50 protein-coding genes and 1 tRNA gene (1 of these 51 running past the window's edge) are annotated in these 56589 nt (G+C 60.5%); 28 read left to right on the forward strand and 23 right to left on the reverse strand.

Annotation, left to right across the window (positions count from 1 at the left end; all coding sequences use genetic code 11):
- From GGQ66_RS05470 to GGQ66_RS05495, 6 genes are all read left to right on the forward strand, one after another.
- A protein-coding gene (locus GGQ66_RS05470; RefSeq protein ID WP_183790228.1) for an aminotransferase-like domain-containing protein crosses the window boundary here: on the forward strand, window positions 1-449 show its final stretch. It extends 973 nt beyond the left edge of the window; the window shows 449 of its 1422 coding nt (coding positions 974-1422); its start codon lies beyond the left edge, outside the window; the stop codon is at window positions 447-449.
- An 87-nt stretch (window positions 450-536) separates the two neighbouring features.
- Complete coding sequence (gene purL, locus GGQ66_RS05475; protein WP_183790230.1) at window positions 537-2759, forward strand: phosphoribosylformylglycinamidine synthase subunit PurL; 2223 nt, start codon at window positions 537-539, stop codon at window positions 2757-2759.
- Between the two features lie 34 nt (window positions 2760-2793).
- Window positions 2794-3027 carry a BolA/IbaG family iron-sulfur metabolism protein gene (locus GGQ66_RS05480; protein ID WP_183790232.1) on the forward strand — a complete coding sequence of 78 codons (234 nt, stop codon included), beginning with the start codon at window positions 2794-2796 and terminating at the stop codon, window positions 3025-3027.
- Between the two features lie 13 nt (window positions 3028-3040).
- Window positions 3041-3295, forward strand: coding sequence for a hypothetical protein (locus GGQ66_RS05485; protein ID WP_183790234.1), 255 nt, complete (start codon window positions 3041-3043; stop codon window positions 3293-3295).
- A gap of 156 nt (window positions 3296-3451) precedes the next feature.
- Window positions 3452-3784, forward strand: a complete 333-nt coding sequence (gene grxD, locus GGQ66_RS05490) for a Grx4 family monothiol glutaredoxin (protein WP_183790236.1) — start codon at window positions 3452-3454, stop codon at window positions 3782-3784.
- A 135-nt stretch (window positions 3785-3919) separates the two neighbouring features.
- On the forward strand, window positions 3920-5125 hold the full coding sequence (locus GGQ66_RS05495) for a multidrug effflux MFS transporter (RefSeq protein WP_183790361.1): 1206 nt from the start codon (window positions 3920-3922) through the stop codon (window positions 5123-5125).
- A gap of 35 nt (window positions 5126-5160) precedes the next feature.
- Here GGQ66_RS05495 and GGQ66_RS05500 read toward each other — a convergent pair whose 3' ends face one another.
- From GGQ66_RS05500 to rpsD, 4 genes are all read right to left on the reverse strand, one after another.
- A complete protein-coding gene (locus GGQ66_RS05500) occupies window positions 5161-5985 on the reverse strand; it encodes an inositol monophosphatase family protein (RefSeq protein ID WP_183790238.1) in 825 nt (274 codons plus the stop codon).
- Window positions 5986-5987: 2 nt separating this feature from the next.
- Entirely contained in the window at window positions 5988-6860 is an 873-nt protein-coding gene (gene ttcA / locus GGQ66_RS05505; protein WP_183790240.1) for a tRNA 2-thiocytidine(32) synthetase TtcA, read from the reverse strand.
- 51 nt (window positions 6861-6911) lie between these two features.
- Window positions 6912-7838, reverse strand: coding sequence for a glutaminase (locus GGQ66_RS05510; protein ID WP_183790242.1), 927 nt, complete (start codon window positions 7836-7838; stop codon window positions 6912-6914).
- 82 nt (window positions 7839-7920) lie between these two features.
- The gene (rpsD, locus tag GGQ66_RS05515) at window positions 7921-8538 is read right to left on the reverse strand and encodes a 30S ribosomal protein S4 (RefSeq protein ID WP_183790250.1); all 618 of its coding nucleotides are present in this window, start codon (window positions 8536-8538) and stop codon (window positions 7921-7923) included.
- 261 nt (window positions 8539-8799) lie between these two features.
- Here rpsD and GGQ66_RS05520 point away from each other — a divergent pair, with 261 nt between their 5' ends.
- Together GGQ66_RS05520 and pepT are read left to right on the forward strand one after the other, a co-directional pair.
- A complete protein-coding gene (locus GGQ66_RS05520; RefSeq protein ID WP_183790252.1) occupies window positions 8800-9543 on the forward strand; it encodes a hypothetical protein in 744 nt (247 codons plus the stop codon).
- Window positions 9544-9643: 100 nt separating this feature from the next.
- Window positions 9644-10882 carry a peptidase T gene (gene pepT, locus GGQ66_RS05525; RefSeq protein ID WP_183790254.1) on the forward strand — a complete coding sequence of 413 codons (1239 nt, stop codon included), beginning with the start codon at window positions 9644-9646 and terminating at the stop codon, window positions 10880-10882.
- 23 nt (window positions 10883-10905) lie between these two features.
- On the opposite strand, the gene GGQ66_RS05530 is transcribed toward pepT, so the two are convergent.
- The 6 genes from GGQ66_RS05530 to GGQ66_RS05555 all read right to left on the reverse strand — a co-directional run bounded on the left by GGQ66_RS05530 (window position 10906) and on the right by GGQ66_RS05555 (window position 16868).
- Window positions 10906-11799 (reverse strand): SHOCT domain-containing protein, encoded by an 894-nt coding sequence (locus GGQ66_RS05530; protein ID WP_183790363.1) that lies wholly within the window; start codon window positions 11797-11799, stop codon window positions 10906-10908.
- Window positions 11800-11923: 124 nt separating this feature from the next.
- Window positions 11924-13450 carry a helicase HerA domain-containing protein gene (locus GGQ66_RS05535; RefSeq protein ID WP_183790256.1) on the reverse strand — a complete coding sequence of 509 codons (1527 nt, stop codon included), beginning with the start codon at window positions 13448-13450 and terminating at the stop codon, window positions 11924-11926.
- A gap of 145 nt (window positions 13451-13595) precedes the next feature.
- The gene (locus tag GGQ66_RS05540; RefSeq protein WP_183790258.1) at window positions 13596-14477 is read right to left on the reverse strand and encodes an EamA family transporter; all 882 of its coding nucleotides are present in this window, start codon (window positions 14475-14477) and stop codon (window positions 13596-13598) included.
- Between the two features lie 123 nt (window positions 14478-14600).
- Window positions 14601-15422, reverse strand: a complete 822-nt coding sequence (murI, locus tag GGQ66_RS05545) for a glutamate racemase (protein WP_183790260.1) — start codon at window positions 15420-15422, stop codon at window positions 14601-14603.
- Window positions 15385-16245 (reverse strand): RNA methyltransferase, encoded by an 861-nt coding sequence (locus GGQ66_RS05550; RefSeq protein ID WP_183790261.1) that lies wholly within the window; start codon window positions 16243-16245, stop codon window positions 15385-15387. Before GGQ66_RS05550 ends, murI begins: the two co-directional genes overlap by 38 nt.
- 77 nt (window positions 16246-16322) lie before the next feature.
- A complete protein-coding gene (locus GGQ66_RS05555; protein WP_210287185.1) occupies window positions 16323-16868 on the reverse strand; it encodes a hypothetical protein in 546 nt (181 codons plus the stop codon).
- Between the two features lie 327 nt (window positions 16869-17195).
- Here GGQ66_RS05555 and GGQ66_RS05560 point away from each other — a divergent pair, with 327 nt between their 5' ends.
- From GGQ66_RS05560 to GGQ66_RS05570, 3 genes are all read left to right on the forward strand, one after another.
- Window positions 17196-18410 carry an NADP-dependent isocitrate dehydrogenase gene (locus GGQ66_RS05560; protein ID WP_183790263.1) on the forward strand — a complete coding sequence of 405 codons (1215 nt, stop codon included), beginning with the start codon at window positions 17196-17198 and terminating at the stop codon, window positions 18408-18410.
- Between the two features lie 123 nt (window positions 18411-18533).
- Window positions 18534-19157 (forward strand): glutathione S-transferase family protein, encoded by a 624-nt coding sequence (locus tag GGQ66_RS05565; RefSeq protein ID WP_183790265.1) that lies wholly within the window; start codon window positions 18534-18536, stop codon window positions 19155-19157.
- Between the two features lie 134 nt (window positions 19158-19291).
- Complete coding sequence (locus GGQ66_RS05570) at window positions 19292-20935, forward strand: SulP family inorganic anion transporter (RefSeq protein WP_183790267.1); 1644 nt, start codon at window positions 19292-19294, stop codon at window positions 20933-20935.
- Window positions 20936-20989: 54 nt separating this feature from the next.
- On the opposite strand, the gene alaS is transcribed toward GGQ66_RS05570, so the two are convergent.
- Window positions 20990-23650 (reverse strand): alanine--tRNA ligase, encoded by a 2661-nt coding sequence (gene alaS / locus GGQ66_RS05575; RefSeq protein WP_183790269.1) that lies wholly within the window; start codon window positions 23648-23650, stop codon window positions 20990-20992.
- 165 nt (window positions 23651-23815) lie between these two features.
- A complete protein-coding gene (recA, locus tag GGQ66_RS05580; RefSeq protein ID WP_183790271.1) occupies window positions 23816-24904 on the reverse strand; it encodes a recombinase RecA in 1089 nt (362 codons plus the stop codon).
- Window positions 24905-25126: 222 nt separating this feature from the next.
- On the opposite strand from recA, the gene GGQ66_RS05585 reads away from it, so the two are divergent.
- The gene (locus GGQ66_RS05585) at window positions 25127-26077 is read left to right on the forward strand and encodes a carbohydrate kinase family protein (protein WP_183790273.1); all 951 of its coding nucleotides are present in this window, start codon (window positions 25127-25129) and stop codon (window positions 26075-26077) included.
- 35 nt (window positions 26078-26112) lie between these two features.
- Window positions 26113-27042 carry a pseudouridine-5'-phosphate glycosidase gene (locus tag GGQ66_RS05590; protein WP_183790275.1) on the forward strand — a complete coding sequence of 310 codons (930 nt, stop codon included), beginning with the start codon at window positions 26113-26115 and terminating at the stop codon, window positions 27040-27042.
- A 25-nt stretch (window positions 27043-27067) separates the two neighbouring features.
- On the opposite strand, the gene GGQ66_RS05595 is transcribed toward GGQ66_RS05590, so the two are convergent.
- From GGQ66_RS05595 to ilvA, 4 genes are all read right to left on the reverse strand, one after another.
- The gene (locus tag GGQ66_RS05595) at window positions 27068-28276 is read right to left on the reverse strand and encodes a GGDEF domain-containing protein (RefSeq protein ID WP_183790367.1); all 1209 of its coding nucleotides are present in this window, start codon (window positions 28274-28276) and stop codon (window positions 27068-27070) included.
- Window positions 28277-28422: 146 nt separating this feature from the next.
- Complete coding sequence (gene amt, locus GGQ66_RS05600; protein ID WP_237358795.1) at window positions 28423-31569, reverse strand: ammonium transporter; 3147 nt, start codon at window positions 31567-31569, stop codon at window positions 28423-28425.
- A gap of 189 nt (window positions 31570-31758) precedes the next feature.
- Complete coding sequence (locus tag GGQ66_RS05605) at window positions 31759-32076, reverse strand: HlyU family transcriptional regulator (RefSeq protein WP_183790279.1); 318 nt, start codon at window positions 32074-32076, stop codon at window positions 31759-31761.
- A gap of 32 nt (window positions 32077-32108) precedes the next feature.
- Window positions 32109-33359 (reverse strand): threonine ammonia-lyase, encoded by a 1251-nt coding sequence (ilvA, locus tag GGQ66_RS05610; RefSeq protein WP_183790281.1) that lies wholly within the window; start codon window positions 33357-33359, stop codon window positions 32109-32111.
- Between the two features lie 164 nt (window positions 33360-33523).
- On the opposite strand from ilvA, the gene GGQ66_RS05615 reads away from it, so the two are divergent.
- From GGQ66_RS05615 to GGQ66_RS05630, 4 genes are all read left to right on the forward strand, one after another.
- Window positions 33524-34984 carry a TrkH family potassium uptake protein gene (locus GGQ66_RS05615; protein ID WP_183790297.1) on the forward strand — a complete coding sequence of 487 codons (1461 nt, stop codon included), beginning with the start codon at window positions 33524-33526 and terminating at the stop codon, window positions 34982-34984.
- A 122-nt stretch (window positions 34985-35106) separates the two neighbouring features.
- Complete coding sequence (locus GGQ66_RS05620) at window positions 35107-35751, forward strand: exopolysaccharide biosynthesis protein (protein ID WP_183790299.1); 645 nt, start codon at window positions 35107-35109, stop codon at window positions 35749-35751.
- A gap of 107 nt (window positions 35752-35858) precedes the next feature.
- Window positions 35859-36602 (forward strand): polysaccharide deacetylase family protein, encoded by a 744-nt coding sequence (locus GGQ66_RS05625; RefSeq protein WP_183790301.1) that lies wholly within the window; start codon window positions 35859-35861, stop codon window positions 36600-36602.
- A 126-nt stretch (window positions 36603-36728) separates the two neighbouring features.
- Entirely contained in the window at window positions 36729-37244 is a 516-nt protein-coding gene (locus tag GGQ66_RS05630; protein WP_183790303.1) for a hypothetical protein, read from the forward strand.
- 46 nt (window positions 37245-37290) lie between these two features.
- Here the strand turns inward: GGQ66_RS05630 and GGQ66_RS05635 are convergent.
- Window positions 37291-37375: transfer RNA gene (locus GGQ66_RS05635), tRNA-Leu, on the reverse strand.
- 138 nt (window positions 37376-37513) lie between these two features.
- Window positions 37514-38113, reverse strand: a complete 600-nt coding sequence (gene wrbA / locus GGQ66_RS05640; protein WP_183790369.1) for an NAD(P)H:quinone oxidoreductase type IV — start codon at window positions 38111-38113, stop codon at window positions 37514-37516.
- Window positions 38114-38391: 278 nt separating this feature from the next.
- Here wrbA and GGQ66_RS05645 point away from each other — a divergent pair, with 278 nt between their 5' ends.
- From GGQ66_RS05645 to GGQ66_RS05660, 4 genes are all read left to right on the forward strand, one after another.
- Window positions 38392-39153 (forward strand): competence/damage-inducible protein A, encoded by a 762-nt coding sequence (locus GGQ66_RS05645; protein WP_183790305.1) that lies wholly within the window; start codon window positions 38392-38394, stop codon window positions 39151-39153.
- A 200-nt stretch (window positions 39154-39353) separates the two neighbouring features.
- Complete coding sequence (locus GGQ66_RS05650; protein ID WP_183790307.1) at window positions 39354-40196, forward strand: universal stress protein; 843 nt, start codon at window positions 39354-39356, stop codon at window positions 40194-40196.
- Window positions 40197-40367: 171 nt separating this feature from the next.
- Window positions 40368-40862, forward strand: a complete 495-nt coding sequence (gene gpt / locus GGQ66_RS05655; protein WP_183790309.1) for a xanthine phosphoribosyltransferase — start codon at window positions 40368-40370, stop codon at window positions 40860-40862.
- A gap of 738 nt (window positions 40863-41600) precedes the next feature.
- Complete coding sequence (locus tag GGQ66_RS05660; protein ID WP_183790311.1) at window positions 41601-45422, forward strand: vitamin B12-dependent ribonucleotide reductase; 3822 nt, start codon at window positions 41601-41603, stop codon at window positions 45420-45422.
- Window positions 45423-45723: 301 nt separating this feature from the next.
- On the opposite strand, the gene GGQ66_RS05665 is transcribed toward GGQ66_RS05660, so the two are convergent.
- Window positions 45724-46569: a sugar phosphate isomerase/epimerase family protein gene (locus tag GGQ66_RS05665; protein WP_183790313.1), complete on the reverse strand. Its 846-nt coding sequence runs from the start codon at window positions 46567-46569 to the stop codon at window positions 45724-45726.
- Window positions 46570-46583: 14 nt separating this feature from the next.
- Entirely contained in the window at window positions 46584-47318 is a 735-nt protein-coding gene (locus tag GGQ66_RS05670; protein WP_183790315.1) for a GntR family transcriptional regulator, read from the reverse strand.
- A gap of 248 nt (window positions 47319-47566) precedes the next feature.
- Here GGQ66_RS05670 and GGQ66_RS05675 point away from each other — a divergent pair, with 248 nt between their 5' ends.
- From GGQ66_RS05675 to GGQ66_RS05690, 4 genes are all read left to right on the forward strand, one after another.
- Window positions 47567-48457 (forward strand): dioxygenase family protein, encoded by an 891-nt coding sequence (locus GGQ66_RS05675; RefSeq protein ID WP_183790316.1) that lies wholly within the window; start codon window positions 47567-47569, stop codon window positions 48455-48457.
- Between the two features lie 51 nt (window positions 48458-48508).
- Complete coding sequence (hpaH, locus tag GGQ66_RS05680) at window positions 48509-49291, forward strand: 2-oxo-hept-4-ene-1,7-dioate hydratase (protein ID WP_183790319.1); 783 nt, start codon at window positions 48509-48511, stop codon at window positions 49289-49291.
- Between the two features lie 8 nt (window positions 49292-49299).
- The gene (locus GGQ66_RS05685; protein ID WP_183790321.1) at window positions 49300-50061 is read left to right on the forward strand and encodes an aldolase/citrate lyase family protein; all 762 of its coding nucleotides are present in this window, start codon (window positions 49300-49302) and stop codon (window positions 50059-50061) included.
- A 119-nt stretch (window positions 50062-50180) separates the two neighbouring features.
- Window positions 50181-50885 carry a transporter substrate-binding domain-containing protein gene (locus GGQ66_RS05690; RefSeq protein ID WP_183790323.1) on the forward strand — a complete coding sequence of 235 codons (705 nt, stop codon included), beginning with the start codon at window positions 50181-50183 and terminating at the stop codon, window positions 50883-50885.
- 130 nt (window positions 50886-51015) lie between these two features.
- On the opposite strand, the gene GGQ66_RS05695 is transcribed toward GGQ66_RS05690, so the two are convergent.
- Complete coding sequence (locus GGQ66_RS05695) at window positions 51016-51258, reverse strand: hypothetical protein (protein ID WP_183790325.1); 243 nt, start codon at window positions 51256-51258, stop codon at window positions 51016-51018.
- A gap of 160 nt (window positions 51259-51418) precedes the next feature.
- Here GGQ66_RS05695 and GGQ66_RS05700 point away from each other — a divergent pair, with 160 nt between their 5' ends.
- A complete protein-coding gene (locus tag GGQ66_RS05700) occupies window positions 51419-52423 on the forward strand; it encodes a ketopantoate reductase family protein (protein ID WP_183790327.1) in 1005 nt (334 codons plus the stop codon).
- 6 nt (window positions 52424-52429) lie between these two features.
- Here the strand turns inward: GGQ66_RS05700 and GGQ66_RS05705 are convergent, their stop codons facing one another.
- A complete protein-coding gene (locus tag GGQ66_RS05705; RefSeq protein ID WP_183790330.1) occupies window positions 52430-53743 on the reverse strand; it encodes a replication-associated recombination protein A in 1314 nt (437 codons plus the stop codon).
- A gap of 76 nt (window positions 53744-53819) precedes the next feature.
- A complete protein-coding gene (locus GGQ66_RS05710) occupies window positions 53820-55217 on the reverse strand; it encodes a DegQ family serine endoprotease (RefSeq protein ID WP_183790332.1) in 1398 nt (465 codons plus the stop codon).
- A 240-nt stretch (window positions 55218-55457) separates the two neighbouring features.
- Here GGQ66_RS05710 and GGQ66_RS05715 point away from each other — a divergent pair, with 240 nt between their 5' ends.
- Both GGQ66_RS05715 and GGQ66_RS05720 read left to right on the forward strand, forming a co-directional pair.
- A complete protein-coding gene (locus GGQ66_RS05715; protein WP_237358796.1) occupies window positions 55458-55784 on the forward strand; it encodes a thioesterase family protein in 327 nt (108 codons plus the stop codon).
- A 154-nt stretch (window positions 55785-55938) separates the two neighbouring features.
- Window positions 55939-56400: a MarR family winged helix-turn-helix transcriptional regulator gene (locus tag GGQ66_RS05720; RefSeq protein WP_183790334.1), complete on the forward strand. Its 462-nt coding sequence runs from the start codon at window positions 55939-55941 to the stop codon at window positions 56398-56400.
- Window positions 56401-56589 lie beyond the last annotated feature (189 nt).

The raw sequence follows: 56589 nt of genomic DNA on the forward strand, positions 1-56589 counted from the left end.
CGACCCATTTCGCACCGCGTGTGCGCATTGCCCACAAGATGCTGAGCGGTGGTCAGCCGTTCCTGCTCGCCGAACTTGCCGCACGCCTGGTGCTGAGCGGTGATGCCGCCGCCATCCGTCGCCGCTGCCTGACCGAAATCGGTGCCCGCGAGGCGATTGCCCGCAAGATTCTCGCCGGGCTCGAGTTCGAATCGCACCCCAATACGCCGTTCCTGTGGCTGCACCTGCCCGACCCCTGGCTGTCCAGTACATTCCGGGCTGCGGCACTCAGCGAGGGGGTGCTGGTCGATGACGAGGACGAGTTCAAGGCGGCCCGCACGGACCGGGTCTACCATCGGGTACGTATCGGCTTCTCCATGCCGCCCACGCAGGCTGACGTGGCAGAAGGGCTCACCATTCTGCGCCGGCTGCTGGATCACGGCGCAACGGGCTGTGACAGCTTGGCGTGAGAACACATTTTCCTGTCGCGCTTGCGGATGACATGGGTTAAAGAGGGCGCGAAACCAATCCCCTGCGCTCACGGACTTCATCGCCCCATGACCATCCCCAACGATATCCAGATCACCCCGGAACTCGTCGCCGCTCATGGCCTGAAGCCGGACGAATATCAGCGCATTCTGGATCTCATCGGTCGCGTGCCGAGCTTCACCGAACTCGGCATTTTTTCGGCCATGTGGAACGAGCACTGCTCCTACAAGTCCTCGAAGAAATGGCTGAAGACGCTGCCCACCACCGGTGCGGTCGTCATTCAGGGTCCGGGCGAAAATGCCGGCGTGGTCGATATCGGCGATGGCGAGACGGTCGTCTTCAAGATGGAAAGCCACAACCACCCGTCCTACATCGAGCCCTATCAGGGCGCTGCGACCGGCGTTGGCGGTATTCTGCGTGACGTATTCACCATGGGTGCCCGCCCGATTGCCGCAATGAACGCACTGCGCTTTGGCGCGCCGGATCATCCGCGCACCCGCCACCTCGTTGCCGGCGTCGTCGCCGGCGTCGGCGGTTACGGCAATTCCTTCGGCGTGCCGACAGTTGGCGGCGAAGTGGAATTCGACGCCCGCTATAACGGCAACATCCTCGTCAACGCCTTTGCCGCCGGTCTGGCAAGGGCCGATTCCATCTTCCTGTCGGAAGCTAAGGGCGTGGGCCTGCCGGTGGTCTATCTGGGCGCAAAGACCGGCCGTGACGGTGTCGGCGGCGCCACCATGGCATCCGCCGAATTCGACGAGAGCATCGAGGAAAAGCGCCCCACCGTTCAGGTCGGTGACCCCTTCACCGAAAAGTGCCTGCTGGAAGCCTGCCTCGAGCTGATGAAGACCGGCGCGGTCATCGCCATTCAGGACATGGGCGCGGCCGGCCTCACCTGCTCCGCCGTCGAAATGGGCGCCAAGGGCGACCTCGGCATCGAGCTTGTCCTTGACCAGGTGCCTGTGCGCGAAGAGCGCATGACCGCCTATGAAATGATGCTTTCGGAAAGCCAGGAGCGCATGCTCATGGTGTTGAAGCCGGAGAAGGAAGAGGAAGCCAAGGCGATCTTCGTCAAGTGGGGCCTCGACTTCGCCATCGTCGGCAAGACCACCGACGACCTGCGTTTCCGCGTCATTCATCAGGGCGAGGAAGTCGCCAACCTGCCGATCAAGGATCTGGGCGACCAGGCCCCTGAATACGACCGTCCGTGGATCGAGCCGAAGCCGGCGGCGAGCCTCGATCTCGCCTCCATTCCGGCGGGCGATGTCTCCGAGGGCCTGCTCAAGCTCGTCGGCTCCGCCAACAATTCCTCGCGCCGCTGGATTTACGAGCAGTATGACACGCTCATCCAGGGCAATTCGCTCCAGCTTCCGGGTGGCGATGCCGGCGTCGTACGCGTCGATACTCACCCCAGGAAGGCGCTTGCCTTCTCCTCCGACGTCACGCCGCGTTACGTCGAGGCCGATCCGTTCGAGGGCGGCAAGCAGGCGGTGGCCGAATGCTGGCGCAACATTACAGCAACGGGCGCCCTTCCGCTCGCTGCGACCGACAACCTTAACTTCGGCAATCCCGAGCGCCCGGAAATCATGGGGCAGCTCGTCTTCGCCATCAAGGGCATCGGCGAGGCCTGCCGCGCGCTGGATTTCCCGATCGTTTCGGGCAACGTGTCGCTCTACAACGAGACCAACGGTCAGGCCATTCTGCCCACCCCCACGATCGGTGGCGTTGGTCTTCTGGCGGACTGGTCGAAGATGGCGCGCATCCGCTTTGCGGCACAGGGCGAAGCCATCCTTCTCGCTGGCGCTCCGGCCAACTGGGGTTCTCATCTCGGCCAGTCGGTCTATCTGCGCGATGTGCTCGGCCGCATCGAAGGCCCTGCCCCGCATGTCGATCTGGCGCACGAAAAGAAGACCGGCGAATTCGTCCGCGCGCTCATTCAGGACGGTCTCGCAACTGCCGTTCACGATTGCTCGTCGGGCGGCCTCGGCCTTGCCGTCGCCGAAATGGCGATTGCTTCGGGTATCGGCGCGAAGATCTCGCCGCTCAACGGTGAAAACCCGATCGCCACCTTCTTCGGCGAAGACCAGGGCCGTTATGTCCTGACGATCAAGGAAGAGAACCTCGACACCGTTCAGGCGCGCGCCAGCGAAGCCGGCGTCTTCACGCCCTTCATCGGCCGCACCGGCGGTAACAGCGTCGTGCTTGGGGATGCGCGTCCTGTTTCAATTGAGGAATTGCGTTCGGCCCATGAATCGTGGTTCCCTGACTTCATGGAACGCGGCAAGCTTTGATCGCCGCGTTCCTCGCAATGAAGGAGGAACGACCATGCCCATGAAGCCCGGCGAAATCGAAGACATGATCAAATCCGGAATTCCCGGGGCGAAGGTGGTTATCCGCGACCTTGCCGGCGATGGCGACCACTATGCCGCGGAAGTCGTGGCTGAAGCCTTCCGGGGCAAGAGCCGCGTGCAGCAGCACCAGATGGTCTATGAAGCCCTCAGGGGCAATATGGGCGGCGTTCTGCACGCACTGGCGTTGCAGACATCCGCGCCCGAATAAAAAAGGCAAGCGAATGGCTGGTGTGATCGAGGATCTGGTATCCGGCGTCGTCAAGAGCGCCGTCTCCGAAATTCTGAAGAAGACGCGTTCAACGACCACGAAGCGCACCAAGCGTCGCACCCGGAAGGCCGCCAGCGGCGACCTTCTCGGTTCGATCATCGATGCGGCGCTCGGCAAGCCGGAAAAGAAAACGGTTCGCAAACCGGCCCGCAAGCAGGTGAGCCGCCGGCGCAGCGCCACCGCGCGCTCCAAGCAACGCAGCCGCTAAATTCGCTCCGCGCCAAAGCTGACATCTGGTAATTGCCGAATTCAGTGCTAATTATCGGACACAGGTGACTGCAGACAGCTTGTAGCCGTAAATCTGCAGTCGCGCTTGTTTTAACCCGTGCGGGCCTTGAAACCGCAAAGGCAGAGAGTGTTTCCCATGACCGCTATTCTCGACTTCATCGCCAACGAGATCAAGACCAACGACGTTGTCCTGTTCATGAAGGGCACGCCGCAGTTTCCGCAGTGTGGCTTCTCCGGCCAGGTCGTCCAGATCCTCGACTATCTCGGCGTTCCCTACAAGGGCATCAACGTGCTGGCAGATGGCGACATCCGCCAGGGCATCAAGGACTATTCCAACTGGCCGACCATTCCGCAGCTCTACATCAAGGGCGAGTTCATCGGCGGTTGCGATATCGTGCGCGAAATGTTCCAGAACGGCGAGCTTCAGACCCAGTTCGAGGAACAGGGCATCGCTGTTCGCGCGGCCTGAGAAGACAGTGCGCCTTTTCGGCGCCCGTCCATATTTTTTGCTTTTGAGAGGCGTTGCGTCACAGCAACGCCTTCTCGTCTTTAAGAGATTATTTCCGTGAACCATTCTCCCGAAAACGTTTCCCGACTCGGCCGCATGGGCAGGGCCGAATTCATCGCGATGATCGCGATGCTGATGGCGCTGAATGCGCTCGCCATCGACATCATGCTCCCCGGCCTGCAACAGATCGGCGCCACGCTTGGCGTGGAAAACGAGAACCATCGCCAGTATATCGTTTCCGCCTACCTCATCGGCTTCGGGTTGGCGCAACTCGTCTATGGGCCGCTAGCCGACCGGTTCGGCCGCCGCATTCCGCTGCTTGCCGGCCTTTCGATCTACATTATCGCCGCGATCTTCGGGGCGTTCATTCCCTCGTTCACCGCCCTGCTCGTGCTCCGCTTCATCCAGGGCCTGGGCGCGGCCTCGATGCGCGTCGTTACCGTTTCCATCGTGCGCGACATCTATGGCGGGCGGCAGATGGCCGAAGCCATGTCGCTGATCATGATGGTGTTCATGATCGTGCCGGTCATCGCGCCGGGCATCGGCCAGACGATTCTTCTGTTTGCCGACTGGCATACGATCTTCGTCTTCATGGCTGTTGCCGGTCTTGGCATCGCAGCCTGGACCCATCTGCGCCTTCCCGAAACGCTGTCTCCGTCCGATGTCAGGCCGTTCACCATCCGGTCCATCGCGACCGGCTTCAAGATCGTTCTGACGGATCGCATCGCGCTGAACTACACGCTGGCCAGCACCTTCATCTTCGGGGCGCTGTTCGGCTTTATCAACTCGGCACAGCAGATCTATACGCAGGTCTACGACCTCGGAAAACTGATGCCGATCGCCTTCGGCAGCGTGGCGCTGTTCATGTCGTTTTCCTCCTTCGTCAACGCGCGCATGGTGGGGCGCGTCGGCATGCGGCGGCTGTCACACGGCGCGCTCGTGGCGTTCCTGGCCATCAACTTCGTCTGGTTGATGATCGAGATTCTGGGACCTCGCCCCATGCCGTTCCCGTTGTTCATCTGTCTCTTCGCGATTTCGATGTTCATGTTCGGCTGGATTGGCGCGAACTTCAACTCGCTGGCCATGGAGCCGCTTGGCCATGTGGCGGGCACGGCCTCCTCCGTTCTCGGCTTCCTCAGCACGGTTGGCGGGGCATCCATCGGCGCGCTGATCGGGCAAGCCTTCGATGGTACGGCGCTGCCGCTGATCGCCGGTTTCTTCGTCGTCTCACTGATCGGCTTCGTCTTCGTGATGATTGCGGAAAAGGGAAAGCTCTTCCAGCCGCACAACCAGCGGCACTGAACGAAAAAGGGGCGCTTGAAGCGCCCCCTTTTTCCTCAGATGGTGAAGACTTCCCGCCGCAAGATTTCCCAACTTTCGCGATCAGGCGTTACAAGCAGGCCACCGGCTGTGTGATGCGGGCGGTAGGCGGAACCATCGAAGCGAGAGGCATAGGCACCGGCCTCCTGGGCAATCAGCACGCCGGGCAGATGATCCCAAGGCATCAGCTTGTTATACATCAGATAATGCGCGAAGCCGCCGACGAAGGCGCGGTATTCGACCGCCGCGCAACGGTAACTCATGGCATAGCGCACCTTGGCGAGATTGCTCAGGATCTCCGGCTTTACATCGGCTGGCAGAAAGCCGGTGGAGGCCATGCCGATCATCTGGGCGAGCGGCACGGGGTCGGCCACCTTCAGGCGCTGGGAAGACCCGTCCGGACGTTTGAGAACGGCCCCGGCCCCCTTTTCCGCGATCAGCCAGTCGTCGCCCAGCGGATCGTGGATGATGGCGGCAACGGTTTCACCATTTTCTACGACGGCGGCCATGACGCCGAACGCACCGATACCGGACGCAAAGTTATAGGTGCCGTCGATGGGGTCGACCACAACGGCCTTCTCCACATCAGCCAGACGCGCCAGCAGCGCGGGATCAGCGGCGACCGACTCCTCTCCGACAAAAAGGCTACCCGGCGCGAGGCGCGAGACCTCAGCCTTGATCATGCGCTCGGCAGCTTCATCCGCATCCGTCACCAGATCGCTGGCCTCGGACTTGGCGCGAATGTCACCATCGCCCAGCCTGCGGAAGCGCGGCAGGATCTCCGCCTTGGCGGCATCGCGCAAGAGGTTGGCAAGGGCTTCGACGTCGATGCTGGCGGCCATGGTCATTCGTCCTTCGGTGTGGTGGAAATTCCGGAGAAATCGAACAGCGCGGGATCGAGCAGATGCGAGGGGTTCACATGGCCAAGGGCGCGCAGCATGCGCTCCTTGCGGCCCGGCATGCGTCGTTCCATCTCCGCCAGCATGTCCTTCATCGCATTGCGTTGCAGCCCGTCCTGCGAGCCACAGAGGTCGCAGGGAATGATCGGAAAGCGCATCGCTTCCGCAAATTTCGCGAGATCGTCCTCCGCCGCATAGGCCAGTGGCCTGAGTACGGTCAGATCGCCTTCATCGTTCATCAGTTTCGCCGGCATCGCCGCCAGTCGGCCACCATGGAAAAGGTTCATGAAGAAGGTTTCGAGGATGTCCTCGCGATGATGGCCGAGCACGAGCGCATCACACCCTTCTTCACGGGCAATGCGGTAGAGATTGCCGCGCCGAAGCCGCGAACAGAGCGAGCAATAGGTCGCGCCCTCCGGCATCTTCTCCTTCACGATGGAATAGGTATCGCGATACTCGATCCGGTGGGACACACCGATGGACGTCAGGTATTCCGGCAGGATGTGCTTCGGAAAATTCGGCTGACCCTGATCGAGATTGCAGGCGATGAGATCGACCGGCAACAGGCCGCGCCATTTGAGATCGAGCAACAGGGCGAGAAGACCGTAACTGTCCTTGCCACCGGAAAGCGCGACCAGCCAGCGTTTCTGGCCCTTCAGCATGGAGAAATCCTCCATGGCCTGCCGCACCTGCCGAAGCAGACGCTTGCGCAGCTTGTTGAAGGACACGGAACGCGGCGCATCGGCAAAGAGCGGATGGACGGGCGCACCGTCATCCGCTTCGGGCGTCAGGTCGTCCGGTTCGGTCAGAACGTTCAAAAGCGTTGCCTCCTGCTTTCCGTTACGCAATGCCCTTCCGGCCCGGCAATATCAAGAGCCGAAGACGGACCAGCCGGTTTTCTGGGCGATCAGTTCGAGGGCTGCCGAGCCGAGTGCGGAATTGCCGACCTTGTTCAGCCCCGGTGACCACACGGCAATCGCCGCATCGCCGGGTGCAATCGCCATGATGCCGCCGCCGACACCGCTCTTGCCCGGCAGGCCGACATGATAGGCAAAGTCGCCGGAGCCATCATAGTGGCCGCAGGTGAGCATCAGTGCATTGATGCGCCGCGCCCGTTTCGGCGAAACCACGGAATGGCCCGTCAGCGGATTGACGCCGCGATTGGCGAGGTAAAGCCCTGCACGGGCCAATTGCTGGCAGGTCATAGACAGCGCGCACTGGTGGAAATAGACGCCGAGAACCTGTTCCACCGGATGATCGAGATTACCAAAAGCGCGCATGAAATTGGCGAGCGCGAAATTACGATAGCCCGTCGCCGTCTCGGATTTGGCAACCGTATTGTCGATGGAGATCGTCTCGTCGTCGGCAACATAGCGAATGAAGCGCAGCAGCTCGCCAATAGCTTCCTTCGGTTGATGACCTGCCAGAACCACATCCGCCACCGCAATCGCTCCGGCGTTGATGAAGGGGTTGCGCGGAATGCCGCTCTCATGCTCGAGCTGGACAATCGAGTTGAAGGCAGAGCCGGAGGGCTCGCGGCCCACACGCTTCCATATACCCTCGCCCACCTTGCCGAGCGCCAGCGTCAGCATGAAAACCTTGGAAATACTCTGGATGGAGAAAGGCGTCGCTGCATCACCGGCGACATAAAGCTCGCCGCTGACCGTGGCCACTGCAATGCCGAGCTGGTTCGGCGGCACCTTGGCAAGCTCGGGAATGTAATCCGCCACCTTGCCTTCACCGATGCGCGGCGTCAGCTCGGAGTAAACCTGATCGACAATTGCCTGCATATCCATTGTGCGACTCGTTCTTTGACCCTGTTCTCCATAACAAAAAAGCCGCCCCGAAGGGCGGCTTTCGAAACCAAATCCCGAGGGATTAGCGCGAATAGAATTCGACGACCAGGTGCGGTTCCATGACGACGGCATAGGGCACGTCAGACAGGGTCGGAACGCGAACGAAGGTTGCAACCATCTTGTTGTGGTCGACTTCGATGTAGTCCGGAACGTCACGTTCAGCGAGAGCAACCGATTCGAGAACGGTCACGAGCTGCTTGGACTTCTGGCGAACTTCGATCACGTCGCCGGCCTTGCAACGGTAGGAACCGATGTTGACGCGGACGCCGTTGACCGTGACGTGGCCGTGGTTCACGAACTGACGGGCAGCGAAGACCGTCGGGACGAACTTGGCGCGGTAGACGATCGCGTCCAGACGCGACTCGAGCAGGCCGATCAGGTTTTCGGAGGTGTCGCCCTTGCGGCGGTTGGCCTCTTCATAGGTGGCGCGGAACTGCTTTTCACGCAGGTCGCCGTAGTAGCCCTTGAGCTTCTGCTTGGCGCGGAGCTGAACACCGAAGTCGGACAGCTTGCCCTTGCGGCGCTGACCGTGCTGGCCCGGGCCGTATTCGCGACGGTTCACCGGGGACTTCGGACGGCCCCAGATGTTTTCGCCCATGCGGCGGTCAATTTTGTACTTGGACGAAGAACGCTTGCTCATCGTATTTCCTCAAATAAAAGTGGGCCGGCACGTTTCCATACCGGCAAGGAAACACGCCCTCCTCTGAACCCTATCGGGCTCTGACAGGTTTCTCACGAAAAGCGAACGGAGAAGCCACGGGACATGTCAGTGAAACACCGGGCGTTTCCGTCCGGCGTTGGCGCGGTGAATAGTAGATCGAAAGCACCTTGTCAACGCGAGAAATTACTTGACGAAACACTAATTGGTTGCATAATTCACCGAAACAACAATAGGTGGAACATGGCTCCGATCGTCGACGCAACGCCCGCTCCGCACTCTGCCAAAGCACTTACCCTGCCCTCCCGGATAGTCATCGGTGCATTGGGAGGCTTTGCAGCCGTTGCATCAAAGCTTCTCGGCTTCGACCAGAAGGTGATCGCAGCCTTTCTTGACAGCGGGCTTCCGGAAGAGGCCGGAGCGATCAAGGTTTTACTTCTGGTACATGCGCCGATCCTGATCATCCTAGGCGCCATCGTGGCTGCGGTTGTGGATGAAACGGTCAAACTCAAACTGTTCGCCATCGGCGTCTCGGCGCCGGCAGTGCTTACCCCATGGCTTGCGAACGGCCCAGTGGTGGACCTGACCGAAAAGCTTAACCAGACCTCGGCGGGCCTGTTCATCTCGAATGCCTATGCCGACGACCCTTCGGCCGGCACCACCACACAAACGAACGGACTGGGCTATATTTTCGGCGTCGCGCCCGAGCCGCGTTATCGGGTGGTGGTGGGTTCCTACACTACAATTGATGCTGCAATTGCCGCAGCGGAGAAGATGAAAAGCGAGGTTCCGGACATCGACATTTATGTGGGCGAGAAACGTCCGGGCAACGATAACTATCCTGTCGTTGTCGGCGGAGAGAATGACTTCCTGCCCTACAGTGACGCCAAAGCCCTCAAGAGCCAGGTCGACGCAGAAAAAGATGTGTTCGTCAACGGGAGCTATTACTCCTCCTACGACTTCCCAGTCCACCAGGAAATCAAGTGACACATGGCGATGCGAACATGAAATGAGCGCCTCCTCCCATTCCCGTCCAATGTCGGCCACGGTATAGCTTGCTCTTCCTGCAAGTGAATCGGATAAAGCCATGACCGACACCGTTCTCGACCGCCTGCTTCGCTATGTCGTCATCGACACCCAGTCGGACGCCTCGTCTTCCGCCCAGCCTTCCACCGAAAAGCAGAAGGATCTCGGGCGGGTTCTGGAAAAGGAGTTGCTGGCGCTTGGCCTGACCGACGCGCATCTCGACGAGCATGGCAACGTCTATGCCACGATCCCGGCCAATGTCGACAAGCCGGTCCCGGTGATCTGCTTCTGCTCGCATATGGATACGGCTCCGGATTTTACCGGCACCAATGTCAGGCCGCAACTCGTCAGGAACTATCAGGGCGGCGACATCCAGCTTGTCGGCGATCCGTCGCGTGTGATCCGCGTCACCGAGCACCCCGACCTTAACGACCAGATCGGCCACGATATCGTTACAACAGACGGCACGACGCTGCTGGGTGCCGACGACAAGGCGGGCATCGCCGAGATCATGACGGCTGCGGCCGCAATTCTCGCCGACCCCTCGATCAGGCATGGCGCGATCAAGATCCTCTTCACCACCGACGAGGAAATCGGCCGCGGCGCCGACAAGGTGGACCTGAAGAAGCTCGGCGCGGCTTTCGGCTACACGATGGACGGCGGTCGGATTGGCGAGATCGAGGACGAGACCTTTTCGGCCGATGGCGTGGTGATCGACATCACCGGCGTGGCCATGCATCCGGGCTATGCGAAGGACCGGATGGAGAATGCCATCAAGATTGCCGGCGATATCATTAGCCGGCTACCGAAAGAGCTTTCACCGGAGACGACCGAGGGCAAGGCCGGTTTTATCCATCCCGTCGGCGTGACCGGCGCCATGGAAAGCGCGAAACTCACCTTCATCATCCGCGACTTCACGGAGGAGGGCCTGAAGGCAAAGGAGGCGCTTCTGAAGGGTATTGCCGACGAGGTCATCGCGCTTTATCCGCGCTCTTCCCTCACCTTTACCGTGAAGGAACAATATCGCAACATGAAGGTGGTGCTCGATCAGTATCCTGACGTGGTGGACAACCTCGTCGAAGCCGTCCGCCGGGTCGGCCTCACGCCCGAACGCCACAGCATTCGCGGCGGCACGGATGGCTCGCGCCTGTCCTTCATGGGGCTGCCCTGCCCGAACATTTACACCGGCGGCCACGCTTATCACTCGCCACTGGAATGGGTGAGCGTACAGGACATGGAGATGTCGGTGAAGACGATCATCGAGCTGGTGAAGGTCTGGGAAGAGAGGACGGCGGGCTGAAGCCCACCGTCACCGCACGCGGATCAAAGCCGGGCGAGAAGCTCGGCTTTTTTCGTCTGGAATTCGTCATCCGTCAGAATGCCCTTGGCATGAAGGGCGGCGATGCGTTCGATCTTCTCGAAGACATCATCCGCGGAGATGGCCGGCGCTGCGGCAACGACCGGAGCCTGAACCGACGCTTCAACGAACGGCGCGGGAGCGGGAACAAACACGGGTTCCGGCACATAGGCTGTGACCGGAGGCTCGTAGGCCGGGGCGGCCTGTACCGGCGGCGTTGCCGCGTTGACGCCGGAAATGATCGGCAGGTCGGCAACGCGCACCAGACCATATTGGGAAGTAAACGTCAGGCTCTGGTCGCCGCCCTGCTGCTGCGAAAAGCCGCCGATGCTGTGATCGCCGGTGTCATAGACCGTAACGCTGCCGCCGAGATCAATGGCGAGGCGGCGCGTGGCGGGGAAGAAGGCGTAGCGCAGATTGTTCTGCGCGCCCGTGGAAGCCGGGAAGCCGAGATCCTGCGGCCACCAGTTGCCCGAGGACAGGGAGCCCGGCACGAACAGGCTGGTGCCGCCACCGTTGTTCCAGCTTTGCTGGCTGCCATAACCACCGCCCTGCGATTGCGACTGGAACGAACTTGAGGCCTGCATGAGCCCGCTGGTGGAGCGCACCAGGTTGGAAAGCTCGGTGCAGAGCGCATCGACGCGCGCCTTCAGGCTGTTGTTGAACATGTCTCCGACCATGGTCATACCACCAAGCGACCATTGACCCATGCCGCCGAGATCGGGATGGTTGAACTGGGCCTGATTGCCCTGCCCGGCCATGACGGCCATCAGCAGATGTTCAACAGCGCCGAAACTGACGCCGTGGCGGTTGGCGATCTCGCTCAGGCGCTGGCGGCCCTCTTCACTCAGTTGCTGCATCATGCGCGTCCTTCTGTTGGGGCCCGGCGGCGTTCCGGCCAAGGCCGGAGCGAAACGGTTGCCCACGCCTTAGCATGGACACCTACCCCATGATAGGCCGCAGATGCAGCATGATTACGACGCTTCACTCCGCCGCGTCGGTGGCCACGGCTTCCTCGTCCGGCCCGTCGGCATTGCCCGGCGCGGTCTCGGCATCGAGATCCGGGAAGGCGACAATGCGCTTGCCCGTGAAATCGGTATGGGCAACCGCCAGCCCCTGCTCCTCGAAGTAGCCGATCAGGCGGCGGGCGCGGCGGGCGGAATGGGTGCCATAGGCGCGGGCAATGCGGGCGTCGGACGGACAGGGCTCCTTGCGCAGCGCCGCCTTGGCCAGCAGCAGGAAAACGCCCTGCAGATCATCGGACACGCGGCGGGAAAGATCGAGCGCCGTCTGCCAGCCTTCGCTGGCCGCCGTCTCCTCATCCACGCCCGAGCGCGTAATCGCCACCCGACGACGGAACTCGGAAAGCGACAGGGGTGGTCCCGGCAGACGACGCATGCGGGCGCGCACCAGAAAGTCCTGGTACAGAACAGAATCCGTGCGGAACGCCGCTTGCGGGTCGTCGATGATTTCGGAGAGCACCGTGGAAAGGCGCGCTTCACGCTCCTCCGGTGAAAGCTCCGGCTGGCCGGACGAGCGGGCAGTTTCAGCCTGCGGCGCTGTCGCCACCGGCGTAGCGCGGGAGAGTTCGGCAAGAATATCGACGGTCGGGCGCGGCGCGGGTGTGAGGCGGCGCGGTGTCAGCGGGCGGGTGAATTCTTCCGGATCGGGCGTGAAAATCAGGTCTTCCACATCCTCGCGGCTTTCCGGCAGAGGCATCAGCTTGGGGCTCGAAGAGCGCGCCGAGGTTTCCACCGGGCCGATGGCGATCGGCAACGGGCGACGCGACAGCGCCGGACCGAGCGCGACGAAATTGCCGCGCTTCAGATCGCGGAACATTTCCGCCTGCCGCCGGTCGAGACCAAGCAGATCGGCAGCACGGGCCATGTCGATATCGAGAAAGGTGCGCCCCATGAGGAAGTTCGAGGCTTCAGCCGCAACATTCTTGGCGAGCTTCGCCAGCCGCTGGGTAGCGATGACGCCCGCCAGACCGCGCTTTCTGCCTCGGCACATCAGGTTGGTCATGGCGGAAAGCGACACCTTGCGGGCATCGTCGGATACGTCGCCGGCAGCGGCCGGCGCAAACATCTGCGCTTCATCCACTACAACCAGAACCGGGAACCAGTATTCGCGGTCGGCATCGAACAGGCCATTGAGGAACGAGGCGGCAGCGCGCATCTGATCCTCGACCTCCAGACCTTCCAGCGTCAGAACGCAGGACACGCGGTGCTGGCGGATGCGGTTGGCGATGCCAACCAGTTCAGCCTCCGTGCGCTCGCCATCCACGACGAGATGGCCGTATTTATCGGCCAGTGTGACGAAGTCGCCTTCAGGATCGATGATGACCTGCTGCACCCACTCGGCCGATTGCTCCAGCAGACGGCGCAGGAGATGCGACTTGCCCGAGCCGGAATTGCCCTGAACGAGAAGGCGGGTTGCCAGAAGCTCCTCGATATCGAGACGTGCCTGCTGGCCGCCCGAGACCGTTCCCATGTCGATTCCGACCTGCAATTCCGTATCACTCCCCGTGAAAGTCACCGAATACGCCCGAAGCGGGAATCGCTTCGCTGAAGGATTATAGGCTACAGGCAACGGTAAAGCGGGGTTTTATCAGGAAATCGCCATCCCTCACCCACGCTTCACGGGAATTCACAGATCATTTCACCCGAAGCGCCGTCATGATGCGCCCGCCGAAAACATTGAGAACCAGTCCAAGGGCAATCAAGGCCGCTCCAATGGTCTCCACGCCCGACACGCGCTCATGGAACACGATGGCCGCGCTTGCCATGCCAACGACCGGAACGAGAAGCGAGAACGGGGCGACTACCGCTGCCGGGTAACGCGCCATCAGGAAGCTCCATATGCTGGCGCCGATCAACGTCGCACCGAACACCAGATAGGCGATGGAGCCGATGGCTGCGGGCGATGGCGATGACGCGGCGGCCCAGATCGCTTCCGGCCCCTCCACGATCCACGACAGGGCAAACAACGGCACGATGGGCACGAGGCTTGTCCAGACGATGAAGGCGATAGGATCGACCTTGCTGACACCTCTGTTGACGATGTTGGCCGCTGCCCATGACAGCGCGGCGCCAACGCACATCAACAGAGGCACAAAGGCAGTTGCGGCGTGCATGCGGTCAACGGCGATGACACCCAGTCCACCGAAGGCAACGGCAGCGCCGAAAATGCGGGCCGGCCCCGCCTTTTCTCCGAGAAGAACCGCCGCGAGAACCATGGTGAAGAACGCCTGCACCTGCAGAACAAGCGAAGCAAGCCCCGCCGGCAAGCCCAGTTTGAGCGCGGGAAACAGCAGGGCAAACTGGCCGAAACCGATCGTCATGCCGAAGAGGATGATCGTCTTCCATGGGACGTCCGGCTTGCGAAAGAACAGAATGAACGGCAGCGACGAAAAAACGTAACGCATCGATGACAGAAACAGCGGCGGCACATCGCTGACGCCTAGCTTGATAACGACGAAATTGAAGCCCCACAGCACGACATTGACGAGGGCAAGCAGGATATGGGGCAGACTCATTTCATTCTCCGCGACGGACAGAGGTCGAAAGTAATCTCCCTTGCACGCGACAAACAGCGAATCCTGTTTCTGCCGCCATGAAAAATATTGATATATCGATATATCGCGACACTGATGACGTCGTTACGCCCTCAAGCCGAAGCCCTGCATCAACCGACGCGTGGCGAAATCGGGATTGCCGGACGTGAAGATCGCGAAGTCCTGATCCTCGGGGTGCTGGAGCGCATCGCGGACGAAAGGCACGAGACGCCGGGCCTGCCGGGCAATCGCCTCGGCCGGGTCGAGCCAGTCCACCGGCCAGGGCGCATATTTGCGGAAGAGATTGGCCATGAAGGGATAATGCGTGCAGGCCAGCACGACGATATCCGTGCGTCGCCCGTCCTTCTCGATGAAGCAGGGCAGAATTTCCGCCTTCACCGCTTCCTCCGAAACCGGCTCACCGCGAATATAGGCTTCCGCCATGCGGGCCAGGTTTTCCGAACCGACAAGCCGCACATGGCACTGGCTGGCAAAGGACTGGATGAGATCGCGGGTATAGGCGCGCTTCACCGTGCCGGGCGTGGCGAGAACCGAAACGAGGCCGGAGCGGGTGCGTTCCGCGGCCGGCTTGATGGCCGGAACCGTGCCGACGAAGGTCATGTCCGGAAAAGCTTCCCGGAGTGCTGCACCCGCCAGCGTGAAGGCGGTGTTGCAGGCGATGATGCAAAGCTCGGGTGCTTGCTCCGCCAAAAGCCGGGCAAAGAGCGCGATGATTCGCTCCTGAAGCGCCCCCTCCTCCCAGCCTCCGTAAGGGAAGCCGGCATCGTCCGCTACGTAAATGAAACCGCGCTCTGGCATCAGGACGCGCGCCTCGCGCAGCACCGTAAGGCCGCCAATACCGGAATCGAAGACCAGAACGGGCTTCAGGTCAGTCCTGTTCGTTGCGGGAGACGTCGCCGCCGTCATGTTCGCCATCCTCGGTGGAAAACGCCGCCGGAACGGAAGGCGCCCTTGTGCCGCGCGGATTCTTGCGGGAAAACCGGTCCAGAGAGGAAATCACCCCGCGCAGCACGCTGATTTCCTGCTCGCTGAAGGCGGGCCGGGACAGAACAGCCCGGAGGTTGTCCATCATTTTCGGCTTTTTTCCGGCGGGGCGAAAATAACCGCGCGAATCGAGCGCCTCTTCCAACTGCTCGACCATGCCGAAAAGCTGTTCCTTGGTGGCGGGGGTCTGGTCCGGCGCCTGAAACAGCGTGGCCGTTACATCCTCCATGCCGGATTTCATCCACTCATAGGACATCAAAAGCACCGCCTGGGCGATGTTGAGCGAGGCAAAGGCCGGATTGACCGGGAAAGTGACGATCTCGTCCGCCAGTGCCACTTCCTCATTGGAAAGACCCCAGCGCTCGCGACCGAAGAGGATGCCCGTCGCTTCGCCAGCCTTGAAGCGGGCACGCAAAGCGGTCGTCGCCTCGACGGGCGAGGCCACACGCTTGAAGCCGTCACGCAACCGCGCCGTGGTGGCATAGACGAAGTTCAGGTCTGCGATCGCCTCTTCCAGCGTATCGAACACTTTCGTCGCGTCGATCACATGATCGGCCTTGGAGGCCGCCGCGCGCGCCTTCTCGTTCGGCCAGCCATCACGCGGGTTCACCAGCCTGAGTTCAACGAGGCCGAAATTGGCCATGGCGCGGGCCACCATGCCGATATTCTCGCCGAGTTGCGGCTCCACGAGCACGATGACCGGCCCCTCGCGGAGAAGTTCAAGCTCGCTGTTCGTTCCTGCCATGCCTCTTGCCTCTTTCTGGTCTTCGGCGTTCCCTGACAAGATCAGCCGCAAAAATCAAGCAAGACGCGGCAAAAGCCTCACTCTTCCTGCGCGATGATGGCTTTCAGCTCTTCGATCACGGAATCGCGCTCGCCATCGGCAACATGGTGAATGTCACGAATCACGGCCTTGCCGTCTTCCTGCACCACATCGAAATGGACTTCGGAAACGAGGTTCTTGGTGTCGGCGTTGTCTTCGCAGGCCCATAGCCGGAAGCTGACGGCAACATCGGAAACACCATCCTTCTCGCCGGCCAGCGCGATCTTCACATCCTGCAGCGGGCAACCATCCTGCGAATTGGTCACCACGTCATAGTCGAAGGGATCGACAGGCTCTTCGCTTTCGAAGATCTTCGCCGCTTTTTCGGAAGCCTTCTTGTAAAGCTCCACCAGTTCCTTGGTGTACAGCCGGTTCAGGCGATCGCCTTCGAAAATGCCCTTCCATTCATCGACGGAGTCGGACCAGTTGGTCACGGTGACATCCATCACTTCCTTGACCGGCGCAACGGGATCGGGGCTTTGCGCCGCGACCGGCGCCGCAAGCGTGACGAAACCGGCCACGAAGAGAGAAAAGGCCAAGCGCATGGGAAATCGACTCCTAAAGGGCGTGATGCTTTAAAGCATATCGCGCAAAAGTGTGCGGCGGTTTTGCGTCCACGACTTGCACGAACTGAAAGATTTGAAACAGGGCGCGAATCTGAAAGATAGCGACCGCCGTGGCGCACAATATCCGCAGATCGGCGTTTGGCAATCGGAAACCTCAAGGCGCTTTTTCATGGCTGATTCTCGCAAAAAGAGGGCCAAAAAAGGGTTCAACGCTTTGCGATACGATTTCCCGGTGCTATAGGCGCACGGGACTTTATTTCAAAGGCGCGGAACACCTCCGTTCCGGTTCATTACGGTGAGGACTTCATGGCAAAGATCAAGGTTGCAAATCCGGTCGTCGATCTCGACGGCGACGAAATGACCCGCATTATCTGGCAGCTCATCAAGGACAAGCTGATCCTGCCTTATCTCGATCTTGACATCGAATATTACGACCTTTCCGTCGAAAACCGCGATGCCACGAACGACCAGGTCACGGTCGATGCCGCCAATGCCATCAAGAAACACGGCGTCGGCATCAAGTGCGCCACGATCACGCCGGACGAAGCCCGCGTGAAGGAATTCAACCTCAAGGAAATGTGGAAGTCTCCAAACGGCACGATCCGCAACATCCTCGGCGGCGTCATCTTCCGCGAACCGATCATCTGCAAGAACGTTCCGCGTCTGGTTCCGGGCTGGACCAAGCCGATCGTCGTCGGCCGCCACGCCTTCGGCGACCAGTACAAGGCAACCGACTTCAAGTTCCCCGGCAAGGGCACCCTGTCGATCAAGTTCGTCGGTGAAGACGGCGCTGTGATCGAAAAGGAAGTCTACAAGGCTCCGGGCGCTGGCGTTGCCATGGCCATGTACAACCTCGACGAATCGATCCGCGAATTCGCCCGCGCATCCATGATGTACGGCCTGATGCGCAAGTGGCCGGTCTACCTCTCCACGAAGAACACCATCCTGAAGGCCTATGACGGCCGCTTCAAGGACATCTTCGAAGAAGTCTACCAGACCGAGTTCAAGGCCCAGTTCGACGAAATCGGCATTGTCTACGAACACCGCCTGATCGACGACATGGTCGCCTCCGCCCTGAAGTGGTCCGGCGGCTATGTCTGGGCCTGCAAGAACTACGATGGCGACGTGCAGTCCGATACGGTTGCGCAGGGCTTCGGTTCGCTCGGCCTGATGACCTCCGTTCTCCTTTCGCCCGATGGCCGCACGGTGGAAGCCGAAGCCGCCCACGGCACGGTGACGCGCCACTACCGCCAGCACCAGAAGGGTCAGGAAACCTCGACCAACTCGATCGCCTCGATCTTCGCCTGGACGCGTGGCCTCGCCCACCGCGCCAAGCTGGACGACAACGCCGAACTCGCCAAGTTCGCGACCACGCTGGAGCGTGTCTGCGTCGACACCGTCGAGTCCGGCTTCATGACCAAGGATCTGGCGCTTCTGATCGGTCCCGATCAGCCGTGGCTCTCCACGACCGCCTTCCTCGACAAGATCGATGAAAACCTGCAGAAGGCCATGGCCGCCTGAGGTTCGATCCCGGATCGAAAATGACCGTCGCCCGCGATGCAAATCGCGGGCGATTTTCGTTAGGGCGCTTGCAAGTTCGTGAGCGCCCAACTAGAACATAAAAAGAACATTTGGGAGAGGATCATGCCGGAACTGCTGCTCTACAGTAACCCGATGTCGCGCGGTCGCATCGCGCGCTGGATGCTTGAAGAAATTGGCCAACCCTATCGGATGGAGACGCTGGCTTGGGGTGCGCCGATGAAGAGCCCCGCCTTTCTGGCGCTCAACCCCATGGGCAAGGTTCCCGTTCTCGTTCATGGCAATGCCGTGGTCAGTGAAACCGCCGCCATCTGCGCCTATCTCGGCGACACCTTTTCGGAAGCAGGCCTTGCACCACGCATGAACACCGAGCGGGCCGCCTATTATCGGTGGCTTTTCTTCACCGCGGGCCCCCTTGAAGCCGCCATCACGAACCGGGCCTTCAATTGCGAGCCGCCGGAGGAAAAGTCGCGCGCAGTGGGTTACGGCACGTTCAACGATGTCATGAATGCTCTTGAAGTCGCTGTCAGCACGACGGCCTATATCGCCGGCGACCGCTTCACGGCGGCCGATGTCTATGTTGGGGGGCAGATCCAGTTCGGCTTGCAGTTCGGCACGCTTGAGAAGAAACCCGCCTTTCTGGCCTACTGGGATCGCCTCAAGAGCCGTCCCGCCTATCTGCGCGCGGCCGACCTGGACAACGCTGCAGCGGAAGCCATGAAGCCGTGACCTTTTGACATATCAATGATCGAACCATTGCGCCAAATGCACGACTCATTATGCATTAAGGGGTAGTGTTTCTCATTCCAGCAACGGGCGCGACCTCGAGAGGCCGCGCCTTCCGCAGTACGAAGGGCATGCGCATGATCGACGTGCTTTTGCCAAAGCTTGTTTCCGTCTTTCGCGAAGGATACGACGCCAGTCGCCTGAAAGCCGATGCCCTGGCGGGGCTTACGGTTGCCATCGTGGCACTGCCGCTCTCCATGGCGATTGCGATTGCCTCGGGCGTAGGACCGGACCGGGGGCTCTATACGGCCATTGTCGGTGGCTTTCTCGTATCGTTGTTCGGCGGCAGCCGTCACCAGATCGGCGGACCGGCGGGCGCCTTCATCGTTCTGGTCTCGGCCACCGTTGCCCGGCAGGGCATCGACGGGTTGATACTCGCAGTGTTCATCTCGGGCGTACTGCTGATCGCCGCCGGTTATCTTCGCCTCGGAAAATACATCAAGTTCATCCCCTACCCGGTTACGGTCGGCTTCACCGCCGGTATTGCTGTCATCATCTTTGCCAGCCAGCTTTCCGAGCTGTTCGGCCTGACGTTACCGGGCAAGGAGCCGGGGCCGCTGGTCGAGAAACTGGAGGCGCTGGCGGGCGCAGCGGGAACCTTCAACCTTCCCTCCTTCGGCATCGCGCTCATCACCATCCTCATCATCGCGCTCATCAAGCAATACCGGCCGAACTGGCCAAGCCTTCTTATCGCTGTTTGCGCAGCCTCCGTCTTCGCAACCATCCTGTCGCTTCCCGTCGCCACTGTCGGGAGCCGCTTCGGCGGCATTCCAGGCAGTCTGCCCTCACCGGCCTTGCCCACCTTCTCGCTCGACAAGCTGATCGCCGTCTTTCCGGATGCGATCGCCTTCACCTTGCTCGGTGCCATCGAATCCCTGCTGTCGGCCGTTGTGGCCGACGGCATGACCGGGCGGCGCCACCGCTCCAGCATGGAGCTGATCGGCCAAGGGGTCGCCAATATGGGCTCGGCCGTCTTTGGAGGTATATGCGTCACCGGCACTATTGCCCGCACCGCCACCAATGTGCGCGCCGGTGGTACAAGCCCCGTCGCCGGCATGTTGCATGCGGTCTTCCTGCTGCTGTTCATGCTCGTTGCAGCACCGCTTGCCAGCTACATACCGCTTGCCGCCCTTGCCGGCGTTCTGGCCATCGTATCCTGGAACATGATCGAGAAGCCGGCGATCGCCGCACTTCTCAAAGGTAGCCGCGGCGAGGCCGTGGTGCTGGTCGTAACCTTCCTGTTCGTGATTTTCCGGGACCTGACGGAAGGCATCATCGTGGGTTTCGCCCTCGGTGCCGTTCTCTTCATAGACCGCATGGGCAAAACCATCCGCGTCGATATAGAGGATGCAGAGGATGAGGAAGCGCCGGTTGACAACACGGACCGCGACACGGTCGTCTATCACATCAACGGCGCCTTCTTTTTCGGCGCGGCTGCCACCGTCGGTTCGGTGCTCGACCGCATAGCAGCGCGCTACCGGAACTTCGTCCTCGACTGCTCCGGCATTTCCCTGATGGATTCCACCGGCGCAAATGTCATCGAGGGGCTGGTGAACAAGGCCGAGCGAAGCGGCATTGCAATCTACATCGCCGGTGCCGCGCCCGAGTTGCGCAGACTTCTCGAAACCCACGAGATCCACGAGCCGCGCGTTTCCTTCACAACGGATGTGAACACCGCGAAGAGCATGGCCCGCGCCCGGCGCAGCCAGGCGGCCTGCTGACACGAAAAAGCCGGCGAACATGAGCTCACCGGCTTTGCTTTTTGGGTCTCTACTTCAGCCCGCGATCGAAGCTGCGACCGCTTCGATGGCCTCGGCTGCCTTCTCGCCATCCGGCCCGCCAGCCTGCGCCATATCCGCACGACCGCCGCCACCCTTGCCACCGAGAGCGGCCGAAGCAACACGCACGAGATCGACAGCGCTTGCCTTGTCCGTCAGGTCGGGCGTAACCGCCACAACCGCACTGGCCTTGCCGTCTTCAGAGACACCGACCAGCGCAACCACGCCCGAGCCGAGTGATGCCTTGGCTTCATCGGCCATGCCCTTGAGATCGCGCGGTTCAACGCCGGTGACGACACGACCGAGGAAGCGCACGCCGCCAAGATCACGGACTTCGCTGGCAGAATCGCCCGCGCCGCCGCCCATTGCCAGCTTGCGCTTGGCTTCCGCCAGTTCCTTTTCGAGCTTTTTGCGCTCGTCCAGCAGCGCCTCGACGCGCGAGAGAACATCATTCGGCTGTACCTTGAGCGCACCGGCCAGCGCTTTGACGCGCTCGTCCTGCTCGGCGAGATAAGTCAGCGCGCCTTCGCCGGTCACAGCCTCGACGCGGCGAACACCGGCGCCCACGGCGCTTTCGCCGAGGACGCGGATCATGCCAATCTCGCCGGTGGCGCGGACATGCGTACCGCCGCAAAGCTCGATCGAATAGGGCTTGCCGGCCTTCGGGCCCTCGATGGTCGTGCCCATCGATACGACGCGGACCTCGTCACCATACTTTTCGCCAAAGAGCGCCATTGCGCCTTCGGCAATCGCATCATCGACACTCATCAGGCGCGTCGTGACCGGCGCGTTCTGGAGTACGATGGCGTTTGCCATTTCCTCGACCTGCTTCAGCTCTTCCGCCGTCATCGGCTTCGGATGCGAAACGTCGAAACGCAGCCGCTCGGGCGCGACCAGAGAGCCCTTCTGGGCGACATGGGTACCGAGAACGCTGCGCAGTGCTTCATGCAGGAGGTGCGTTGCCGAGTGATTGGAGCGCAAACGGAAACGGCGACCGTGATCCACCGTCAAAGCGACAGGCTCACCCACTTTCAGTGTGCCCTTGGCGACCGTTGCGCGATGAACGAAAAGACCCTCGCCCTTCTTCTGCGTGTCCGTCACGTCAAGGCGAGCCGTGTCGGTTTCGATAACGCCGGTGTCGCCCGTCTGGCCGCCGGACTCGCCATAGAACGGCGTCTGATTGACGACAACCTGAACTTCGTCGCCTTCGGAAACTGTATCGACCGATGCGCCGTCCTTCACAAGCGCCTGGATCACGCCTTCCGCCGTTTCGGTGTCATAGCCCAGGAATTCCGTTGCGCCGAGCTTTTCCTTGAGTTCGAACCAGATGGTCTCGGTCGCCTTCTCACCGGAGCCAGCCCAATGCGAGCGCGCCTCGGCCTTCTGACGCTCCATGGCATCGGTGAAGCTGGAAATATCGACGCCAATGCCGCGGGCCCTCAGTGCATCCTGTGTCAGGTCAAGCGGGAAACCATAGGTGTCGTAAAGCTTGAACGCGGTCTCGCCATCGAGGCTGTCGCCCTTGGAAAGGCTGGCCGTGGCATCGTTCAGGAGCGAAAGGCCGCGCTCCAGCGTCTTGCGGAATCGGGTTTCCTCGAGCTTCAGCGTCTCGGTGATCAGGGCTTCGGCTCGCACCAGTTCCGGATAGGCACGGCCCATCTGCTGGATCAGCGTCGGCAGGAGCTTCCACAGCAGCGGATCGCGCGAACCGAGCAACTCGGCATGGCGCATCGCGCGCCGCATGATGCGGCGCAGAACATAGCCACGACCTTCGTTCGACGGTAGAACACCATCGGCAATCAGGAAGGCGGAAGAGCGCAGATGATCGGCGATGACACGGTGGCTGGCACGACGCTCACCTTCGGCCGGTACGCCCGTCGCCTCGACTGAAGCCGCGATCAGGGCGCGGAACAGATCGATGTCGTAGTTGTCATGCTTGCCCTGCAGCAGGGCGGCGATACGCTCGAGCCCCATGCCGGTATCGATCGACGGACGTGGCAGGTTGACCCGTTCTTCCTTCGTCACCTGCTCGTATTGCATGAAGACGAGGTTCCAGATCTCGATGAAACGATCGCCATCCTCATCAGGTGAACCGGGAGGGCCGCCCCAGATATGATCGCCGTGGTCGTAGAAAATTTCCGAGCACGGGCCGCACGGGCCGGTGTCACCCATGGCCCAGAAATTATCGCTGGTCGGAATGCGGATGATGCGGTCGTCGGAGAAACCGGCGATCTTCTTCCACAGGTCAAAGGCTTCGTCGTCCGTGTGGTAGACCGTGACCAGAAGGCGCTTGGCGTCTATGCCGAACTCCTTGGTGATCAGGTTCCAGGCAAGCTCGATAGCCTGTTCCTTGAAATAATCGCCGAACGAGAAATTGCCGAGCATTTCAAAGAAGGTATGATGGCGGGCCGTGTAGCCGACATTGTCGAGGTCGTTATGCTTGCCGCCGGCACGAACGCATTTCTGCGCCGAAACCGCCGTGGAATAAGGACGGTGCTCAAGCCCGGTGAAAACATTCTTGAACTGCACCATGCCCGCGTTGGTGAACATGAGCGTCGGATCGTTGCGCGGCACCAGAGGACTGGAGGACACGACCTCGTGTCCGTTCTTCTTGAAATAGTCGAGGAAGGTCGACCGGATCTCGTTCACACCGCTCATGCTACGCCCTTCATTCGCCGCCATACGCGGCCATAATATAAAAAACCAAAGGCTTTTATCTCCGGGGCTTAGCCCTGTCCAGCCGCGCAAAGAAAAACCGACCGCATATCGACGGGATATGCGGTCGGTTTTCCGGGATTTCGCGCCTAGCGGCGAAGATATGGCTCAGAGGCCGGCGGCATCATCGACATCGTCAGGATCGGGCCCGCCATTTTCCAGGAAGCGATCAGCAATCAGGCCGGCATTCTGCCGCAGCGACAGCTCGATCTCATTCATGAGCTCCGGATGATCGCGCAGGAACTGCTTGGAGTTCTCGCGACCCTGCCCCAGACGTTGGCTGTTATAGGAGAACCAGGCACCGGACTTGTCGACAAGACCCGCCTTGACCCCGAGGTCGATCAGTTCACCGACCTTGGAAACGCCCTCACCATACATGATGTCGAACTCGACCTGCTTGAAGGGCGGCGCCATCTTGTTCTTGACGACCTTCACACGGGTCTGGTTACCCGTAACTTCCTCGCGTTCCTTGATCGAGCCGACGCGGCGGATATCGAGACGCACCGAAGCGTAGAACTTCAGCGCGTTGCCGCCCGTCGTGACTTCCGGCGAACCGTAGCTGATGCCGATCTTCATGCGGATCTGGTTGATGAAGATGACCATGGTGTTGGACTTCGAAATCGAGGCGGTCAGCTTGCGCAGCGCCTGACTCATCAGGCGAGCCTGTAGACCCGGCAGGCTCTCACCCATTTCGCCTTCGATTTCGGCACGCGGCGTCAATGCAGCAACGGAATCAACGACGAGAACGTCAACGGCACCCGAACGCACCAGCGTATCCGTAATTTCAAGCGCCTGCTCGCCCGTATCCGGCTGTGAGATCAGAAGATTGTGCAGATCGACGCCCAGCTTGCGCGCATAGATCGGATCGAGCGCATGTTCGGCATCGACAAAGGCGCAGATGCCACCCTTCTTCTGCGCTTCCGCAATCGTGTGCAGCGCAAGCGTCGTCTTACCCGAGCTTTCCGGACCGTAGATTTCGATGATACGCCCCTTGGGAAGGCCGCCAATGCCAAGCGCGATGTCGAGACCAAGCGAACCGGTCGAAACCGTCTCGATCTCCACGATGTTCTCGTTGGAGCCGAGCTTCATGATCGACCCCTTGCCGAAAGCGCGCTCGATCTGGGAAAGTGCCGCTTCCAATGCCTTGCTTTTATCCACCGCTTTGTCCTCTACAAGCCGCAAAGAATTCTGTGCCATTTTCCCACCTTTAGGTTATTGAGAGCGCGCAGGCAATCAATCAGCCAGCCCGGATTTTGTACGCTTTTTGTTCTCATTTTGCAACCCCTTGCCAAGACATTGAAAACAAAATAGAAAACTACGAATGTTCTTTTTTCGTTTTCACAAGGATGCCAGATTGTGGAGAACAGGCGTGCGATCCAGCTGGCCGAATCGGCAGAGGCTGAGCAACGGATGGTTTCGATGAACGATACACACCGCGTCCTGGTGCTTGGCGGCGCTCATATCGATCGTCGCGGGCGCATTTTCGGCGAGACCATACCGGGCGCGAGCAACCCGGGCCATTTCATTGTCGAGCCCGGCGGCGGCGGCTTCAATGCGGCGCGCAATCTGGGTCTTCTCGACGTTCCCGTGCGGATGATCGCGCCGCGCGGCGGTGACGCCGATGGTGAAACCGTTGCCGAGGCGGCGGCCGCCTGCGGTGTCGATGACCACCCCTTCGTCTTTCTCGACCGACAAACGCCAAGCTATACGGCCATCCTTTCGCATGATGGCAATCTTGTTGTCGCACTGGCGGATATGGAGCTTTATCAAGCATTTTCCCCGCGCCGCCTGCAGGTGCGGGCCGTGCGTGACGCGGTGGCTGGAACGGACTGGATGCTCTGCGATGCCAACCTGCCGGAACTGACGATTGCGGCGATTGCCGCGCTGGCGCGCGACCTCAGCAAACCGCTTGCCGCCATTGCGATTTCTCCGGCCAAGGTCGTGCGGCTCAAAGGTTCGCTCTCGCTGTTCAATCACATTTTCATGAACGAAGCCGAAGCCCAGGCACTGTGCGGCGAGCGACCCGACAATGCCGAGGCGTGGCCGGAACTGTTGCGCGACGCTGGCCTCAGAAGCGGCGTCATCACGCGCGGCTCCAAACCGGTCGTCGCCTTTGACGAAAGCGGCGCCTTCACCCTCGCCCCTCCGCCGTTGGAACGGCTGGTGGACGTGACCGGCGCCGGTGATGCGCTGGCTGCCGGCACACTTTCTGGCCTGCTGGACGGCTTGCCGCTGGCCGAAGCCCTAAGACGCGGTATCGCCCTTGCGGCGATTACCCTTTCCTCCCCACATGCCGTTGCGCCCGAGGTCAATCGGGCACGACTTGAAACGATGGTCGGGCTTGTCGCTCAGGCCTGCCATCTGGCATGAAATGCTCCTACGCCACGCAGCGGAAACAATGACCCATGACCCGAGCTATCTCGCCCCTTTTGCCGATTCACTATTCCAAGGAAGTTGCCGCCGCAAAAAGCCGCGGAGCGCCCCTTGTTGCGCTTGAATCGACGATCATCACCCACGGCATGCCCTATCCCGGCAATCTGGACATGGCGATGAGCGTCGAGAATATCATCCGCTCCCAAGGGGCCGTCCCCGCCACGATTGCCGTCATCAATGGTAGCCTGCATATCGGACTTGAAGAGGCGGAGCTGCGCAGCCTGGCGCAGACCGAGGGCGCCATGAAGCTGTCTCGCGCCGATCTGGCCTTCGCCATTGCGGAGCGCCGCACCGGCGCCACCACGGTGGCAGCGACGATGATTGCCGCCGCGCGGGCGGGTATCAAGGTGTTCGCAACCGGCGGCATTGGCGGCGTGCATCGCGGCGCGGAGGAAAGTTTCGATATTTCCGCCGATCTGGAGGAACTGGCTCGCAGCAATGTTGCTGTCGTATGTGCCGGCGCCAAGGCGATCCTCGACATTCCGAAGACGCTCGAAGTGCTGGAAACCCATGGCGTGCCGGTCGTCACCTATGGCAGCGACGAGTTCCCGGCCTTCTGGTCACGCTCATCCGGCCTGGCCAGCCCGCTGGTTCTGGACAGCCCGGAAGCCATCGCCAATTTCCAGCGGGTCCGTGAACAGCTCGGACTGGATGGCGGCATGCTGATTGCCAATCCCGTGCCGGAAGAACACGAAATTCCGCGTGAGGAAATGGAAATCTACATTGGCCGGGCGCTTGCCAACGCCGAACGGGAGGAAGTGACCGGCAAGGCGGTAACACCGTTCCTGCTCGATGCGATCTTCCATTTGACCCATGGCCGCAGCCTGAAGACGAATATCGCCCTGGTGCAGAACAATGCCCGGCTGGCCGCCGGCATCGCGGTGGCGATGAAGGACAACTGAAATTTTGACGAAGCCCGGCGGGCGCTCAGGCGTCCGCCACAGAGCCGCTCGGCTGACCGCACACACGGTTTCGCCCCTCGCCCTTGGCCGTGTAGAGGCGCTCGTCGGCACTCGAGATGAGTTCTGCGAAATTCACACCATCTTCAGGGCCGGACGCCACGCCGCAACTGATCGTAACCGCAACCCGGTCGGCTGTCGAAAGCGTCGATGCCACGAGGCGTCGCAGATGTTCGGCCCGCTCCATGGCCTGCGGATGGTCCAGCCGTGGCAGCATGATGACGAACTCCTCGCCACCAAACCGGTAGAGCCGGTCTTCCCCGCGAATGGCATTACGCAGAAGGTCCGCAAGGGCCTTCAGCACCTCGTCACCCGCTAGGTGCCCGAAACGATCATTGACGGATTTGAAGTGATCGACATCAAGAATAACGGTGCTGATCGCTTCGCCGGATTGCAGGCTTTCGCGAATCATCGCTGGCACGTCGATTTCCATGCGGGCGCGGTCGAAGACGCCTGTCAGCGTATCGCGGCCGGACCTGGCCAGCAGGTCTTCGTAGCGCTCGCGGAAGGTCAGATCGCCGAAGACATCGGCCAGCGGACGGGTCGCCGCATAGGGTTCGCCTGCCCGACGCATGTGGCGGTAGAGAAAATAAATGGTGGCGTAGATGAAGGCCGCGAGCATCTTGCCGGCCCATCCGCTCCAGAAAGCCGACGACGGCACATCGAAGAAGGCATGAAGCATACCGAAAAAGGCGATCTGATCAAATGTCAGCAGCGCGATACCGGATAGCAGGAAACGCGGCACCACCCGGCGCGGCATGAACCGCCCCAGTCTTTCGTAGAGCAGGATGATCGCGACGGAGTCGAGATAGAGCAACGTTGTGCCCCAGAGCATCAGCCAGCCCATTTCCTTGATGAAGGCTGCATCCTTGACCGGTCCGACACCATCAACCGCGTGAAACTGCAGCAGAAGGCCAATTGCGACAGTCATCAGATTGCCCAGGAACAGGCCATAGATCGGCTGACGTACCGTCTCCGCATCTTCCTTGATGTAGAGGAGCAGGATAAGCATCAGCTTTCCCGCGAACAGGATTGATGATCCCGGCGAAACCGTGCCGAAGGGAAGCTCGACGTAAAAGACGGCCGCCAGATAGGTTTCAAGAAAGTGCATGACGCCGAGCGCGGTCAGAAAGACGCCCAGCCCGAGCCGCCTGCGAAAATGCAGGAGCGTCAGCATGACCGTGAAATAGAACACAGCCTCAACGAAAAAGACAAAGAGGTTGAAAAACGGCAAATGCGCTCATTCCGGAACGACAGGGCTATGACCTTTACGCGCTGGCGCGTGCCCCTGTCGAGATTATCGAATGTTTGGTACTGTGATTATCACGCCGAAACAGCGCTGGGTAGTGTCGGGTTGTCTGCCTCTGCACGCCGGGAGAGATTGGCAAGCGCAGTCCGGTCGGCATCGGCCTGCAGCAGACGGCGGCGCATTTCTGACATGAGCATGGGGTCACACCACCGCTGCACCTGCGAAAGCGGTTGCGGACGCCCGAACAGGAAGCCCTGCAATTCGTTGCATCCACTCGCTGACAGGAAGATGGCCTCATCGATCGTCTCGACCCCTTCAGCGACAACCTTCATACCCAAGCCGCGACCGAGATCGATAATGCTGCGCACGATGACTTCTGCGCTGTTCACAACACCGAGATTGGCCACGAAGCGGCGATCGAGCTTGATCGTATCGAAGGGATAGCGGCTGAGATAGCTGAGTGAGGAATAGCCGGTGCCGAAATCGTCAAGCGCCACGCCGAATCCCATGCGCTTCAGGCTCCTGAGGATCTGCTGCGCGCGGCGGTCGTCATCGATCAGCACGCTTTCCGTGATCTCAAGTTCGATCTGGTCCGGGTGTACGCCGCTGCGGTGGACGATTTCGCCCAACGCATCCAGGAAACCGGGATGGCGGAACTGCACCGGGCTGACATTGACGCTGACACGCTGGCCGGGCAGCTCAGTGGAGAGCAGCCGGCATGCCTCGCGAAACACCCATTCGCCGATCGGAATGATCGTGCCGGAGGCCTCCGCGACAGGAATGAAATCGCCCGGGTTCACGAAACCGCGCGCGGGGTTATGCCAGCGAATCAGCGCCTCGTGGCTGGAGACAGAGCCGGTCGCGGGATCGATGCGCGGCTGGAGGTAGAGTTCGAATTCGTGGCGATCGAGTGCCTGCTTCAGCTCGACCTCGATCTCGCGGCGGCGCTCAACCTCCGCATTCATGCCGGGCCGGAAAACATGCCAGGTGTTGCGGCCGGAATTCTTGGACTGGTAGAGTGCGACATCGGCGCAGGCGAACAGGTCTTCGGGATCGGTGGCGTGCAGCGGGCAAAGGGCACCGCCCACGCTGACGCTCCCGGATACCTTTTCCCCGAATCCGATATCGAAGGGTTCGGCAAAGACGGAGACGATCCGACGGCAAAAGTCCTCGAGCTGGTTCTCGAACACGACGTTATTGAGGATGATGGCAAATTCATCGCCACCCAGCCGCGCAGCGGCATCGTGACGGCCGATGAGACCGTGAAGGCGACGGGCCGCTTCACGAATGACCGCGTCGCCGGCGAGGTGGCCGTGAATGTCGTTGATATCCTTGAAATGATCCAGATCGATCAGGATGAGCGCCGTGCTGCGATGACCTTCCAGCGGGCCTGTCGCCCTGGCCAGCCGCTCGTTGAACAGGCCGCGATTTGGCAGCCCGGTCAACGGGTCGTGTTGGGCAAGATGGCGAATGCGGCTTTCGGCCTCCTTGCGTTCCGTCAGATCGACAAGGCAGCCGACGCGCACCTTCTCACCACGAAACACGATGTCACGCCCCCTTGCCTCGACCGGCACGCGACGACCATCGGGCAGGCATATCTCGATCTCGTAGCCCGAGACCCGGTCGTCATCCATGACGGAAAATACTTTTTCGCGCGACTCTTCGGTCAGGTAATCGGAAAAACGTGAACCGATGATTTGTGCACTCGACAGGCCTGTCAGGCGTTCCAGTTGGCGATTGCAATCGAGGATGAGGCCGTCGCGGTGGATGACGATCGCTTCGAAAGTGGCGTTGGCCAGTGCGGTCACGCGTTCGGCCTCCTCCATATCACGGGACATCGCCTGAAGCTGGCTCTTCTGGCGTTCCTCATCCTCAATCGTATCCATCAGGCGGTTGAAAAGGCCGGTGAGCTTTTCCGCCTCATCACCGGCGACAACCGGCAGGCGCTTCGAAAGATTGACAGTACCGTTCAGCAATCCGCTGATCGCCTCTTCCACATGACCGACGCCCATGCGTGATGCGTGTTCGGCAACGTTGAGGCCGACATCCTCGGCCTCCGGGGACACACGGACAGTCATGATGCGGTTGAGGCCATAGAAGAAAAGGAAGCCTAGGCCGAAGCACCAGAGGAAATTGACGCCGACACCAAGCGCCTGGATCTGCAATTGCGCCAGCTTGCCACCGGCCGGTAAGAGTTCGGCTGGAGCCAGCAGCGCAAGACCGAGCGTTCCCGCAACTCCGGCAAAAGCATGCACGCCGACGGCACCGACCGCGTCATCGACCCGAAAGCGCGTTTCCAGAAGATGATTACCCCAGAGCGAAACGGCGGCCCCCACCAGCCCGATCAGCGCGGCACTGGCGCCATCGAAGAGGTGGCATCCAGCGGTCACGGCCACGAGCCCGCCCAGCATGCCGCAAAGCGTCTTCTCCGGCAGCACCACCCGGTCCTGCCAATAGCCGATCACATAACCAGCGCAGGTGCCAACGGCACCGGCCAGAACCGTATTGAGAATAACGTGCCCGACATTGGACGTGACAGCCAGCGTCGAGCCACCGTTGAAACCGATCCAGCCGAAGAACAGCAACATGCCGCCAGCCATCGAGAGGACCGGATTGTGACCGGCGATGCGAACGGGTCGGCCGTATTCATCGAAGCGTCCCATGCGCGGGCCGATCACCAGACAGGCGGCCAGTGAAATCCAGCCACCCGTCGCGTGAACCACGCTCGAACCGGCGAAGTCGACAAAACCCAGATTGGCAAGCCATGCGCCCTGATTGGGACCGAGGACCCCGCCCCAGGCCCAGTGGGCGAAAACGGGATAGATCACCGCCGAGAGGGCAACGGTTCCCGCCACATAAGCCGTCAGCCCCATACGCTCGGCAACAGCTCCCGAAACGATCGTGGCGGATGTACCGCAGAACATCACCTGGAAAACGAAGAAGGTAGCCTGCCATGAATCGAGCTTCGACAGAAAGAACAGATCGCCATCAAGGCCCACCGGCAGGAACCCGGATGAACCGAAGGCAAACATGAAGCCGACGGCGGCGAAAACAACCACGCCAAAGACGAAATCGAGGACGTTTTTCTGGGCGACATTGATGGAATTACGCGAGCGCACCATGCCGGCTTCAAGAAGCAGAAAGCCGACCTGCATCATCAGCACCAGTGCGGCGGCAACGAGAACCCACGCGACATCAAGCCGATGCGCGAGTTCGCTCAACCCTTGGCCATCCGCCGCCCACGCAAATGGGGGCGCCGCTGCCAGCGCTGCAAGAAACACCATTGCATGAAAGCCCTTGGCCGCCAATCGCATCTAAAAACCGTCATACTCCTCAAGAAGACATCCGCACGCTACCGATGTCGACTTAATGAAATATGATAATTCGGCTGTTACTTCTTTAGGCAGAACTCATACGCTGCCGTTTTCTGCGCCATCCGCAAAAATACCACCTCGACCTTGCTGCAGGATTTGCTCTCCCTTGCGGAAAGTGAACTCCACCGCATCGGCTTCATTCGTGAAAATATCGGCGCGAATGAAGTTGCGTACCCGCACCTGTCCGTCGAACACCTTCTCGATGCGGCCCGCCAGACGAAACTGCGATCCCTCGCGGATTGGCGTCGCAAATATGCGGCAACCGTCGTATTCGCGCGGTTCCACCTCTTTGGGTGCTGCGGGCGCGGCATTGCCGCCAAAGGCCGAGAGGATTTTCGAGAAGAACGAAGCCATGTTGTTTCCTTCCTGCGCGCGGCACCGGCCGCTCAGATGATGAGATTGGCGAGGATGTCGTTTTCGGTGATATCCTCGAAGCCGATGCCGGCCTTGTCGAAGCGCGCCGTCAGCAGGGCAAAGCTTGCCGGGTCCCGCGTTTCGATACCGATCAGGATCGAGCCGAAATTGCGGGCGCTTTTCTTCAGATATTCGAAGCGCGCGATATCGTCGTCCGGTCCAAGAAGGTTGAGGAAGTCACGCAGGGCACCGGGGCGCTGGGCCAGTCGCAAGATGAAGTATTTCTTCAACCCGGCATAGCGCATGGCCCTTTCCTTGACGTCGGGCAGTCGCTCGAAATCGAAATTGCCACCGGAAACGACGCAGACAATGGTCTTGCCGGTGAGTTCGTCCGGTTCCAATTGCGCCAGCGTCGCGATGGACAACGCGCCTGCCGGCTCCAGCACGACGCCTTCGACATTCAGCATATCGATCATGGTCACGCAGATGGCGTTTTCGGGAACGAGTTGTACCTGATCGGCGGAAAAGCCTTTGAGCGCGTCGAAATTGAGATCACCGATCCGCGCGACGGCGGCGCCATCCACGAAATTATCGACCTTGGGCAGGGTCACGATTTCGCCGCGCTCAAGGCTGGTCTTGAGGCTGGGGGCCCCCGCAGGTTCAGCGAAGACGAAGGCGGATGCGGGTAACTGCCCGTGGAAATAGCCGGTCACGCCGGCGGAAAGACCGCCGCCTCCCACCGGCAGAATCACGAGGTCGGGCGTCACGCCCTCCGGCAGTTCGGCGGCAATTTCCGCAGCAACGGTCGCCTGCCCCTCAATGATGTCGAGATCGTCGAAAGGCGGCACCATGACGCCACCGATCACCTCGACATGCTCGCGCGCGGCGGCATAGCACTGGTCGAAAATATCGCCGAACAGGCGAATGGTGATGTATTCGCCCCCGAACATACGGGTCTTGTCGATCTTCTGCTGCGGCGTGGTGACTGGCATGAAAACGATGCCCGGAACCTCGAAATGGCGGCAGGCAAAGGCAAAGCCCTGCGCGTGATTGCCGGCAGAAGCGCAGATGAACGTGTGCCCGCCCTCGCCCGTCGCAATCGCCTTGCGCATGAAGTTGAAAGCACCGCGCAGCTTGTAGGAGCGAACGGGGGTCAGATCCTCGCGCTTCAACCACACATTCGCACCGTAGCGGCGGCTCAGATGGTCATTCAATTGCAGCGGTGTTTCCGGGAAAATCCCGCGCACGGCCTCTGCGGCATTCTCAACGTCTCGTTTGTCCACGTCACCAGGATCCATTGAAATTCATGACTGCAATGGGTATTGCCATAAGCAGGTGCGGAAACAAAGGTCGTTTGTGCCCGCAACGGGAAGAGCAATTCCGCATCCGGCGTTTCAAGGCCCTTTCTGGTCCACGCCGCGAGCGACCAAACAGGGTGTGACTTTCCTTGAACGCCAATCTTCTCCGGTCCGCATTCCATGTCGCAGCCGTCAGCGGCATGTATCTTGCGACAGCCATGCTTGTCCCCGCCCTTGTCGATCTTTATTACCGCGATCCCCATTGGAAGGTTTTTGCAGTCAGCGCCTTTTTGACGGGCGGTCTGTCCCTCCTGACGGCAACCGCGACCAGGGGGACGCCGCCCGTCTTCAGCAAGCGGTTCGGCTTCATTCTCGTAAACGTGCTTTGGGTGGTCTTTTCCGTCGCCGGCGCGTTGCCGATCTACTTCTCCAGTCTCGGGATCACCCTCGGACAGGCGATCTTCGAATCTGTTTCTGCCGTAACCACTACGGGATCGACCGCCATTTCCGGTCTGGATCACATGCCTCGCGGCCTTTTGATGTGGCGTTCTTTGCTGCACTGGCTGGGCGGCATCGGGATCGTCGCGCTGGGATTGTTCGTTCTGCCGTTCTTGCGGGTTGGCGGCATGTCGTTCCTGAAGATGGAATCGTCGGACAATAACAGCGACCGTCCCTTTGCCCGGCTTGCGACCTTCACCCGCGCATTTATCGCCATCTATGTCGGCATTACCATTGCCTGCGCCGTGGCCTTCGATTTTGCCGGCATGACGAGGTTCGACGCCATAAACCATGCCATGGGGGTCGTATCGACCGGCGGGTTTTCAACCCACGACGCTTCATTCGGCTATTTCGGCGACAACTGGGCCATTCTCTGGATCGCGACGGTCTTCATGATCATCGGCAGCCTGCCGTTCTCGCTGATGATTCTGTTTGCCGTGCGACGCAGGCTCCAAACGCTTCACGACCCGCAGATTGTCGTTTTCTTCGGCTATGTCTGCACCTTTTCGATTTTGGTGGCCATCTACCATCACTTCAAAAACGGGATCAGTTTCGAGGCGGCGCTGACCCATGCTTTCTTCAACTTTACCTCGATCTTCTCCACATCCGGTTATGCAAGTCAGGACTACAGCCAATGGGGGCCATTCGTCGTCATGGCCGCCTTCGTCGCCACCTTCATGGGTGGCTGTTCCGGCTCGACAGCGGGCGGCATCAAGGCTTACCGCTTCGTGATCCTCTTCAAGATGATCCATGTCGGCCTCAAGCGCCTCGTCTATCCGGATGCGGTTTACTCGTTGCGTTACGGTCGTGTCGCAATCGATCCCGACGCGCAGAAAACCGTGCTCATCTTCTTTGCCACGTTCACACTCATCTGGGCGATCGGCGCCATGGGCATGGGCGCTTTGGGTTACGATCTCGTCACCTCGGTTTCAGCCTCCGCCACGATGATCGCCAATGTGGGCATGGGCCTTGGCCCCATTATTGGCCCGGCTGGCAATTTCTCGACCATGAACGAGCCGGCCTACTATCTCCTGTCCATGCTCATGCTGCTGGGACGTCTGGAAGTCCTGTCCGTTCTAGTCCTGTTTTTGCCAACCTTCTGGCGTGGATAACGCCCGATGTCTCACGCAATTGTGTGGTCCGGGCGAGTGCATTTGATTGACCGTATACCTATCCGTTGATCTTTTCAGGGCAAGATCGGTCACCCGGCTCCATTCTTCAGGAAAGTTTCCAGATGTCGCAGAATATCCAGTTTCAGGATACATCCCGCAAGACAAGTGAAGTCCTGGAAAGTATCCTGAACGACATCAAGACAGACCGCATCACGCTGCGTGACCTGATGGCGATGATCGGCGAACAGGGGCTTTTACTGCTCTGCGCACTCCTGTCCCTGCCCTTTCTCTTTCCCGTGTCGATTCCAGGCGTCTCCACCGTATTCGGCGCCGGTATCGTGCTGATCGCCATCGCGATCACTATCAACCGCCTGCCCTGGCTGCCGGATTTCGTGGCCAACCGCGAACTGGAGACCGCGAAACTCGTGCCGGTGCTCAATCGTGGCGTCACATTCCTGCGCAAACTCGACCGCTTTCTGAAGCCTCGCCTTTCCTATCTTACGGCCGGTGCCGTCGCCAACCGGGTAAACGGCCTGGCGCTGACCTTTGCCGGTGTGCTTTTGATGATGCCGCTCAGCTTCATTCCTTTTTCGAATACGTTGCCGGGCGTTGCCATCCTGCTGCTGTCGACCGGAATTTCCCAACGCGATGGCGCCCTGGTGGGCGGCGGCTATGGCCTGATCGGCCTGACCATCGTTTACTTCGGCGGGCTGGCCTGGCTCATATGGGCCACGGGCGCGAGCTTCAATATTCCCGGTTTCAGTTGACGTTACGGTATGCGGCAAGAAATCTGCGCTTGCCATAATTTCGTCCGGCTGCGGGAGGACATGCAGCACTTGTCTGCCCCGCCTCACCTGCCTATCGGACCTGAACCATGCGGTTGTCCCGTCGAAACCTTTGCGCCTGTCTGTTCTGTGCCTTCACGGCGCCCCGTGCCTTTGCCGCAACCGACGCTGCAGTAACCCCGAAAGCCGCGACGCGCGGCGACCACCTCCTCGAACCGTCGCTTCACGTTCCAAAGGGCGGCGCCACACCGCAGGTGGCGCTCACCTTCGACGCCTGCTCGGGCGATATCGACCGCCGCATCCTCGATCTGCTGGTCAGCGAACAAATCCCGGCCACGCTTTTCGTCACAGGTCGCTGGCTGCGCCGAAACGCGGAAACCATTGCCGTGCTGAAAAGCCATCCGGATCTGTTCCAGGTGGAAAACCATGGCTTGAACCATGTGCCAGCCGTCGATCGCCCCGATACGATCTACGGCATTCCGGCCGCCGGTTCTCTGGATGCCGTGCTCAAAGAGGTGGAACAGGGCGCCGTGTGGATGGAGAAATCGGGTCTGCCCCGGCCCCATTGGTTTCGTGGCGCAACCGCCCTCTACACCTCCTCCGCCATCACGGCAATCGAAGGGCTTGGTTACCGCATCGCCGGCTTTTCCCTGAACGGCGATCAGGGCGCCTCGGCAACGGCTCGCGCGGCGGCGAACCGCATTGCCTCGGCCCGGGACGGCGATGTGGTGATTTCCCACATCAACCATCCGGAACGACCGGCGGGCGAAGGTGTTGCCGAGGGAATTCGCGCCCTGAAGAAAAAGGGCTTCAGCTTCGTGAAGCTCAAATAGACTAGCCCCTGAGGTCAGGAACTATCGCTTACTGATCGAGTGCCGCCAGCACACCCACCCCGAATTCGTTGGTGCCGATGCGGGCGGCCGCTTGCCAGAGCGGTGCAATTTGCGCCACAAAGCAGCATGGCTTCATTTCTCAAAGATCTTTCGCTCGCGCTCGGCCTGCTCACAAGCGATCAGACACCCATTGCCGATCAGTATGGCTGGAAGGATTTCGTCTGGCGGGTCCGCCCCATCGAACATTGCATGACGCCGGATGCCGGCATGTGCCCGGTGATTACGGAAAACTGGGACTGGAAGCGCGACCAACGGTACAGTTTCGCCGTTCAGGCATCACCCGCGAACAACGGACTGACGATCCGCCTCGGTCTGGACAATCGTGACCCCGAGGACCGTGACGACGTCTGCATCGTTGCCATTTTCACGGACGCCAGCGACAAGGAAGTCGCGATCTTCTACCAGAACTGGGCTTCCTTCCCGGGCAAGAGCTATGCGCGGAATACGCCGCTGCAACTCGCACCGAAATTCCCGGTAAACAGCATCACGAAGGTGGCCATCGGCGTGAAACAATGCGAACCGAAAAATGCGGTCGATGCACAGCTTTTCTATTCCATTCGCACGATGCTCGATCAACGCTAAACCGTTGCCCCATCGCGAAAGCTTTGCCGATAGCCATAATCGCTGATGGTGCGGACGGCGGGGCTCGAACCCGCACGGATTGCTCCGAAAGATTTTAAGTCTCTTGCGTCTACCAGTTTCGCCACGTCCGCGCGCGCTTCTTCTCGACAACTTGGCCTGAAACGTCAAGAGCTTGTTTCGAACGGCACGGCCTGCACCTTGCTATCACCCCAACAAAAAGGCGCGACCCATGCGGATCGCGCCCATTTAATTCAGTAGGTTGCAAGAAATCAGGCCGAGAGCTTAGCGGCCAGCTTGGCAACCGTTGCGCCTTGGAATTTTGCACCTTCCAGTTCGACGGCAGAAGGCTGGCGCGAGCCATCGCCACCGGCAATGGTGGATGCACCGTAGGGCGAACCGCCCTTGACTTCTTCAACGCCCATCTGGCCCTGGAAGGAATAGGGAAGACCGGCAACGACCATGCCGTGGTGCAGGAAGGTCGGGATAAAGCCGAGGATCGTCGATTCCTGGCCGCCATGCTGCGTGCCGGAAGAGGTGAAGACCGAACCGACCTTGCCGATCAGCTTGCCGTTAAACCAGACGCCGCCGGTCTGATCCCAGAATGCGCGCATCTGCGAGGCAACCGTGCCGAAGCGGGTGCCGGCACCGACGATAATGGCGTCATATTCTTCCAGTTCGGCAACTGTCGCGACCGGTGCAGCCTGATCGAGCTTGAAGTGTGCGCCCTTGGCGACATCTTCCGGAACCGTTTCCGGCACGCGCTTGACGACGACTTCAGCGCCTTCTGCCTTTGCGCCTTCTGCAACGGCATAAGCCATCTGTTCGATGTGACCGTAAGAAGAGTAGTAGAGAACCAGTACCTTGGCCATTTTCTTCGTTTCCTTTTCCTGTTCGGGAACCTGTTGTGTCTGCAATTTCGCCGCTATCCGACGGATGAGGTTGAACACCATGCCGCATCTCCGTTGCGTTCGTGAGAACTAACTTAGGGCCGATCCGGCGATCCGCACAGCCGATCATACGCGAACTGACTGTTCAATAAAGCAGAACGAAAAAATCCTTTTATTCATTTTTTCGACACTTCATGCCCCATTTCGCTTCGCTGCGGAGTGCGCTAATTTCGCTCGCCGAATGAATGGAAAGAAATACCATGACCGCTGAAGGAACCGTGACCGCCGCCATGCTGGCGATTGGCGACGAACTGCTCTCTGGCCGCACTCGCGACAAGAATATCGGGCACGCCGCCCATATGCTGACGCTCTGCGGCATCGATCTCAAGGAAGTCCGTATTGTGCCGGATGAGGAGGAAGAGATCGTTGCGGCGCTGAATGCGCTGCGCGCCCGCTACACCTATGTTCTGACATCCGGCGGCATCGGTCCGACCCATGACGACATCACCGCCGACGCCGTTTCCAGGGCCTTTGGCCTGCCCTGCATTCACGATGAGAAGGCGATGGAACTGCTCGGCGCCATGTATGAGCGGCGTGGCATGGAGTTTACCGAAACCCGCAAGCGCATGGCGCGCATGCCGCAGGGAGCGGAGCACATTCCCAATCCGGTCTCCACGGCGCCTGGTTTCAGGATCGGCAACGTTCATGTCATGGCCGGTGTACCGCAGGTGTTCGAGGCCATGCTCGACCATGTGCTGCCGACGCTGGCCCATGGCCGCAAGATGTTGTCAGTGGCCATCATCAGCCCCTATGGCGAGGGCGAGATCGGTCTTCGGCTGGGTGCCATCCAGAAAGCGCATCCGGAAACGAGCATCGGCTCCTATCCGCGTTTCGGTGGTAGCGGCTTCACCACGGAACTCATCGTGCGCGCCCGTGACGAAAGCGTGATGGAGGCTGCTGCGGCGGATGTGAGAGCCATGCTCGAGGCCATTCGGGTGGAAAAGGAAGCGTCACCTGCCTGAAGCGCCGTCGGGCTCCAAGTCTTTTGCACAACGGCAATCCTGCGCTTGACCGAGGTCAAGGAAGGGCGTTTGCTGCGGCAGCACTCTGACCCTGTCAAGCGAAGCCCCGCATGTGGGAAAGCGCCTTGTCCCGGCCACAAGGCGCGATCGTGCGGGTCAGAAGCAGCGTATGAAAGTTGCGTTTCGCAAAGGAGTCCATGATGGCTTACAAGACTATTCTCGCGGTGCTCGACAGACAGACCAATGCCGCGTTGATCAGCGATTTCGCGATCTCCCTTGCGGAGACGTTTGCAGGCCATGTCACTGGCCTGCATCTCGAAAATCTCTCGGCCGTGCCCATGGTGGCGCCGATGGAAATTCCGGACCCGGTTGCCATTGAAGCCCTGCAAGAGGCAGCGCGGTCTGAAACCGCGGCCATTGAGGACATTTTCACCCGTAAGGCTAGCCAGAGCGTTTGCACCTATGAATGGCGCAATATCGTTTCGTCCATCGGGTTTTCATCGGTCTCGGTGGTGGATAGCGCCCGCTCGGCCGACCTCATCATTGCCGCCCAGGGTGACGGTTCGCTTCTCTCGGAAAGCCGTGCCGATATCGAAGGCTTCCTGTTCGACAGCGGTCGCCCCGTGCTGCTTGTGCCGCAGATCATGACGGAACCGAAGCCGATCCGCCGCGTGTTGCTGGCGTGGAACGGTTCGCGCGAAGCAGCGCGCGCCACCTTCGATGCGCTTCCCTTCCTGAAGGCCGCGGAGTTCGTCGAGGTCTTCTCGGTCAATCCGCCGGAAACCCCGACGCAATCGCCGGAGACGGCTGGCGCGGAAATTGCCGCGACGCTCGCCCGCCACGGCATCAACGCCGTCCTGTCGACCCACAGCGCCACCGATCTCGATGCCTCGGCAGTGATCGAGAACCGGCTGGCCGATGCCAGCATCGATCTGTTGGTTATGGGGGCCTATGGTCATTCCCGCTGGCGGGAAATGCTGTTTGGCGGCGTCACGCGCACCCTGCTCGAGTCCATGACGGCGCTGACGCTGCTTTCACGCTGAACGACATTCCGGGAAAATCAGGGGCGGTCTTTCAGGCCGCCCTTGCCTTTTCTGGCGAAAACCATGGGTTTGTCGCCAATCCGCACACAAAACCGTTTCACACCTTTGTCGGAAATGCGCTAAAAGCGCTGCCCATAAGAATTCAATTTCCGTCACCCGGAGTTCACCCGTATGTCGCTACCCGATAAAGCCTTTCCCGTTTCCTGGGATCAATTCCATCGCGACGCCCGCGCGCTTGCCTGGCGGCTTGCAGGACTTGGCCAGGACTTCAAGGCCATCGTCTGCATCACCCGCGGCGGTCTCGTACCGGCTGCCATCATTTCCCGCGAACTGAACATCCGCATGATCGATACGGTGTGCATTGCTTCCTATCACGACTATCTCAATCAGGGTGAGACCAGTCTGCTGAAGCCGATTTCCGATCCGCTGCTGGCCAATGGCGGCGAAGGTGTGCTGGTGGTTGACGATCTGACCGACACCGGCAAAACCGCAAAGGAAGTGCGCGCCATGATGCCGAAGGCGCATTTCGCCTGCGTCTACGCCAAGCCCAAGGGTGTGCCGACCGTCGACACCTTCGTGACCGAGGTGTCGCAGGATACCTGGATCTATTTCCCGTGGGACATGGGCTTCGCCTATCAGGAGCCGATCGCCAAGGTTCGCGACTGAGTCGCCAGAACCCTGTGGAGGCCAGAGGGCCGGAGCCATGCTCCGGCCTTTTTCGTTGGCTCCGCCGCGAATCACCAGCATGTGCCGTAACGGGACACCCGTGCGCGCCCGGCCTGCGTCAAAACCACTCAAACTATTAAAAAAAAACAATATTCTTATAAAACCGTGAAACCGACGTGGCGTGAGGCGCAGCGTGACATTCGTGTCACGGAGGGGTCATATATTGTGACCGAAAAATCGGATCGGCACCTGCAAACCCACGAAGACGCATCAGGACAACGGCGCAACCCTCTGAATTTTCGATACTCTTCGAGTTATCCCCAAATACGCGGCATTATCCACTACATCTTGTGCCGCACCCCTCATGATGAACAAATTCTTGACCGCGTGAGCCGTTTTGAACTTAATGAGGACCGTTGCGGCGGCGATGGGACCCGGAAGTAACGAGGCCGGTCCCTCTCATGAAAACTGACGCATGAGCCCTTTCGCGGCCGTTTCCGATGGCGCGAGGACGAGCTTTTGCGCCTTTTTTTCACCGAGGCCACGAGACAAATCGGGGACTGGTAAAAATCTTCTGTGGGTACTATATTTAGTGCTTGCAGCCGCTGATACCCCAACATAATGGGTGACCATCCGTCACCTGAATGACAATGAGAACGGCTGCTTGGACAAGCTGAACAGCCGCGGGGATTTGTTGCGCTCTGAAAAGAGGCGCGAACAAAACAAAGGAAGGGCAACATGCGCATCGAACGCCGTTTCACCAAGCCGGGCCAGTCTGCCTATGCGGAAATCGAATTCCGCAAGGCAACCAGCGAAATCAAGAATCCCGATGGCTCCATCGTGTTCCGTCTGGCCGATATCGACGTGCCGACCCAGTTCAGCCAGGTCGCGACCGATATTCTGGCCCAGAAATATTTCCGCAAGGCCGGCGTTCCGGCGCGCCTGAAGCGGGTTGAGGAAAACAGCGTTCCGTCCTTCCTGTGGCGCTCCGTGGCCGATGAGGCCGCCCTTGCCGAGCTGCCCGAGAACGAGCGCATCGGTTCCGAGACCGACGCCCGTCAGGTCTTTGACCGTCTGGCCGGCACCTGGACCTACTGGGGCTGGAAGGGTGGCTATTTCTCGTCGGAAGAAGATGCGCTGACCTTCCGCGATGAACTTGCCTACATGCTGGCCACCCAGCGCGTTGCCCCGAATTCCCCGCAATGGTTCAACACCGGCCTGCATTGGGCCTATGGCATCGATGGTCCCGGCCAGGGCCATTTCTACGTCGACCCCTTCTCCGGCCAGCTTGTGCAGTCGTCCTCGGCCTATGAGCACCCGCAGCCGCATGCCTGCTTCATCCAGTCCGTCGGTGACGATCTCGTCAACGAAGGCGGCATCATGGACCTGTGGGTGCGCGAGGCGCGTCTCTTCAAATATGGTTCCGGCACCGGCTCGAACTTCTCCTACCTGCGCGGCGAAGGTGAAAAGCTGTCCGGCGGCGGTCGTTCCTCGGGTCTGATGAGCTTCCTCAAGATCGGCGACCGCGCTGCGGGCGCCATCAAGTCGGGCGGCACCACGCGCCGCGCCGCCAAGATGGTGGTGGTCGATATCGACCATCCGGATATCGAAGCCTATATCGACTGGAAGGTGAAGGAAGAGCAGAAGGTCGCCGCCCTCGTCACCGGTTCCAAGATCGTCGCCAAGCACCTCAAGGCCATTCTCAAGGCCTGCGTGAACTGCGAGGCGGATAATGGCGATTGCTTCGATCCCTCCAAGAACCCCGCCCTCAAGCGCGAAATCCGCGCCGCCAAGAAGGACCAGGTTCCGGAAAACTACGTCAAGCGCGTCATCCAATTCGCCCAGCAGGGCTACAAGGATATCGAATTCAAGACCTATGACACGGACTGGGATTCGGAAGCCTACCTGACCGTTTCCGGTCAGAACTCCAACAACTCCGTTTCGCTGAAGGACGACTTCCTGCGCGCCGTGGAAAATGATGGCGACTGGAACCTGACCGCCCGCAAGGACGGCAAGACCGTGAAGACGCTGAAGGCCCGCGACCTCTGGGAAAAGATTTCCCATGCCGCATGGGCATCAGCCGATCCGGGCCTGCACTTCAACACGACGATGAACGACTGGCACACCTGCCCGGCTGCCGGCCCGATCCGCGCATCGAACCCGTGCTCGGAATACATGTTCCTCGATGACACGGCCTGCAACCTTGCCTCGCTGAACCTGCTTCAGTTCAAGGATGCCGCCACCAAGCGCATCAATATCGGCGATTACGAGCATGCCGTTCGCCTGTGGACCGTCGTTCTCGAGATATCGGTGATGATGGCGCAGTTCCCCTCGCGCCAGATTGCGGAACTCTCTTACAAGTACCGCACGCTTGGCCTCGGCTACGCCAATATCGGCGGTCTCCTGATGTCCTCTGGCATTCCCTACGATTCCGATGAAGGCCGTGCGATTGCCGGCGCGCTGACCGCGATCATGACCGGCATTTCCTATGCGACCTCGGCCGAGATCGCTTCGGAGCTTGGTCCGTTCCCGGAATTCGAACCGAACCGCGAGCACATGCTGCGCGTCATCCGCAACCATGCCCGCGCCGCCCGCGGCGATGCGACCGGCTATGAAGGCCTGTCGGTCAACCCGGTGCCGCTCATCCACAAGGACTGCTCGGACCCGGACCTCATCACCCACGCCGTCATCGCCTGGGATCTGGCACTGGAACTCGGCGAGAAGTACGGCTACCGCAACGCCCAGACGACCGTGATCGCCCCCACCGGCACGATCGGTCTCGTGATGGACTGCGACACGACCGGCATCGAGCCCGACTTCGCACTGGTGAAGTTCAAGAAGCTTGCCGGCGGCGGCTACTTCAAGATCATCAACCGTGCGGTTCCCGAAGCCCTGCGTTCGCTCGGCTATTCGGAAAGCCAGATCGCCGAGATCGAGGCCTATGCCGTCGGCCATGGCAACCTGAACCAGGCGCCGGGCGTCAATCCCTCGTCGCTCAAGGCCAAGGGCTTCACCGACGAAAAGATCGAGGCTGTCAACGCAGCCCTGAAGAGCGCCTTCGACATCAAGTTCGTATTCAACCAGTGGACGCTTGGCGCCGACTTCCTGAAGAACACGCTGAAGGTTTCCGACGAGCAGCTTTCCGACATCACTTTCAACCTGCTCGACCATCTCGGCTTCTCGAGGAAGGACATCGAAGCGGCGAACATCCACGTTTGCGGCGCGATGACGCTGGAAGGTGCACCCTTCCTCAAGAACGAGCACCTCGCCGTGTTCGACTGCGCCAATCCGTGCGGCAAGATCGGCAAGCGCTATCTCTCGGTCGAAAGCCACATCCGCATGATGGCAGCGGCCCAGCCGTTCATCTCGGGCGCCATTTCCAAGACGATCAACATGCCGAACGAGGCGACCGTCGAGGATTGCGGCTCGGCCTACATGCTGTCGTGGAAGCTGGCGCTGAAGGCCAACGCGCTTTACCGCGATGGTTCCAAGCTGTCGCAGCCGCTCAATGCCTCGCTGATCGAGGATGAGGACGACGAGGATGCGCTGGAGGAATTCGTCCAGCAGCCGGTCGCGGCCCAGGCCGTGACGGTGACGGAGCGTATTGTCGAACGTGTGGTGGAACGTGTCATCCGCGAGCGCGAAAAACTGCCGAACCGCCGTCAGGGTTATACCCAGAAGGCAGCCGTCGGTGGTCACAAGGTCTATCTGCGCACCGGCGAATTCGGTGATGGCCGCCTTGGCGAAATCTTCATCGACATGCACAAGGAAGGTGCCGCCTTCCGCGCGATGATGAACAACTTCGCCATCGCGATCTCGCTCGGCCTGCAATATGGCGTACCACTGGAAGAATATGTGGAGGCCTTCACCTTCACCAAGTTCGAACCGGCCGGCATCGTCATCGGCAACGACGCGATCAAGAACGCCACGTCGATCCTCGACTACGTGTTCCGCGAACTCGCCGTCTCCTATCTCGGCCGCCACGATCTGGCGCATGTCGATACGTCGGACTTCTCGAACACCGCGCTCGGCAAGGGCATCCAGGAAGGCAAGACCAACCTTGTTTCCACCGGCTGGACGCGTGGTTACAAGCCGACGCTGGTCTCCGGCGGCGACCGGGCATCTGCCTCCGAGGCCAAGGGTTCGGCAACCGTCGCTCCTGCCAAGGCATCGGGCTTCAGCAGCGTCACGGCCTTCTCGGGCAATGCTGCCCGCAAGATCGAACCGACGCTCGCGATCTCGACCTCCGAAGTCGTCTCCTTCAAGCGTGACTATGAAGAGCGCGCCAAGGAACTGGCCGAGGAGATCGCCGAAGACCTGAACGACGCCGTGGTGGACGAAGCCGCACAGGAACGCACGGCCCTCTTCTCCGACAAGGCCGCCGCCGACGCAGCAGCGGCCAAGACGGAAGCCAAGCGGATCGAAGCCGAACGCCGCAACCGCGCGCTGATGCAGGGTTACACCGGCAACATGTGCTCCGAGTGCCAGAACTTCACCATGGTTCGCAACGGCACCTGCGAGAAGTGCGACACCTGCGGTTCCACAAGCGGTTGCTCCTGATCGCTTTCACCGGGTTTGTCATCAAGACATCCTGGTGACATTCAATCAGCGGCGTAGCGCGCTGCCCAAGAGAGCCATCGGCCGCCAACGCGGCCGATGAATCGCGTATAGCGGAAGAGATACGATTGAGGGCCGCACGGGAACTCGGTTTGCCCCGGTGGCAAGCATAACCGGCGTTGGGTTACCGGCCTTTCCGACCATTCATTTGAGATTTCGGCGACAATCCGCAGGTCACCCGGGCGCTCAACTCAGGATCCTGACCGGGGAGATCGCCGGTTCTCGGCGATCCTTTCCATGACTTTCATCGCGTGACGATCGATGGCTGGTCCGCGAGATCGAGAATCCGCTTCGTTGCAGCAAAGAGATGCGAGGCATGCTCTCCCGGCTCCACTCCGCCTGCCATCGGGACTTCGACGGAGAATGTCGCCACCTTTGAAACCGCGCGAACAAAGTCAATCAGAGGCAGTTCGCCCTCACCCGGAGCGAAACGCCCCGAACGCGCCTCCTTCACCATCTCTTCGGGCGTGGCTGGTCTTGAGCCACGAATGTCGCAAAGCTGAACACTGCGGACGACGTCCAGAGCGGGCACAAGATCCTCCGTCACGCCGCCATTCCGATAGAAGTGCAAGGCATCGACCAACACACAGGCGTTAGGTCTCGCAACCTTTTGGATGGCTCGAACACTGTCTTGGAAGGTGGCAACGGAGCGCCACCCCATGTTCTCCAGATCGATCGACAATCCAAGCGAAGCCGCAAGGTCGGATAGAGCCGCAAGATTATTGGTAAAGCGGCCAGTTTCAGCGTCGTCGCCGCAAACACTCACCCTTTTTGCGCCGATATTGGCTGCCGCTTCGAGCACGGGCAGCAGGGCGTGGGGCTGGAAATCCTGGCCGACGACCACGAATTCGATATCGTAGACCTCAATCCCCTCGCCTTCGAGACGACGCTTTACCTCGTTCGCCACTGCCGATCCGGGCTTGAGTTCGTAGGATGGAGCTCCGGGAAATGCCGGATTCAGGCGTAATCCCACCGCCGAGAATCCAGCCGCGGCAGCAAGAGTGATAAAGTCCGCCGGAGCAACGTCTATGGCCGAAAAATGGGCAAGGCCCAACCTTCTACTCCCGCAGTTGATGGATTCCACGAGCATCCTCCCTCGACCGCTCAGCCGATATTTTTCTCGGCGAGATGGCGCCGCAGATTGCTACCTGTTCTGTGAATGTGTTCACGCAGCTTGGCGCAGGCATATTCCGTGTCGCCCGCCACCGCGCCCTGCGCGATTTCGCTGTGCTCGTTTGCAACGCTCCGGTCGCCCGAGGTTTCGGCAAGGAACGTCCTTCGGTATCTGTCATTGAGGTTGAGCATGACGCTACAGAACTTCAGCAGCAGCGGCTTCCCACACCCGGATATCAGGGTGAGGTGAAACTCGCGATGTGCCGCCTCCCAAAGCTCGAGGGTCTCCGGCCGAGATGCGTCCCTTTCGGTACGATTCATCTTGTGGAGCGCGCGCATCACGTTACGCTCCCACTCGATACCCCCGACCCGAATGCTTTCCGCAAGGGCGTAGGTTTCGAACTGTTCGCGAAGCGCCGTCACCTCCTCGAGATTTCCGAGCGAGACGGGCGCGACACGATAGCCGCGGTTATCCTCGAACTCGACAAGTCCATCGGATATGAGACGCGCCAGCGCTTCCCGAAGTGGACTGAGACTGACATTGAAAAGCGTGCTCGCCTTCGACAGATTGATCTTTGAGCCAGCAGGCAACTTCCCCGACACGATTGCTTCACGCAGGCGATCCATCAACTGGCTCGCCATCGTGTTCTTGCCGTCGTCGATAAGGACGGCGGACCCGAGAAGGTTTTCATCCTTTTCCTGAGGTCTGCCCGTCAGATCGGTCATTTGCGGCCAACTTCCCTTTTGCCACCATCGAACTTGATAAGGATCGAGTACGATAAACGATTATTTCTGTCAATCATTTCCATAAGAACAAGCTTCAAGCGTGACGTATAAAAATAATCCCCAATAGACATATGAAATTATTTGAAACTTTGTATTTCAAAGCTGCATGCGGCCACAATGCTCGACAACGTCGATTGACAAATAATCGATTATGTTCATGATCGCGAAAAACGATGGGGAGGTCCTACATGATCGAAAAACAGGAAGACGTGACGCAGGCCGTTCTCGCCGTCATGCAACAAACCACGGACCCAAGGCTTCGCGTGATCATGATGTCACTGGTCAGGCACCTGCATGAATTCGTTCGCGAGGTGAGGCTCACGGAAGAAGAATTCCGCACGGCGGCCGCAGTGATCAATGAGATCGGCAAGCTTTCAAGCGATACCCACAACGAAGCGGTTCTGATGGCGGGATCGCTTGGTGTGTCCTCGCTGGTGTGCCTTCTCAACAATGGCGACAAGGGCAACACCGAGACTTCACAATCTCTGCTCGGACCTTTCTGGCGGTTGAATTCTCCGCGCGTCGAGAATGGCGGATCCATCGTGCGCTCCGACACGCCCGGCAACCCGCTATTCGTTAACGCCCGGGTTGTCGATCAGTCAGGCAATCCGATCGTCGGAGCTGAAGTGGACGTTTGGCACGCCTCCCCCGTCGGGCTCTATGAGAATCAGGACCCGGAGCAGGCCGAATATAACCTGCGTGGAAAATTCATGACGAACGAGGACGGCCGCTTCTGGTTCTCATCCGTCATGATGATCGGATATCCCATTCCGACCGATGGCCTTGTCGGTCGCCTGTTGAAGGCGCAGAACCGCCACCCGATGCGCCCTGCCCACCTCCATGCCCTGATCCTGAAGCAGGGATACAAAGTGCTGATTTCGCAGGTCTATGACCCGAACGATCCGCACATCGAGGATGACGTGCAATTCGGCGTGACCCGCGCGCTGATCGGTGACTTCGTCAAGCACGACACACCTCACCCGACATTGCCCGACGTTTCCGCCCCCTGGTACTCGCTCGACTACGTCTATGTGATGGAGCCCGGCGAGGCCGTGCTCCCGAGGCCGCCCATCAAATGACCACGGGCCGCATGCCCGTACGACGATAATCCCGCATGAAGGAAAACAGCCATGATGACCGATGAGGAGCGCCGCCTTGGTGCAGACAGCCTGCTGCAGGCAGAACGGGAGCTGAAGCCCGTCCAGCAGTTGAGCAAGACATTTCCCCACATGGAGATCGAGGATGCCTATCGGATTCAGGATCTCTGGGCTGAGGCAAGGATCGCGGCCGGTGCCCGCATGGTCGGGCACAAGATCGGCCTGACTTCGCGTGCCATGCAGCAGGCTTCGAAGATGACCGAGCCGGACTATGGTCGGATCCTCGATGATGCGCTCTACAATGACGGCGCAAAAATCCCTGCGAACCTGTTCATCAAGCCGCGCCTCGAGGTCGAACTCGCCTTCATCATGGGCGAAGATCTGAGCGGCCCCGGCGTGCGGATCTACGACGTACTGCGGGCCACCGAACTGGTCGTGCCGGCCCTCGAAATAATCGATTACCGCACCGAGGTGCCGCGCTCCATCACCGACACCATCGCCGACAACGCCGCCTTTGGCGCGATCGTCGTCGGTGGCCGCCCGGTGCGACCATTCGACACCGACATCCGCTGGGTCGGCGCAACCCTGTCCCAGAATGGGGTCATCGAGGAATCCGGCGTTTCCGCCGCGATCATGGGGCATCCGGCCGCCGGGATCGCCTGGCTGGCGAACAAGTTGCATGCGGTCGGCAGCAAGCTGGAAAAGGGACAGATCGTGCTGGCGGGTTCCTTCACCCGCCCCGTCGATATCAAGGCTGGCGATGTCATCCAGGTCGATTACGGCCCGCTTGGCGGCATCGGCGTTTCGTTCGTGTGAGGTCTGCCATGGATTTACCTGTCAACAAGTTCAAGCACGCAATCGCATCGGGTCAGCATCAGCTAGGCCTGTGGTGCTCGATTCCGGGATCGTTTGCCGCTGAAGTGAACGCGGGTGCCGGCTTCGATTGGCTGCTGTTCGATACCGAACACTCCCCGAATGACCCGATTGATGTGTTGCCGCAACTTCAGGCCGCCGCGCCCTATCCGGTTTCGGCCGTCGTCCGGCCCGCGAGCAACGATGCCATCCTCATCAAACGGTTCCTCGACGTGGGTGCCCAGACCCTGCTGGTCCCGTATGTCCAGTCGGCACAAGAGGCAGCCGCCGCGGTAGCCGCGACCCGTTATCCTCCGGAGGGCATCCGTGGCGTTTCGGGTCTGACCCGCGCCAGCCGTTTCGGACGGGTTGCGAACTACGCTCGCCGGGCGTCGGAAGAGATCTGCCTGCTGGTACAGGTCGAGACGGGCGAAGCCGTCGAGGAAATCGAGAAAATCGCCGCCGTCGATGGGGTTGATGGCATCTTCATCGGCCCGGCGGATCTTGCCGCAAGCCTCGGTCATCCTGGCGAACCCGGACATCCGGAAGTGATCTCGGTCGTCGAAGCGGCGATAGGTCGTATCCGCGCCACCGGCAAGCCTGCGGGAATCCTGACGACTGATACGATCTTCGCGAAGCGATGTATCGAACTCGGAACGCTGTTCACGGCGGTCGGGATTGATCTCGGTTTGATGGCGCGAGGCGCGGAAAACCTCAGGAAAACATTCGACTGACAGGCGGGCCACGCCCGAGCGGTCGCACGCTCGGGCGTGGCTTGCATATCCAGGCTGGAACAGACGTTTTGCCAGGCACGTCCGGCAATGCTTCGGGACGAATTGCAGGAGGAGTGGTCGTGACGATCGAAGAGGCACGGGCAGAACTTGCCCCACGGGGAGCGATCCGGGTCGGGATCAATCTCGGGAACGCGGCCCTGGCGAGGAGTAATCCAGATCGCGGAGGGCTCGAAGGATTGTCGGTCGACATCGCCAACGCCGTCGGCGAGAAGCTCGGCGTACCGGTCGAGTTCGTCACTTACGCATCGGCTGGCAAGGTCTATGAGGCCGCCGATCGTGACGAATGGGACATGTGTTTCCTTGCGATCGAGGCGAGCCGAAAGGAAAAACTGCAGTTTTCCCGTTCTTACTTCACCATCGAGGCAACCTGCCTGGTTCCGGCAGCGTCCCCTCTCGTTGACGCCCATGCAATCGATATCCCTGACGTCCGGATCGTAGCCGCATCAGGCTCCGCCTATGAGTTGTTCCTGTCAGGCTGCCTTGAACATGCCACCGTAATCCGGACGGCGAACCCCGGCGAGGCCTTCACACTCTTCTCGACGCAAGAACTGGAAGCGCTTGCCGGGATCAGACCCACGCTCGAAGGGATCGCTCGCGCCAACGACGCGTATCGAGTTCTGACGGGCAGCTTCCTCGTCATCGATCAGGGCGTGGCAGTGCGCCGCGGCAACGTCGCGGCTGCCGAAGTCATCCAGGATGTCCTCTCCGAAAGGTTTGGCCACGACGGCGATGCATCGACTGTCGGCAGCAGCCGTAGCGTCTAGAACGGAGCACCAAAGACCGACGTCGTACTGATCCGGATGTGGACCTCGCCGCCACCATCCGTGACCTAAGTCGAAAATTTCAAAGCTTCGGAGAAAAAACCTCCGGGGCTTTTATTTTCGGGCTCGGCTCTCAACCACTGATGATATCGCCCTTCATGCCACGCGCGCGCCAGGTTCTGAGGCGCAGGCGCGGGGCAATGGCGAGCGCAATGAACGGCGTGATTGCGAAGGTCACGACAACCCAGGCGGGGATGAGGTATTTGGCGATATCGGCCAGCGCCGGTATGGCGAGAATGGGAATGAGGCCAATTCCGAAGATGACGGCGTTGACCATCAAGCCGACCATGGCGCCAATGAAGAGATTTGTGCTCATGATGTGTCTCCCGGTCTGCATCGGACAATTCCGAGTCTGAATGTTCAACGCGACACGCCGGAAAAGGGTTCCCTCACCTCTGTCGATGCTTTTCAGACAAGACGCCTGCGGCTGCCCGTGGCAGTGTAGAGACGAATCGTTCGTCCACCGGGAAACAGTCATGACCTTTCGCAATATCTGCATTTACGGTGCCGGGGCATTGGGCGGCGCCATCGCCGCCAAATTTTCCAGCGGCCTTGCCGGGGAAGCCGAAGTCAGCGCCGTCGCGCGCGGGGCGCACCTTGCCCGCATGCGCGAAAAAGGTCTGACGATCATCGAGGATGGCGTGGACGAACCCAAGGTGCACCGGCTGACGGCGACCGACGACCCGCGTGAACTCGGCGCTCAGGATCTCGTCATCACCGGGCTGAAGGGTCACCAGCTTGCGGCGGCTGCGGAAGGGCTCGCCACCCTGCTCAAACCGGAAACGCGGGTGGTGATGATCCTGAACGGCGTTCCCTGGTGGTATTTCCACGGCGACCCCGATCCGGCCCATGCCGGCACCCAACTGGAAGCCCTTGATCCCGGCGGCACCCTCTGGCGGCTCATTGGTCCGGAGCGGATCATAGGCTGCGTCGCCTATCAGGGCGGTGAAGTCGTGGAGCCGGGTACGATCCACCTCTACCACAAGAAACGGCTGATCCTCGGCGAGCCGGATGGTTCCGCCAGCGCCGACATCGAAACAGTGGCTGCGCTTCTCAACCGCTGCGGCCTCGTCGGCGAGGCAACAACCGCAATCCGGGCGGAAATCTGGACGAAGCTGATGAACAACGCGGCGTTCAATCCCGTCAGCGCGCTGACGCGGGCGACCATGGCGCCGCTCCTGTCCGATCCGGCCATCGTTGCCACGATGGGCGACATCATGCGGGAAGTGAAGGCCGTTGCCGCCGCCTTCGGTGTTAATCTTGCGATTGACGTCGACCAGCGGCTGGAGGATTCGCGCGCGATCCCGGATGTCCGGACCTCGATGCTGCAGGACCTTCTGGCCGGGCGACCGCTGGAAATCGTTTCGGTTCTCGGCATGGTCATCGAACTCGCCCGCATGGCGAGCGTGCCGGTACCGACCTGCCGCACGACCTATGCGCTCACCGTGCGCCTGGACGAAGAAAACCGCCGCACGGCCTGAACCTGATCAGGTACGGTTGCGCTCGCGCCGCAGCTTGTCCCACCAGTCGAGGCGCTTGCGAATTTCGCGTTCGAAGCCGCGTTCCGGCGGATCGTAGAAGGTCCGCCGGCCCATCTTTTCCGGGAAATAGTCCTGACCGGAAAAGGCGTCGGGCTCGTCGTGATCATAGCGATAGCCATCGCCATAGCCTTCGGTCTTCATCAGCTTGGTCGGAGCGTTCAGAATATGCTTGGGCGGCAGCAACGAACCGTTTTCCTTGGCTGCGCGCATGGCAGCCTTGTAGGCCATATAGACGCCGTTCGATTTCGGCGCGGTCGCGAGATAGACGCAGGCCTGAGCCAGCGCCAGTTCACCTTCCGGAGAACCCAGATAGTCATAGGCATCCTTGGCGGCATTGGTGATGACCAGCGCCTGTGGATCGGCCAGACCTATGTCTTCCACGGCCATGCGCACAAGCCGCCGCCCGAGATAGAGCGGGTCTTCGCCGGCGTCGAACATGCGGCAGAGATAATAGAGCGCCGCATCGGGGTCGGAACCTCGAACGGACTTGTGCAACGCCGAAATGAGGTTGTAGTGGCCATCCTGCCCCTTGTCATAAACGGGGGCGCGGCGCTGCACGACACGCACCAGCGCATCGGTGTCGAACACTTCATTGGCGCGGGCAGCGCGCCAAACCTCTTCGGCCAGTGTCAGCGCGGCCCGGCCATCGCCGTCAGCCATGCGAACCAGCGAAAGGCGGGCATCATCATCCAGCGGCAGCGGCTTGCCTTCGGCCTCTTCGGCCCGCGTCAGCAGCTCGGCAAGGCTCGCCTCGTCATGGGCCTGGAATGTCAAAACCCGCGCCCGCGACAAAAGAGCGGCGTTGAGCTCGAAGGACGGGTTTTCGGTGGTGGCACCGACCAGAATGACCGTGCCATCTTCCATTACCGGCAGGAAACTATCCTGCTGGGCGCGGTTGAAGCGATGGATCTCGTCTACGAACAGAAGGGTCTGGCGGCCCGACATGCGCCGGGCGCGGGCCGTTTCGAACACCTTCTTGAGATCGGCGACGCCGGAGAAGATCGCCGAAATCTGCTCGAAGGCGAGATTCGATTCGCCGGCGAGAAGCCGCGCCACCGTTGTCTTGCCGGTGCCGGGCGGGCCCCAGAAGATCATCGAACCGAGCGATCCCGATTCGATCATGCGGGTCAGCGCACCGTCCGGTCCGGTCAGATGCGCCTGCCCGGACACTTCACCGAGGTTTTTCGGGCGCAGGCGTTCTGCCAAAGGCCGCTTGTCGGCCATGGCCGCTGGCTCCTGAGTGGAAAACAGATCGCTCATGCACGCCTCCTGCCCCGCCCTTCACTGCGGGCGGCGGCACCTTTCACCGGGACTGTCCGCTTTTCCGGCGGCTTTCTCAACGGAAAAACTGCGTCAGCCGCTGTCCGTCCCGCTCGATTTCAATGCGCCAGAAGCCCGGATCATCCTCCAGCACGGCCTGCAGGGTCTTGACCGAGGCAATGGCCGTGCCGTTGATAGACACGATGATATCGCGCGGCTGGAACCCAAGGCGGGCGGCGGGCGAACTGTTCTTCAGCGCGGTGACGACGACACCCGTCTTTTCCGCCGGCAACCGGATCTCACCAGCCAGACGCGGGGAAAGATTGGCGACGCGCGTGCCGGTAAACGGCGTGCGGCCCTGAATTTCCGTCTCATCGCGCGGCACGGTTTCCGGGGCGGTATCGAGCTTCAGCGTCAACTCCCGTTCCTTGCCGCCTTCGATGACGGTGAGCCGAGCCGAACCGCCGAGGCCCGCCGTCGTCAGGCGATAGCCCAGCGCGTCAGGATGCTCCACAGCAATGCCGTTCACGGCGGTGACGATCTCGCCAGCCTTGAGGCCTGCCGCAGCCGCAGGCCCGCCGGGCACGACCTTGACGACCAGCGCGCCGCGCACCCGGTCGAGCCCCAGCGCTTCGGCCACATCCGAGGTCACCGGTTCGAAGCCGGCACCGATATAGGGCCGCTCGAAACTCTTGGCCCCGCTTTCGGCCGCCGCCAGGAACACTTTCACCAGATTGGCGGGAATGGCGAAGCCGACGCCGTTCGAGCCGCCGCCGCGTGTGAAGATCGCGGTGTTGATGCCGATCAGATCGCCGCTCATGTTGGTCAGCGCACCGCCGGAATTGCCGGGATTGATGGCTGCGTCCGTCTGGATGAAGAAGCCGAAATCGCCCTGCGCTACCTGATTTCGGGCGAGCGCCGAAACGATACCGCTCGTCACCGTCTGGCCGACGCCGAAGGGGTTCCCGATGGCCAGCACGAGGTCGCCGACTTCCAGCGCATCCGAATCGCCGATGGCGAGGGACGGGAATTTTTCCTTCGCCTCGATCTTCAGCACTGCGAGATCCAGCCGCTCATCCTTCAGCAATACGGTGCTCTTGAACTCGCGGCCATCGGCCAGCGCCACCTTGATATCGTCGGCGCCCTCGATGACGTGGTTGTTTGTAACAACGAGACCGCCATCCGACACGATCACGCCCGAACCGAGCGAGGATTGCTTTTCCGTGCGGTTGGGCAGGCGCTGGCTGAAGAACTGGTCAAAGAAGGGGTCGCCCGTGGAAACGCGCTTCTGCACCTGTTTCTCGGCATAAACATTGACGACCGCGCCAGCGGTCTTCTTCACCAGCGGCGCGAAACTAGCCTGCACATCCGCCCGGCTTTCCGGCACGCGCCGCTCCTGCGCCAGCGCGCCGAGAGGTTGGGACAGGACGAGCGCCAAGGCCAGAAGAGAGCCGCGTTTGATCATTGGCTGCATGGAAAATGCCTTTTCACGTTCGATGATTTTGCCGGATCGTGCCGTACACGGGACACGCCACGATGCAAAATTCTGACAGTTGACCTCAATTGCCTTGATACCCGCCGCGTTTCCTCAACGATTCCGCAGGTTTCGTCCTTGCCACCTAGATAGGGATTGAGGCTGAAGAGTGGAAGCCCCCATTGCAACCACATGAACTCTTCGTAAGGTTTCCGGCGGGAGAACCACGGAGGAACCCGCATGCGCTCCATCCTCACCATCGGAGACCATACCAGCCACAGCTTCACCGTCACGCGTGAGAAGACGGTGCCCTTCCTCTACCCGGAAAGCGCCGAGTTTCAGGAGATTCCCGAGGTCTTCGCTACAGGCTATATGGTGGGCCTGATGGAATGGGCCTGTATCCTTTCACTCAAACCGGCACTGGAAGAGGGTGAAGGCTGTCTCGGCGTGCTGATCGATGTCACGCACGAAGCCGCCACCCTGCCCGGTCAGACCGTCACTGTCGAGGCCACCGTCACCTCCATCGAAGGATCTGGGATGTGGTGGCCCGTGATGAGGTCGACGTGATCGGACGCGGCCGTGGTGAATTGGGAGCAGTTCAAATCCGGCCTTGCCAGGAAGGCAGACGCCCTGAACAGCGCCAACATCGAATAATATGCACCATAATTGACAGCATGTTGCCAATATTGACAATATGCTGTCAATATGCGATGGCATTCGCATGGAACCCAAACTCACTTTCAACACCCAACTTGACGCCCTTTCCTTCGCGATCTTTCGCGTGCACGGCGCACTGATTGCGACCGGTGACCGCATCGGCGCAGGTCAGGGATTGACCAGCGCCCGCTGGCAGATTCTCGGCACGCTCACTCTCGCAGGGGAACCACTGACGGTCGCCCAGATCGCGCGATTGATGGGGCTGACGCGACAGGCCGTGCAGCGCGTGACAAACGATCTGGAACAGGTCGGTATGCTGACGATGCAGGATAATCCCGCCCACAAGCGGGCACGCCTCGCATGGCTCACTGATCAGGGCCGTGCCGCCTATGCGGAGGTGATGACCGAATGGTCACGTCTGGCCGCAATCCTTGCGGTGAACCTGCCCGACACACGGATTACCGAAACCATTGCATGCCTTGAAACGCTCAAAGACGAGTTGCAGACGCTCAGTCCGTCGGACTGACGCGCCCCTGAAGGACAAGACCATGAAGAAGCTTCACCCCGTGGCCGGCGCCGTAGCGCTGGCGACGCTCACCCTCTTTTGGCTTTCGACAGTGTGTTGATTGCCACTGAGAACTGACCCGGCGTTGCCTGATATTTCCATTGAGAATTGACCCATGTTCCAACTTTCCCTCGCATGTTTTCAGCGGGG

Source organism: Allorhizobium borbori, from assembly GCF_014196535.1.
Taxonomy (GTDB): Bacteria; Pseudomonadota; Alphaproteobacteria; order Rhizobiales; family Rhizobiaceae; genus Ectorhizobium; species Ectorhizobium borbori.

What these genes read in the sequence shown, in the direction of transcription:
- purL (WP_183790230.1), top strand. Translation starts at nt 537, where the DNA reads ATGACCATCCCCAACGATATCCAGATCACCCCGGAACTCGTCGCCGCT.
- GGQ66_RS05480 (WP_183790232.1), top strand. Translation starts at nt 2,794, where the DNA reads ATGCCCATGAAGCCCGGCGAAATCGAAGACATGATCAAATCCGGAATT.
- GGQ66_RS05485 (WP_183790234.1), top strand. Translation starts at nt 3,041, where the DNA reads ATGGCTGGTGTGATCGAGGATCTGGTATCCGGCGTCGTCAAGAGCGCC.
- grxD (WP_183790236.1), top strand. Translation starts at nt 3,452, where the DNA reads ATGACCGCTATTCTCGACTTCATCGCCAACGAGATCAAGACCAACGAC.
- GGQ66_RS05495 (WP_183790361.1), top strand. Translation starts at nt 3,920, where the DNA reads ATGGGCAGGGCCGAATTCATCGCGATGATCGCGATGCTGATGGCGCTG.
- GGQ66_RS05500 (WP_183790238.1), bottom strand. Translation starts at nt 5,985, where the DNA reads ATGGCCGCCAGCATCGACGTCGAAGCCCTTGCCAACCTCTTGCGCGAT.
- GGQ66_RS05510 (WP_183790242.1), bottom strand. Translation starts at nt 7,838, where the DNA reads ATGGATATGCAGGCAATTGTCGATCAGGTTTACTCCGAGCTGACGCCG.
- rpsD (WP_183790250.1), bottom strand. Translation starts at nt 8,538, where the DNA reads ATGAGCAAGCGTTCTTCGTCCAAGTACAAAATTGACCGCCGCATGGGC.
- GGQ66_RS05520 (WP_183790252.1), top strand. Translation starts at nt 8,800, where the DNA reads ATGGCTCCGATCGTCGACGCAACGCCCGCTCCGCACTCTGCCAAAGCA.
- pepT (WP_183790254.1), top strand. Translation starts at nt 9,644, where the DNA reads ATGACCGACACCGTTCTCGACCGCCTGCTTCGCTATGTCGTCATCGAC.
- GGQ66_RS05530 (WP_183790363.1), bottom strand. Translation starts at nt 11,799, where the DNA reads ATGCAGCAACTGAGTGAAGAGGGCCGCCAGCGCCTGAGCGAGATCGCC.
- GGQ66_RS05540 (WP_183790258.1), bottom strand. Translation starts at nt 14,477, where the DNA reads ATGAGTCTGCCCCATATCCTGCTTGCCCTCGTCAATGTCGTGCTGTGG.
- murI (WP_183790260.1), bottom strand. Translation starts at nt 15,422, where the DNA reads ATGACGGCGGCGACGTCTCCCGCAACGAACAGGACTGACCTGAAGCCC.
- GGQ66_RS05550 (WP_183790261.1), bottom strand. Translation starts at nt 16,245, where the DNA reads ATGGCAGGAACGAACAGCGAGCTTGAACTTCTCCGCGAGGGGCCGGTC.
- GGQ66_RS05555 (WP_210287185.1), bottom strand. Translation starts at nt 16,868, where the DNA reads ATGCGCTTGGCCTTTTCTCTCTTCGTGGCCGGTTTCGTCACGCTTGCG.
- GGQ66_RS05560 (WP_183790263.1), top strand. Translation starts at nt 17,196, where the DNA reads ATGGCAAAGATCAAGGTTGCAAATCCGGTCGTCGATCTCGACGGCGAC.
- GGQ66_RS05565 (WP_183790265.1), top strand. Translation starts at nt 18,534, where the DNA reads ATGCCGGAACTGCTGCTCTACAGTAACCCGATGTCGCGCGGTCGCATC.
- GGQ66_RS05570 (WP_183790267.1), top strand. Translation starts at nt 19,292, where the DNA reads ATGATCGACGTGCTTTTGCCAAAGCTTGTTTCCGTCTTTCGCGAAGGA.
- alaS (WP_183790269.1), bottom strand. Translation starts at nt 23,650, where the DNA reads ATGAGCGGTGTGAACGAGATCCGGTCGACCTTCCTCGACTATTTCAAG.
- recA (WP_183790271.1), bottom strand. Translation starts at nt 24,904, where the DNA reads ATGGCACAGAATTCTTTGCGGCTTGTAGAGGACAAAGCGGTGGATAAA.
- GGQ66_RS05585 (WP_183790273.1), top strand. Translation starts at nt 25,127, where the DNA reads ATGAACGATACACACCGCGTCCTGGTGCTTGGCGGCGCTCATATCGAT.
- GGQ66_RS05590 (WP_183790275.1), top strand. Translation starts at nt 26,113, where the DNA reads ATGACCCGAGCTATCTCGCCCCTTTTGCCGATTCACTATTCCAAGGAA.
- GGQ66_RS05595 (WP_183790367.1), bottom strand. Translation starts at nt 28,276, where the DNA reads ATGCTGACGCTCCTGCATTTTCGCAGGCGGCTCGGGCTGGGCGTCTTT.
- GGQ66_RS05605 (WP_183790279.1), bottom strand. Translation starts at nt 32,076, where the DNA reads ATGGCTTCGTTCTTCTCGAAAATCCTCTCGGCCTTTGGCGGCAATGCC.
- GGQ66_RS05620 (WP_183790299.1), top strand. Translation starts at nt 35,107, where the DNA reads ATGTCGCAGAATATCCAGTTTCAGGATACATCCCGCAAGACAAGTGAA.
- GGQ66_RS05625 (WP_183790301.1), top strand. Translation starts at nt 35,859, where the DNA reads ATGCGGTTGTCCCGTCGAAACCTTTGCGCCTGTCTGTTCTGTGCCTTC.
- GGQ66_RS05630 (WP_183790303.1), top strand. Translation starts at nt 36,729, where the DNA reads ATGGCTTCATTTCTCAAAGATCTTTCGCTCGCGCTCGGCCTGCTCACA.
- wrbA (WP_183790369.1), bottom strand. Translation starts at nt 38,113, where the DNA reads ATGGCCAAGGTACTGGTTCTCTACTACTCTTCTTACGGTCACATCGAA.
- GGQ66_RS05645 (WP_183790305.1), top strand. Translation starts at nt 38,392, where the DNA reads ATGACCGCTGAAGGAACCGTGACCGCCGCCATGCTGGCGATTGGCGAC.
- GGQ66_RS05650 (WP_183790307.1), top strand. Translation starts at nt 39,354, where the DNA reads ATGGCTTACAAGACTATTCTCGCGGTGCTCGACAGACAGACCAATGCC.
- gpt (WP_183790309.1), top strand. Translation starts at nt 40,368, where the DNA reads ATGTCGCTACCCGATAAAGCCTTTCCCGTTTCCTGGGATCAATTCCAT.
- GGQ66_RS05660 (WP_183790311.1), top strand. Translation starts at nt 41,601, where the DNA reads ATGCGCATCGAACGCCGTTTCACCAAGCCGGGCCAGTCTGCCTATGCG.
- GGQ66_RS05665 (WP_183790313.1), bottom strand. Translation starts at nt 46,569, where the DNA reads ATGCTCGTGGAATCCATCAACTGCGGGAGTAGAAGGTTGGGCCTTGCC.
- GGQ66_RS05670 (WP_183790315.1), bottom strand. Translation starts at nt 47,318, where the DNA reads ATGACCGATCTGACGGGCAGACCTCAGGAAAAGGATGAAAACCTTCTC.
- GGQ66_RS05675 (WP_183790316.1), top strand. Translation starts at nt 47,567, where the DNA reads ATGATCGAAAAACAGGAAGACGTGACGCAGGCCGTTCTCGCCGTCATG.
- hpaH (WP_183790319.1), top strand. Translation starts at nt 48,509, where the DNA reads ATGATGACCGATGAGGAGCGCCGCCTTGGTGCAGACAGCCTGCTGCAG.
- GGQ66_RS05685 (WP_183790321.1), top strand. Translation starts at nt 49,300, where the DNA reads ATGGATTTACCTGTCAACAAGTTCAAGCACGCAATCGCATCGGGTCAG.
- GGQ66_RS05695 (WP_183790325.1), bottom strand. Translation starts at nt 51,258, where the DNA reads ATGAGCACAAATCTCTTCATTGGCGCCATGGTCGGCTTGATGGTCAAC.
- GGQ66_RS05700 (WP_183790327.1), top strand. Translation starts at nt 51,419, where the DNA reads ATGACCTTTCGCAATATCTGCATTTACGGTGCCGGGGCATTGGGCGGC.
- GGQ66_RS05705 (WP_183790330.1), bottom strand. Translation starts at nt 53,743, where the DNA reads ATGAGCGATCTGTTTTCCACTCAGGAGCCAGCGGCCATGGCCGACAAG.
- GGQ66_RS05710 (WP_183790332.1), bottom strand. Translation starts at nt 55,217, where the DNA reads ATGCAGCCAATGATCAAACGCGGCTCTCTTCTGGCCTTGGCGCTCGTC.
- GGQ66_RS05715 (WP_237358796.1), top strand. Translation starts at nt 55,458, where the DNA reads ATGCGCTCCATCCTCACCATCGGAGACCATACCAGCCACAGCTTCACC.
- GGQ66_RS05720 (WP_183790334.1), top strand. Translation starts at nt 55,939, where the DNA reads ATGGAACCCAAACTCACTTTCAACACCCAACTTGACGCCCTTTCCTTC.